This window comes from Flavobacterium sp. GNP002 (assembly GCF_054343795.1).
Map to the genome: position 1 here is coordinate 2191517 of NZ_JBTGUW010000001.1, position 57671 is coordinate 2249187.

Genomic DNA, 57671 nt, shown 5'->3' on the forward strand with positions numbered 1-57671 from the left:
ACAACCGTAAAAAAGAATACGGGTTGGTTTAAAGATTTTAAAGAGTTAGCAATAGGGTTGGAGATTTTTAATCTTTTTGACAATCAAAATGCCATAACCAATACTTGGGTTCGGGATGTATATTCTAAAAATCAATATGCAATTCCGAATTATATGACAACCAGAGTTTTTAATTTGAAATTGACTGCGAGGTTATAACCGTTAAAAGTATTAATGTTTAACCCAATTTTAATTCGTTAAATCAAGTATCGAATGACGTTACCATTTTTAAAAATGATTACATTTGAATTTTAATAGTGCAAAAACATGAAAAAACTACATATCACAATATTAGGAATCGCAATTTTACTTTTGACCAGTTGTAAAGAGGAGGTTGAAAAACCAAAAGTTACTTACGATGGAATAAGTAGAGCAAAAGAACTGGCCAAAACTGATTCTACCCAAATACAAATTGCCGATTTGCCACTTCAAATGGAAGGAACGGATTATTTGATTCATCCTGTTGCGGATTTAAGTATTCGTGAGAAAGGAATAAAATCGAGATATGGCTCTTCCAGCGTGAACGATTTGAGTTTTACGATATCCAATTATGGCGAATTTGAAATCACCGGTTTTTTGCAGAATTTGAAATTTCAAAAAGTTGATTCGGATTCCATTAGAAAATTGACAGAGAAACCTGTTTTGATTCAAACTGCTACGTATCTGAAGTCGGTTGCTGATAAAACCAATAACCAGATTATGGTGTACACGATGGTGGACATGGATACAAACAAAGATGGAAAATTAGATACAAGTGATATTAAAGCCTTGTATTTAAGCGAAATCAGCGGTGAAAAATTCACTAAAATATCTTCTGATTTTCAGGAATTAATCGACTGGAAATTGATTGGTTCTAATAATCGTTTGTACTATAGAACGGTTGAGGACACCAATAAAAACGGAGAGTTTGATAAGAAAGATGTGGTGAATTATTACTACATCGATTTGTCAAAGAAAGAATGGAAAATTATTGGTTACGAGCCAGTTTAAAAGAATGTCATTAAATCAAAATATCACTTTCCAAGTCTGATTTTTCAATGGTGAAATCAAATCCAAGTTGTTTCACTAACTGAATGACCAGATTTTTATACCAGTTTTCGGATTTGGGATGAATGTATATTTTTTCAATCAATTGATTGATATTCACATTGATTTTCAATCCTTCATTAATTTTGATGTCGTTTTTACCAATGTCTGTGATGATGCGTACTTCGCCTTCATACTGAAAACTTTTTCGTTTGAATAAAAAAGGAAAAAACATATCGTCAAACGGAATGTGCTCTTTTTTGTAATCGATGTAATTTACTTCTCCAATGTATTGATTGAAATTAGTTTCAGGAACTAGCGATTCCTGCAAACGCCCAATTGTAGATTGAATCGCTAAACCCTCGCTGTTTTGCGTGAAAATCTGCCACATGGCAAATGATTCGTATTCGTTGATATGCCAACTGCTAATCGCTACTTTTTCGCGATGTGTTTTATAATAGTTTAAAAAGTCAGGATTATCTATTGATAGTTTTTTTATTTCCTCAAAAGTGGGTTCGCTAAAAGTGCCTTCATATTGATCTTCGAATTTATCGGATCGTGACATAAATAATTTTTCGGACATCAATAAATCTAAGAACTTAGATAAGTCAAGATATTTCCAAACAACAGTATTTGGATCTTCAGGAAGTTTTATGTTTGGATTATTGATGTACATTTAAATTATTTAATAAAATGGGAATGTAACAAGTATATTCGATATGTAAAGTTCACCAATTTATTTTAGAATTATGATTTAAGGACTTGTTTTTTTATAATGATTTTTTGTCCATTCAACTTTTCTATTTCATAGTTGTCTTTTTTAAGATTTCCAATTCTCCATAATAAAAAGTCACATTCGTCTTTAAAATCAGTTGCCGTTAAACCATTTATTGATTTTACTTCCTCTTCTGTTTCTAATTCTTTTGCTGAACTTTCAGAATTGTTGTTCTTACCCATGATTATTAATTTGCCATTTTTCAAATAACAATCGGCATCAAAACTCATTTGTAGAGAAATAGGTTGGTTTGAAAGTTTCAAATAATATTTTGAAATGTCATTGTTTAGTATCAAAATAGAGGATAATTGAGAGAAGAATTTGAGTCCGATTTTATTTTCAATATTTGCTCGAATCTCTATTTTTAAATCGTCAAATCTTTTGTTACCTATAATCAAATTATCAAAACTAAAACTTTCATACTGGTTGATTTTTATATTGGAAATACTCATTGTCAATCGTGAACCAGAAATTATTGCATCTTGATTTTCTTGTTTTAGTTTTTTAAAAAAGGGTTCTTTTTCAGAAACTTCAAAGAAGTCGTTATAACCTAAGTCTACTAAGCAATTTTTGAATACTGTTTCATTGATGCTAAAAGTAGTAAAATGTCGGTTGTTTTTATAAGTAATGGGCATTTCAAGCATTTCACTAGAATATTCAAAAGTTGATTTTGATACGTATAAAAGATTTTTTTCAAAATCAATTTTCCAATTTAGCTTGTTGATAGCATTTGCACCTAGTAAATAATAATCATTACAAGATAAAAAGGGCATATCATGCACTATACTTTTCACATTTTTAATTTCGAAAGATCCTATAGTTACTGTTTCAATCATTGCTTCTTTCATGGAGTTTACATGTTCATTACTGTCAGTAATATTCTTTTTTCCAGTAATTTTGATATTAGCGCTAGTAGCTTTTGCTGATGTGACCACGCCAAGCGACGCGCCTGTGTCTAACACAAAATCAGTTTGAATTCCATTTATTTGTCCCTTAAAAACTAATAATGAAGATTTAGTTGTAAAAGGGATTGTGTCAATTTTTGCTGATTGGGCTTTACTTAAAAATGATAGTAAAAGTAGTAATACCAGTAGTATGTTTTTTTTCATTTTTAATGATTTAATTTTTGAGATTTCAATTTTCGTAATGTTCTGCTGATGAAAATACCACCAATAATTCCTGGTAAACTCCATGCTAAAACTGGAGGTAAAAAGGTATTGTTAATCACAAGGAATGCCGTAAAAGCGGCGATATAGGCTCCAGTCATTCTGCCAATATGATTCTTTAATCCATATAGTTTATCAGTTACTTTTCCGGTGTAAGCTTTGTATTCAACGGAACACAATCGCAAACTAATACTTCCAAACAGAATGTATACTATCCCGAAGATTTGTTTTGCTACTATATATTTAAATCCAATATAAAAGAAAATTATACTGGATATAAGCATGAGAATAGTCAAGATTGTATCGCCTATTTGAGGTTTTTGACCCAGATGAGCCTTTTTTAATTGAATCATTCTATAACCTGAAATAGACAGGTAAATTGTAAATACACCTACTATAAAAAGGAATAAGTTAGGGTGTACATACGAAAGGTAGAAAGCACATAATCCAGTTGAAACCATTGCCAAAGTAAATACTTTGCCAAGTTTTTTGTGAATGACATCTCCTTTTTTGCGAATTAAAAGTACGGTTCCCAATAGTAATCCAGTAAACCCGGAAATAATATGAATGGTTAAGATAATTTTGAAAAGCATAAATTTCAGTATTAAATTAAAAAGGTTACGTAAATGTATTAGATGTTACGTAACCTTTTTTTAATTTTTTACTGAACTGTAAATTTAAGTGCCTGAAGTGTATTTTAAGGCAACTTACTCGAAAGACTGCATGGTGACTAATTTGTTATATGTGCCATTCATAGCAATTAGTTCCTCATGTTTTCCCTGCTCAACAATTTTTCCTTTTTGCATCACCACAATCAAATCTGCTTTTTGAATCGTAGAAAGACGGTGGGCAATTACTATTGAGGTTCTGTTTTGCATCATGTTTTCCAGTGCTACTTGAACGAATTTTTCACTTTCTGTATCCAATGCTGAAGTGGCTTCATCCAGAATCATAATTGGAGGATTTTTTAAAACTGCTCTGGCAATCGATAAACGTTGTTTTTGTCCACCAGAAAGTTTGTTTCCGCTGTCGCCAATATTTGTATGAATTCCCAGTGGCAAGTCTTTTACAAATTCATAAGCATTGGCAATTTTCAACGCTTCGATAATTTCATCATCTGTTGCGTCTAATTTTCCAAGAGAGATATTAGCTTTTATGGTATCGTTAAACAAAATACTATCTTGGGTAACTAATCCCATTAAATCACGAAGAGAGTGTAGGTTCATGTCCTTGATGTCAATTCCATCAATAGCGATTGTTCCTTCATTTACATCATAAAAACGGGTCAATAAATTAGCAATCGTACTTTTCCCACTACCGGATTGTCCTACAAGAGCAACGGTTTGTCCTTTTTTAACTTGAAGCGAAAAGTCTTTTAAAACGTTCTCGTCTTCGTATCTGAAATTAATATTTTTAATTACTATGCTGTCTTCAAAAGTTAATTTTTTAATCGCATTTTCGCTGTCTGTGATCTCATTTTTTACTTCTAAAACTTCAAAAACACGTTGGGCTGCCGCTAGTCCATTTTTTACCGAATAAGAAGCTTTAGAAATGGCTTTGGCAGGAGTTAAGATGTTATAGGCAAGACCCATGTAAGCTAGGAATTTAGCTCCATCAAGTAAAGCTTTTCCATCAGGTAATTTGTCAACAAGTACCATTTTTCCACCAAACCAAAGCAATATGCAAATAGTAATAATCCCTAAGAACTCACTCAATGGCGTAGCCAAGTTATTTTTTTTACCTATGCTGTTAGATAATTTTAAAACTCGGGTAACTGAATCATTAAATTTTTGTTTAAAATTTGATTCGGCATTGTAACTCTTAACAACCTTTAGTCCAGATAAAGATTCTTCTACAATTGAAATTAGATAGCCGTTTTCATATTGTACTCTTTCGGATTTGCTACGCAGTGATTTACCAATTTTGGATATTAATAGCCCTGAAAGAGGGATAAAAATAAAGACAAACAAGGTTAACTTGAAACTTATTGCAATCATACCAATAAGCGTGAATACGATGGTCATTGGCTCCTTAACAATCAATTCTAGGATAGAAAAAAAAGAATTTTGAACCTCATTTACATCACCTAACATGCGAGCCATAATATCACCTTTTCTTTTTTCAGAATAGTAGGAAACAGGTAAGTTGATGATTTTGTGGTACATTGAATTTCTTAAATCCTTTAATACGCCATTTTTTAGATGCATCAAATGATTGGATGCTAGGTAATTAAATAAATTTTTTAATAGGAAAGTTATACTCACTATGGCAATGACTAACAGTAAGGCAAATTCAGGACCATTCTTGTCAGTTAGTAATGTGATATTGTAATATAAGTACTCTTTAGAAAATTTGATGATGTCAAAAATTGACTCTAAAACAGGTTTTTTATTGATTTTTTCAGTAGTACCAAAAAGGACATCCATCATTGGGATTAATGCTATAAAAGACAAGGTGCTAAAGAGTGCGTAAAAAATATTGAATATTACGTTCCAAACCACATGAGAACGATATGGGTTTGTGAAAGGAATAATTTTTTTGAAATTTGCGTCCATTTAATTTGTTTTTTTATCATCAAGACCCGATAAGTTCTCCACTTATCGGGTCTGTCTGAAAAATCAATTTTGTTTTTTTATTAATTCAATTGCATTGAACTAATAATATTTTTTATTTTATTGTCCAAAATGCTTTCTACTTCATTGAAATCTGCTACTGAATCCAATTCAGTATTTACACTGATATAGAATTTTATTTTAGGTTCCGTTCCACTTGGTCTGGCGCAAATTTTAGAACCATCTTCGGTGTAATAAATCAACACATTCGATTTTGGGATTTCCATTTTGGTTTCTTCATCAGTAAGCAAGTTTTTTGCTATTGAAGATTGGTAATCCTCCACCATAACAACTCGCTGTCCGTTGATTTCTTTCAGTGGATTTTCACGTAAATCAATCATCATCTGATTAATTTCCTGTAAACCATCCATCCCTTTTTTAGTTAATGAAACTAAGTATTCTTTGTAAAAACCGTTATCAACATACAGTTGTAGTAATTCTTTGTAAACCGTGCTTCCTTTAGCTTTGGCTTGAGCCGCAACTTCGCAAATCAATAAAGTAGCTGCAACAGCATCTTTATCACGTACGGCATCGCCTACCATATAACCAAAACTTTCTTCACCACCACCAATGAATTCTAACTCAGGGAAATCCTTAATCATCTTAGCAATCCATTTAAAACCAGTCAAACCAACTTTACATTCTACACCGTAGTTTGTCGCTAATTCCATCATCATAGGAGTAGAAACAATTGTAGAACCCACAAATTGTTTACCATTGATTTTACCCGCTTTTTTCCATTGTTCCAATAAAAATGCAGTCATCAAAATCATCGTTTGATTTCCATTAAGCAGCGTCATTTTGCCTTCGTTGTTTCTAACGGCAATTCCTAAACGGTCACAATCTGGGTCAGTCCCAATTACAATATCCGAATTCGTTTTGTCTGCCAATGCCAATGCCATTGTCAATGCTTCCGGCTCTTCTGGATTTGGAGATTTAACAGTTGGGAAATCACCATTTGGCACTCTTTGTTCTTCAACAATATTCACGTTAGGATAACCCGCTTGCGATAAGGTATCAGGAACTAATTTTATAGAGGTTCCGTGCAAAGAGGTAAAAACGATGTTCAGATTTTCTTTGGCTTCAGCCGAAGTTCCAAAACTCGCATTTTCGATAGTCGATTTGATAAAAGCTTCATCAACTTCCGTATCTATATAATGTATCAAATCCTCATTGGCAGTAAACTTGATTTGATTGTAATTTAAATTCTCAATAACATTTATGATTCCCTCATCTTCCGGCGGTACAATTTGTCCACCATCTTGCCAGTATACTTTGTACCCGTTGTATTCTGGTGGATTGTGAGATGCCGTAAGAACGATTCCGCACTGACAACCCAAATGTTTCACTGCAAATGACAATTCCGGAGTAGGTCTCAATTCCGAAAACAAATACACTTCAATACCGTTAGCCGAGAAAACATCAGCAACTAATTTGGCCAACGTATCACTATTATGGCGACAATCATAAGCAATAACGGCTTTCAAAGGTTGATTAGGAAATGCAGTATGCAAGTAATCCGAAAGACCTTGTGTACTTTTCCCAAGCGTATATTTATTGATACGATTGTTTCCTACACCCATAACTCCGCGCATTCCACCGGTTCCAAATTCAAGATTTTTATAAAAACTCTCTTCCAGTTCTTTAGGGGATGTAGTCATTAATTCCTTGATAGCTTCCTGAGTAGCGGTGTCAAATGTTGGCGTAAGCCACTCATTTACTGCGTCCAAAATGTTTTGTTTGATGTCCATTCTATATGTTTTTTAGTTTCTAAATTTGTAATTAAAATTTAAATCTAGTTGTTTTGTTTTAGGAGCTATATCCTGCTATCCGCTGTATCTTTTTCTTTTTTTAAAGAAAAAAAAGAAAAAGGATGCCGCTATTATCAGGGCTAGGTATTGTGCAAACGAGAATTTTTTCGTTTACATAAATTTATAAAAAATTAACCTCGCTTGATACTTTATAACGCTCTTCATTGTTTTTTGTTCGCAAAATTATTTCGCCTAGAAATCCAGCCAAAAATAATTGTGTTCCCAAAACCATTGTCGTAAGTGCAATATAAAACCAAGGGTTATTTGTAACCAGACTATAACGCATGTCATTATACATATGGTATAGTTTTGAAATACCAATGTATCCGGCAAGCATAAAACCAATGATGAACATTAACGATCCCATGGCACCAAATAAATGCATCGGTCTTTTTCCAAATCTTGATAGAAACCAAATGGTAATTAAATCCAGGAAACCATTTATGAAACGTTCCATTCCAAATTTAGTTTCACCATATTTTCTGGCTTGATGTTGTACTACTTTTTCGCCAATTTTTCCAAAACCGGCATTTTTTGCCAAAACTGGAATGTATCGGTGCATTTCACCTGATACTTCAATGTTTTTCACCACAATATTTTTGTAGGCTTTCAATCCGCAATTGAAATCATTCAATTCCACTCCAGATGTTTTTCTCGCCGCCCAATTAAACAATTTAGAAGGCAAGTTTTTTGCCACCACGGAGTCGTAGCGTTTCTTTTTCCATCCGGAAACTAAATCATATTTTCCGTTGGTAATCATGTCGTATAAACCTGGAATTTCCTCTGGACTGTCTTGCAAGTCAGCATCCATAGTAATAATGACATCGCCTTTTGCTTTTGCAAAACCAGCATGCAACGCTTGTGATTTTCCGAAATTTTTCATAAAACGAACCCCTTTTACATTAGGGTTCTCTTGTGCAAATCCTTCGATAATAGTCCATGAATTATCTGTACTACCATCATCCAAAAAAATGATTTCGTACGTATAATTATGAGATTTCATCACTTTGATAATCCAGTTATAGAGTTCATTAAGTGATTCCTCTTCATTAAGAAGCGGTATGAGTATAGATAAATTCATTAATTTTTATTCTTGAGAAGATCTTCTAGTTTTGAAAAATGCGGCCATAACAAGACCAAAGATGGAACTAAATACAAGATTAGTAAAAAAGCCTTTCAACTGTGCAGCAATATCATATGGGCTATTTTCTTTCATGCCTTTAATTGCATCGTTTATTGCTGAGGAAGGTGCGTTAAATTTTTGCATCATATTGACAGTATATTTTATTGTGAGTTCTTCCAAAGATTCTTTTGCCGAAGGATCGATAAAATTCCATAATACCACATTGAAAACTGTTGCAATCAAAAGGCCGACAACTGCATAAATGAAATAAGTTGTAAAAGCTTCTTTGAATGAAAAATCTGTTTGAATTTCTTTTTTTGTTTTAGAAAGTAGTAAAATTGAAAGAATAAGTGAAGAAACGATTACAATTACAAAAATCCAAGGTTTAAGAAACAAATTTAAATCAATAGCATAGATAGTAGCGGTTATTAAGCAAGAAATAATGCCACTAACAACACCAAAGGTTATTCCATTCTTTTTAATAATTTCGTTAATCATTTTGATTGTTTTAGAATTAGTCCACAAATATAACAATTCCCAATATATTCGGAGCTAAAAATTGCTTTTTACGATTATATAAAAAAAGTGATACAAAGATTTGTTTATTGGAAAATAATTGTAAATTTGCAAACTCAAAATAATATTGTAAAACAAAAAGTTATAAGGAGTTTATACCTTTTCTGTTAGAAGAAAAGCTTCAAGACAAATTATAATTAACAAATAAAAAAGATTAACAAGATGAAAAAAGGAATTCACCCAGAAAATTACAGATTAGTTGCATTTAAAGACATGTCAAATGACGAAGTTTTTATCACTAAATCTACTGCAGATACAAGAGAAACATTAACAGTTGACGGTGTTGAATACCCAGTTGTAAAAATGGAGATCTCTAGAACTTCTCACCCTTTTTACACAGGTAAATCCAAACTTATTGATACTGCAGGTCGTATTGATAAATTCAAAACTAAATACGCTAAACACGTTAAATAATTTTAACTTGTTTTCAAATATATCAAAGCCTTCCTTTTTGGAGGGCTTTTTTATTTTATTTATTTGAAAACTTTGTAACTTTGAAGTCAATAATATAAAAAGGGAAGTTGTTTGAACTAATTTTTATTCAATAACTAACTGAATCAACAAATAAACAATTTTATGAATTACATACTTTTTGACGGACCTTCCAGAAATGCCTTGTTACCTTTTACATTCACCCGTCCTGTTGCCGATATTCTTATTGGAATTATGACCATTCGTCAAAAATGGGAAATGCATCTGGGTTCTACTACAACTACGTTGACAGAGGAGTATTTGTCAGAAAAATATCCAATGGTAGAATTAGAAGAGAACGTAATGATTAATGCTTCTTTTCTGCCTAACGCTATTTTGGTCGAAATGGTTAGTAATCTGGAATCCAATCAGGCAATTTTTAGAGGCGATGAAGTAATTGCTTTTTATACTTCGGAAGAACAAGAAGAAGTAGATTTTGATTCTTATGAAATTTTAGAGTACAATGAGGATTGTTTAACGGTTCAAAATACTTGGGATATTTTCTCTAAAAATCATGCAGCCATTCGGGAAGATTTCGAAATCTTAACAGAAGACCGAAGATCTCAGCCTATTCCAAAAAGCGTTAACGTAATTGCGCCGGAAAATATATTTATCGAAGAAGGAGCAAAGTTAGAGTTTGTGACTTTAAATGCTTCTGCAGGTCCTATATATATAGGTAAGGATTCTGAAATTATGGAAGGATCTGTCATCAGAGGCCCTTTTGCCTTGTGTGAAAATGCACAAGTAAAAATGGCTTCAAAAGTATATGGTGCTACAACAGTTGGTCCTTATTCCAGAATTGGTGGTGAAGTGAAAAACGTAGTGCTTTTTGCATATTCAAATAAAGGACATGATGGATTTTTAGGAGATTCTGTTCTTGGCGAATGGTGTAATATAGGTGCCGACAGTAACAATTCGAATTTGAAAAACAATTATGAAGAAGTAAAATTGTGGAGTTATGAAACCGAAGGTTTTGCTAAAACCGGTCTTCAGTTTTGCGGATTGATGATGGGAGATCACAGTAAATGCGGCATTAACACTATGTTCAATACGGGAACAGTAGTAGGGGTGAGTGCTAATATTTTTGGTAGTGGATTTCCTCGCAATTTTGTGCCTAGCTTTTCTTGGGGTGGTGCTTCTGGTTTTACCACTTATGTTACCAAAAAAGCTTTTGAAACGGCTCGATTAGTAATGAGTCGCAGAAACGTAGATTTTGATGAAAGAGAAGCTGCAATTTTAGAACATGTTTTTGAAGAATCAAAAAAGTGGAGAAAAGAATAGTAGTAAGATTTAAAATTATTATCTGAGCAATCTACACCATTTTGTCATTTCGATAAAGGATAAATTTCGCCTTTGTTGAAATGACAATTTTAGTTTTATAGATTCCTAAAAACTTTCTAATCTGCAAATTGTCTAATTATGTATTTAAACTATCTTTGCACCTTCAAAAAAAAGGTTTAATTGGATGATGACAACTTTAAACTTTTGAACATTAAACTTTAAACAAAAATAATGATTACAGTTAACGATATTTCCGTACAATTTGGTGGTACGACACTTTTTAGTGATGTTTCTTTTGCCATAAATGAAAATGATAAAATTGCCCTTATGGGTAAAAATGGAGCAGGAAAATCGACGCTGCTTAAAATTATTGCAGGTCAAAGCAAACCTTCAACAGGTAATATTTCGGCACCAAAAGATGCTGTTGTAGCCTATTTGCCTCAGCATTTATTAACAACAGATGGTGCTACGGTGATGGAAGAAACTTCTAAAGCTTTTGGAGAAGTTTTTGCAATGAAAGCGGAGATTGATGAAATCAATGAGCAATTGACGATTCGTACTGATTATGAAAGTGATGCGTACATGAAATTAATCGAAAGAGTTTCAGACTTAAGCGAGAAATTTTATGCAATCGAAGAAATAAATTATGAAGCCGAAGTTGAGAAAATTCTAATCGGTTTGGGATTCGTTCGGGAAGATTTTAGCCGTCAAACTTCCGAGTTTTCTGGTGGATGGAGAATGCGAATCGAGCTTGCCAAAATCCTTTTGCAAAAACCAGACTTAATTTTACTGGATGAGCCTACCAATCACATGGATATTGAAAGTATTCAATGGTTAGAGGATTTCTTGATTAATTCGGCCAAAGCCGTTGTGGTAATTTCTCACGATAGAGCTTTTGTCGATAATATTACGAATCGTACCATCGAAGTTACAATGGGGCGTATTTATGATTATAAAGCCAAATATTCGCATTATCTGGAACTTAGAAAAGACAGACGTGTGCATCAGCAAAAAGCGTATGACGAGCAACAACGTATGATTGCTGACAATAGAACTTTTATCGATCGTTTTAAGGGGACATTTTCTAAAACGGATGCCGTTCAATCCCGTGTTAAAATGTTAGAGAAACTGGTGATTGTTCAGGTTGATGAGGTTGATACTTCGGCTTTGAAATTAAAATTTCCGCCTGCTGCCCGTTCAGGACAATATCCTGTAATTGTTAAAGAATTGTCTAAATCATACGGAGATCATGTGGTTTTCAAAGATGCTAATATCGTTATTGAAAGAGGGGAAAAAGTAGCTTTCGTAGGGAAAAATGGGGAAGGGAAATCGACGATGATCAAAGCCATTATGAAAGAAATTGGTATTGATGGCGGTAGTTTAGAGATTGGTCATAATGCGCAAATTGGTTATTTTGCCCAAAATCAAGCCTCTTTATTAGACGAAAATGCCACTATTTTTGAAACTATAGATGATATTGCCGTTGGCGATGTAAGAACTAAAATCAAAGATATTCTTGGTGCATTCATGTTTCAGGGTGATGATGTGACCAAAAAAGTAAAAGTACTTTCCGGTGGGGAAAAAACCCGTTTGGCAATGATTAAATTATTGTTGGAACCAGTGAATTTATTGATTCTGGATGAACCTTCGAATCACTTAGATATGAAAACCAAAGATATTATCAAAGATGCGTTGCGTGATTTTGACGGAACTTTAATATTAGTTTCACACGACAGGGATTTCTTGGATGGATTGGCGACTAAAGTTTTCGAGTTTGGAAACAAAAGAGTTGTGGAACATTTTGAAGATATTACCGGTTTCTTAGCCAACAAGAAAATGGATAGCATGAGAGAAATAGAGAAATAATATTCTTAAACTCTTTATAAATCAAAATCGGCTGTATTCTAAAATACAGCCGATTTTTTTTTGTTATAGTCTAATTCCTGGAGGAAGTAGCTCTTTGTAAATAGGATTCTTTTTGAAAAACACCACTATTTTTGGAAGAATAGGAACCACTTTGAATTTTCTTTCAATAGCAATTTCCATAATGTTTTTCAGGAAATTTGAAATAAATTCTTCATCTTCAAAAGATTCAGGTATATTTATTTTTGTTAAAAATATTTTCTTCTCTTGAAAAGAATATTCGACAGAAACTAATCCCTGATCTACTATAGTTTCAAATTGTCTTGAAAAAGTGTTGTCTTTGATTTCCATAGTACTTGCTGCATCCATAATAATTAACTCTGATTCATTGGTACCTCTACCAAAAGTATTTTTGATTTGGTATTGATTTTAATTTCGAATTGATCAAAATCATTTATTCCCATGGCATCTCTTGCCTTCAAGGTTTGATTATTCACTTCTATTTCGCCTTCAATCAAAAATAAATAAACACCATTTTTAGGAATTTTAACCTCATATTTAATGGTGGTGTTGCTATCGAAAATACCTAAATGGAAAAAGGTTTTTTGGTAAACCCAAAGTGCATTTCCGTCATTATTGTCTTTTGGCGAAACAATATTTACAAAGGTATTGATTTGATTTTCAACATCAAATGATTTTTGATCATATCTTGGAGTCACGTTTTCGGTGTCAGGAAAAACCCATAGTTGCAGTGTTTTTGCTTCATCTTTTTGGCTGGCATTCATTTCAGAATGTTCTACTCCGGTTCCGGCACTCATTACTTGGACTTCTCCAAAACCAATGACGCCTTCATTTCCCATGCTGTCCTTATGCATCAATCCGCCTTCGAGTGGAATAGTGATGATTTCCATATTGGCATGGCCGTGTGTGCCAAAACCTGTTCCGCCTGCAATCGTATCGTCATTTAAAACGCGTAACATTCCAAATTGTACGCGTTCTGGATTGAAATAATTCCCGAAAGAAAAAGAGAAATTGGCTTTAAGCCATCCAAAATCGGCCTTGCCTCTTGTATTTGATTGAAATAGTTGTGTAGTCATAAATTATTGATAATATAAAGTAAAAAGTGAATAGGGTTTGAATAAAAAAATTAATTTTATATAAAATTCGCTATAAAAAGACTGAATTTTGTTATAAAATAGTTAAAACAATTATGAGTAAAATCCCCGTTTATTTAATGCCAGGATTAGCGGCAAGTACTACCATTTTTGAGCGGATTGCGCTTCCCGACGAAATGTTTGAAATTATCTTGCTAGAGTGGGAAATTCCTCTTAATGATGAATCTTTGACGGATTATGCCAAGCGGATCACTGAAAAAATAAAACATAAGAATCCGGTTTTAATTGGAGTTTCGTTCGGAGGCATTCTGGTACAAGAAATGGCTAAATATGTAGAAGCCCGGAAAATTATTATCATTTCAAGCGTTAAAAGTAATCTGGAATTTCCCAGAAGAATGAAAATTGCTAAAACTACCAAAGCCTATAAATTAATCCCTATGAATCTCATTGCAAATATTGAAAGCCTTGCTAAGTTTTCTTTTGGCGAAAAAGTAAATCAAAGGCTTAAGCTATACGAGAAATTTCTCTCGGTTCGGGATATTCGTTATTTGAATTGGGCTGTAGAACAGGTGATTTTATGGGACAGAACGGTTGCTGATGAAAAAGTAATTCACATTCATGGAGATATGGATGATGTGTTTCCTATAAAATATATCAAGAATTGTGTCGTTGTAAAAGGAGGGACGCATATAATGATTTTGAACAAGTACAAATGGTTGAATGAGAATTTACCCTCCATTATATTGGGAACAGAAAAGAAATAAACGCACTTTTATAACGTTATGAAAGGCATAAAATAGAAAAGATGAAATTGATAAATAAAGTTGCCATAATTCTTTCCGTGATTTTTGCGAGTAGCGTATTTATTTTCGCTGCTAAAAATCCGTCAGAAGAAAAAGAGGTTACAAAAGAAATCGCAAGTGGTTTTCCTGTAAAATTGGATTTCGCGGGCGAAGAAACACCATTAAAAATAGCAGATGTAAAAGAGCGTTTTGATAGAGAATTATTGGTAAATGTAAATCTCCATGCGTCCACTATTTTGGCTATAAAAAGAGCAAATCGTGCTTTTCCTATAATCGAGCCTATTTTGAAAAAGAACGGTATTCCGGATGATTTTAAATATCTGGCAGTTATAGAAAGTGGATTGGTAAATGTAGTTTCGCCAGCAGGAGCAAGAGGAATTTGGCAATTTATGCCGGAAACGGCCAAAGAGCGCGGAATGGAAGTCAATGAAAATGTGGATCAGCGCTATGATTTAGAAAAATCAACTCAGGCGGCCTGCAGTTATTTTTTGAGTGCCAAAGGAAAATTTGGAAGCTGGACTTTGGCGGCAGCCTCTTATAACGGAGGAATGACAGGTGTGAATAAACAAATTGACATTCAAAAAGTGACTAATTATTATGATTTGTTGCTTACCGAAGAAACGTCTCGCTATGTTTTCAGGATTTTAGCCTTGAAAGAGATTATGGAGAATCCCGTAAAATATGGTTTTACCATTGCTCCTGAAGAGTTGTACGGAATCTTGCCAACCAAGAAAATTGAAATTGATAGTGCTATTACAGATTTAGCTGATTTTGCAAAAGGGCAAGGTATTAACTATAAGATTTTGAAAATTCACAATCCTTGGTTGAGAGAAACAAAATTGTTGAATGATACTGGTAAAAAATATCAAATCGAAATTCCGTTAAAAGGATATTAACTAATTGCTTGAACCATGTAAGGCAATTAAGGAAAGATATAAGTTTGACTTATTAGGACAAAAAAAGGGTCAAATGTGTATCATTTGACCCTTTTTAGATAATTATAAAAATTATATTTTCTTCATTTGTTCTTTCATCATGACAATCTGATCTTTCAACATATTCTGTTTGTCTAATTTTTTAGCTTCGTTCAATAAGGAAGTTGCTTCAAGTTTACGACGACGTGTCATGGCAACTCCAGCTAAATTTAATTTGGCTACAGCCAAATCCATATCCATTGATAGTCCTAGTTCAATTGCTTTCTTGAAATATTTCTCCGCTTGATTGATATTCGTTTGCGAAAGCATTATTCCGTGTAGGTAATTAAAGTATCCCTGTTGTTTTTGAACCAAAGCTGTTTCTGGGTTTTTGATGTAAGCCAGCCATTTTTTTGCCCCTTCAAAATCTTGTTTTCTTAGTTTTAAGAAAGCTAATAAGATAAATTCGTTTTTAAAGTAAAGGAAAATAGGAATTGCACTCAATAATATAAGGAAAATTCCATTACCGATATTGCTTTCTGTAAATTGCCAAATGCCAGTAATGATAATTAGTCCGGCGATAATAAGTTTAATATTTCTGTGAAACATAGTGTGATTATTTTAAGATCACAAATATAGTAAAATGAATTGAAAATATTTTTACAAAACTACTTGTGAGAAAAAAAAGTCTTTGTATATTTGCACTCGGTTTTAGAATAACAGTTATTCAAAAATAAGAAGACATATAAATAAGATTTTAAAGATACAAAGCAATGAGCAAAAGAACGTTTCAACCATCGAAAAGAAAAAGAAGAAATAAGCACGGATTTATGGACAGAATGGCTTCTGCTAATGGAAGAAAAGTTCTTGCGCGTAGAAGAGCTAAAGGAAGACATAAATTGACTGTTTCTTGCGAACCAAGACACAAAAAATAATGTTTCTATAAACATAAATAAGGCGTTACTTTTTTTAGTATCGCCTTTTTTTATACCTATTCGTTAAAAAAAGTTTAAGATTTACAGTTAAAGGGTTTGAGTTCAGTAACTTTAATCTTTTGACGACAACAACTACACAACACAATACTACCATACAATGCCAAGAGATACATCCATAAAATCAGTTTTAATAATAGGTTCAGGTCCTATTGTTATTGGTCAAGCGTGCGAATTTGATTATGCGGGGTCGCAATCTGCCCGTTCTATTCGTGAAGAAGGAATTGAAGTTATTTTGATAAACTCCAATCCGGCAACAATTATGACCGACCCATCGATGGCCGATCATGTTTATTTGAAGCCATTAACGACGAAATCAATTATCGAAATCCTTAAAGCACACCCTCAAATCGATGCCGTTTTACCTACAATGGGTGGACAAACCGCTTTGAACTTGTGTCTGGAAGCAGATGAAAAAGGAATTTGGGAAGATTTTGGAGTACGATTAATCGGGGTTGATGTAAATGCCATTAATATTACCGAAGACAGAGAGCAATTTAAACAATTGCTTCATAAAATAAATGTTCCTACAGCACCAGCAAAAACAGCTACTTCTTTCTTAGAAGGGAAAGAAATTGCACAAGAATTTGGTTTCCCGTTAGTAATTCGTCCTTCGTTTACATTAGGTGGAACTGGAGCAGCTTTCGTTCATACCAAAGAAGAATTTGACGAAAAACTTTCTTACGGATTAGAAATGTCACCTATTCACGAAGTGTTGATCGATAAAGCTTTAATCGGTTGGAAAGAATACGAATTGGAATTGTTGAGAGATAAAAACGACAATGTTGTTATTATCTGCTCTATCGAAAATATGGATCCAATGGGAATTCATACTGGAGATTCCATCACTGTTGCACCAGCAATGACATTATCAGATACGACTTTCCAAAAGTTACGTGATATGGCCATTTTGATGATGCGCAGTATCGGAAACTTTGCAGGAGGTTGTAATGTACAGTTTGCTGTTTCACCAGACGAAAAAGAAGATATCGTAGCGATTGAAATCAACCCTCGTGTGTCTCGTTCATCCGCTTTAGCATCGAAAGCAACTGGTTATCCAATTGCAAAAATTGCTTCTAAACTGGCTTTAGGTTACAACTTAGATGAATTGCAAAATCAAATTACAAAATCAACTTCGGCTTTATTCGAACCGACTTTAGATTATGTGATTGTAAAAATACCACGTTGGAATTTCGATAAATTTGAAGGAGCTGACAGAACGTTGGGACTTCAAATGAAATCGGTTGGGGAAGTAATGGGAATTGGACGTTCATTCCAAGAAGCCTTGCACAAAGCCACACAATCATTGGAAATCAAAAGAAATGGTTTAGGAGCTGATGGAAAAGGATATACCAATTATGAGCAAATTATAGAGAAATTGACTTTTGCTAGTTGGGATCGTGTTTTCGTTATTTATGATGCTATCGCCATGGGAATTCCATTGAGTCGTATTCATGAAATTACCAGAATTGATATGTGGTTCTTGAAGCAATACGAAGAATTATATGTTTTAGATAAAGAGATTTCTAAATATACCGTAGCCAATTTGCCAAGAGAATTGTTGCTTGAAGCCAAACAAAAAGGGTTTGCCGACAGACAAATTGCACATATGATGAGTTGCAAGGAAAGCCAAGTGCATACGTTGCGTACTGACATGAACATCAATCGTGTGTTTAAATTGGTGGATACTTGTGCGGCAGAATTTAAAGCTAAAACACCTTATTATTATTCGACTTTTGAGGCCGAAATAGAAAAAGCAGACGGAACACGTTACGTTGACAACGAAAGTGTTGTAACAGACAAAAAGAAAATAATCGTTCTTGGGTCAGGCCCAAATAGAATTGGACAAGGAATTGAGTTTGATTATTCTTGTGTTCACGGGGTGCTTGCCGCCAAAGAATGCGGTTATGAAACGATAATGATTAACTGTAATCCAGAAACGGTTTCTACTGATTTTGATACGGCTGATAAATTGTATTTCGAACCCGTTTTTTGGGAACATATTTACGACATCATCCAACATGAGAAACCAGAAGGCGTTATCGTGCAATTAGGAGGACAGACTGCTTTGAAATTAGCCGAAAAACTGTCTAAATACGGAGTAAAAATCATAGGGACCAGTTTTGATGCCTTGGATTTAGCCGAAGACAGAGGTCGTTTCTCTGATTTGTTAACGGAATTGAACATTCCTTTCCCACAATTCGGGATTGCGGAAACGGCGGATGAAGCGGCAGCTTTAGCAGATACTTTAGACTTTCCATTATTGATTCGTCCTTCCTATGTGTTGGGTGGTCAGGGAATGAAAATCGTAATCAACAAGAAAGAGTTGGAAGAGCACGTTATCAATTTATTGAAAACAATTCCAGGGAATAAATTGCTTTTAGACCATTATTTGGCCGGAGCAATCGAAGCGGAAGCGGATGCGATTTGTGATGCGGATGGAAATGTGTATATCATAGGAATTATGGAGCATATCGAACCTTGCGGAGTTCACTCGGGCGATAGTAATGCTACTTTGCCACCGTTTAACTTAGGTGAATTTGTTATGCAGCAAATAAAAGATCATACAGAAAAAATTGCAAGAGCTTTAAAAACTGTTGGTTTAATCAATATTCAGTTTGCTATAAAAGACGATACGGTTTATATCATTGAAGCCAATCCAAGAGCATCTCGTACGGTTCCATTTATTGCAAAAGCATACGGAGAACCTTATGTGAACTATGCGACTAAAGTGATGTTAGGACACAATAAAGTAACCGATTTTACTTTCAACCCACAATTGAAAGGATATGCTATTAAACAACCGGTTTTCTCTTTCAGTAAGTTCCAAAATGTGAACAAAGCATTAGGTCCAGAAATGAAATCAACAGGAGAAAGCATCTTGTTTATTGATGACTTGAAAGACGATCAGTTCTACGAATTGTACTCTAGAAGAAAAATGTATTTGAGCAAATAAGCTTGAGTTTATATAGTGAAAAGCCCCGTTTGGGGCTTTTTTTATTGGATATATTTTGGGTTTTAGGCGATGTTTTCGAGGCCGCCCGGAAACGGTCTGTACGCATAATAATGCAAGACTTCTTCGATGGCAGTTTTTAAAGCTTCATTTATGGGAAGTATGGTAGTGGCTAGTCTGTTATCAATTTGTGAAAGTTGCATGTAATAATCAGTAAAAACGGGTACGTAGAGTCCTTTGCTAATGGCTTCTTCGGCCGTATTGTAGTTTTCTTGTTGTCCTTCTTTGATTATTTTGCAAGTGGCTAATCGCAGTTTGCCATATTTGTCTCTACTGGCAGCATAGCCAAAAAGCCTGCAAATCAATCCACGATAACGATAATTGCTACAACTTCCCATGTTTCTGTCAAGAATAGTGAGTGGTCGGTACAAATGGCAATTGCTGTCGGATTTGTTGTTTAACTCGACTAACATATCCTCGGCTTTCCCGTTTAAAAATAAATACAATGCCCAGGGTAAAAACTCCAATGGTGAAGCATTGATGTCTGGAGTAGAACAACACTTGCCACAACCGGTGCGACACTGTAAATGAGTTTCTGATTGGAACACCGTAACTTCATTTTCAAGACGGTCAAATAATTCTTCGACCAATCGAACCTTGTGCTCTACAGACATTTTTTTTTGTAAGGTAGGCTATTAAAAACCGTTATAGGTATAATGTCGTTTTACTTGCAGATTATATTTTTGAAACTAATTTACGTTTACTAGTGTATGAAGTCGAATTGGTATAATGAGATTGTTTTTTGTGGGATAATTTATAAAAATAGATAAATAAAAAAGTCCCAATCAAGGGACTTTATTACTATCAAAATTCTGAAACTATTTCTTCTTCAATTTGTCTTTGAAAAAATCTATCGTTCTTGTCCACGATAAAGTGGCGGCTTTTTCATCGTATCTGGGTGTGGTATTATTATGAAAACCATGATTCACGCCTTCATAGAAATAAGCAACATGTTCTACTTTATTCTTTTTAAGAATGGCTTCAAAAGCTGGCCAACCTTCATTTACGCGAGTGTCTAAACTGGCATATTGCGCTAGGATAGGCGTTTTTATTTTTTCGGCTTCTGCTGCTGTGGGTTGTCCGCCGTAATAAGGAACTGCGGCACACAAATCTGGAATTTTTACCACCATCATATTGGCAATCCAACCTCCAAAACAAAATCCTACCACACCAATACGACCATTACAATCTTTGTGGGATTTTAGGTATTCGTAGGCTGCAATGAAGTCTTCGAGCATTTCTTCACGGGTACGTTTTTTTTGTAATTCTCTTCCTGCATCATCATTTCCGGGATAACCGCCCAGTGGCGATAAAGCATCCGGTGCCAAAGTGATAAATCCTTCCACGGCGGCTCTTCGTCCTACATCTTCAATATAGGGATTTAATCCTCGGTTTTCATGTACCACAATGATTCCCGGTAACTTCTTTTTGGTTCCTGTGGGTTGGGATAAAAGCCCTTTAATTTTTCCTCCACCTTTAGGAGAATCGTAAGTGATGAATTCTGATTTTAACCTTGGATCGCCAGGTTTTATCAAAATAGAATCAATATAATTGGGTGTCATAAAGCTAAGAAGTGACGGAAGTGTAAGTGTTCCTACCGCAAACAAGGATAGTTTCTCGACGAATTGTCTTCTTTCTATTTTGTTATGGGCGTAATCATCGTATAAGTCAAATACTTCCTGACTGATGTCTTCTTTGGTTAGTTTTTTCATAGCATTTATTTTGATTCAACTAACTTAGTAAAAAAAGCGATTGTTTTAGCATTAGTGGTAATTGCAATTTTTTTAGTTTTCAATTTTGAAAAGGAGAAATCTGATTTTTCTATCATTTCAAATTTTAAAAATAAAACTGCAGCTTAAAACAATATTAGTCAGTATCTATGGGAATACTCAACAAGTATATCACTTCTTCATCTTCGACTTGATTGAATTCTTCATAAAATCCGCCCACACCTCTAAAATTTTTTGAAGCTATTAGATAGATAAACTCATCGGCGTTTTTTTTAATTACAGGCACGTTTTCATAAGGAATTACAGGTGTAGCCACAATTATTTTTGCTGGTTTTTTTTTTCGAAGCATGCTTATACTGGCAAGCAAAGTGTTTCCTGTAGCGATACCATCATCTACTAAGATTATATTTTTCTCTTTCACATCCAGCGGTTTTTTATTGCCCATGTAATGCTGATATTTCTCTGCCATTAATTTCCGCAATCGGATAATTTCATTGTCTATATATATTTTAGGAACATTTGGATGTTCATCAAGAATCATGGAATCTGAGGAGACGGCGCCAATCGCAAATTCTGTATAACTGGGATGTCCTATTTTTTTTGAAAGAACGATGTCTAAAGGAAGGTGTAAACTTTTAGCAATTATATATCCCACAGGCACTCCACCTCTAGGAACGGCAAGTACTATAGTATTGCTATTCTGGTATTTTTTTAGTTTTTCTGAAAGCAATATACCCGCCTCAATTCTATCTTTTAACATCCCGTCATACATGATTCTAATTTTATGTTGAAAAAAAATTAAGCATATAAAGATATTGATTTTCAAATCATTACGATTATTTTTTGAAAATATTTAATGTAAAAATCATGAATTAGTAAAAAAATAAAGTTATTGAAAGCGAACATTAATGAGAGATTTAAAACTGTTTTTACAAATGAAAGAATAGTTTTGTAAAAACAAGTTGGATTTAGGAATGGCTTATTTAAAGGTGAAATCACTTCCTAATTTATAAAAGGTTTTTTGCTATTTTTACTTTACAATAAATGAATAGCAATAACTACAATGAAGAAAATAAATTCAAAAGCAAAGGCAGATACAAATACTGGTTTTGGAACAAATGCCAATAATTATGGTGGTCGTTTTGTGAATAAAAATGGAACTGCTAATGTAGAGAAACGCGGTATGCAGCTTTTGCATCGTATTAGTTGGTATCATACCATGATTGATTTGCCAAGATGGAAATTCATGTTAATTCTTTTGTTGTTTTATGTGGGTATGAATTTTTTATTTGCGTTGCTATATTATGCTATTGGAATCGAAAATTTGAATGGGATTGATGCTACAGGTTCAAATTGGGTTCAATTTGGTCAAGCCTATTTTTTTAGTGCACAAACATTTACCACAGTGGGATATGGACACATTAGTCCTTCCGGTTTTTTAACCAGTTTATTAGCTGCTGCAGAAGCTTTGATAGGGTTGTTGAGCTTTGCAATTGCTACTGGTTTATTCTTTGGACGTTTCAGCAAGCCTACTGCTTTTTTGAAATTTTCGCACAATGCCCTGATCGCTCCTTATGGAGAAATAAAAGGTTTAATGATACGAATTACACCTTTTAAAAATACTAATTTTACTGATGCTGAAGCCAAAATTACTCTTGGTATGAGTGTGGAGGAGAATGGTACTAAAACGAACAAATTTTATGCTTTAGATTTAGAATTGGAAAGAATAAATGCATTAACCTTAAGCTGGACTTTAGTCCATCCAATAACTGAAAACAGCCCGCTGTACAACTTAACTAAAGAAGATTTTGATAGTATTCATGGAGAAATCCTTGTTTTTGTAAAAACCTTTGATGATATGTTTAGTAATACCGTTGCCATTAGGACTTCATATACTTTTGAAGAAGTTGTTTACGGAGCTAAATTTGAACCTATGTACACAAGAAGTACTGATAATTCCAAAACTATCCTTGATTTAGACAAATTAAATACTTTTTACAGCGTCACTTTGGAATAATGCAATAGTTTTTTAATTATTTCAAATTTATAATAAAATTTATTTTACATTTGTTTATTAAATTTAGATAAACGATGAACAATATAAAAAGTGTGTTTAGTATCAAAGATCTTGAAAACCTTTCGGGGATCAAAGCGCATACTATACGAATCTGGGAGAAAAGATACGATATTCTTCAACCGATGCGTACAGATACTAATATCCGATTGTACGATTTGGCTAGTTTGCAAAAACTATTAAACATTACTTTGCTGCATGACTATGGCTATAAAATTTCAAAAATAGCCACCTATCCACAAGATAAAATTCCGTCTCTTGTACGAGAAATAATTTCAAACAAAACAGCCAAAAGCCACGCTATTAGTGAGTTTAAAATGGCTATGATGAACTTTGATCAAGAGCTTTTTTTTAATACATACAATTGGTTAATTGCGGAAAAATCATTCAAAGAAGTCTTTCATCAAGTTTTCATTCCTTTGATGAACGAGTTGGGGTTATTGTGGCAATCCGATACGATAACACCTGCTCACGAACATTTCATCAGCTATTTAATTAAACAAAAACTATTAATAAATACTGAAAAACTTCAAATTTTAAAGCAGACCAAACTGGATAAAGTTTTTGTTTTGTCTCTGCCTATGAATGAAATTCACGAATTGGGCTTGATGTATCTCAATTATGAAATTTTATTACATGGATACAAAACCATTTATCTAGGGGAAAGTATGCCAATTGAAAATCTAAAAGATTTGAAAAAGCATTTTGATTCCATTGTTTTTGTGTCGTACCTAACGGTTCAGCCTGAAAGAGATATAGTAGACAGTTACATCCAAAAAATGTCTGATGAATTATTAGATGATACTACTGAATTATGGTATCTAGGTAGAATGGTTGAGTTTATTAAAAAAGATGAACTTTCTGATCGAATTACAATTTTTAATTCAATTACGGAATTAGTTGACTCGATTTAATTGTTTTTTGTTTAAACAATTAGTATATTTGCTAAACAAATGAAAAAAATAAAAAAAATTACGATTATAGGTTCTGGTTTCTCTGCATTGGCAGCGTCGGCGTATTTAGCACAAAGTGGTCATGATGTTACGGTTTATGAAAAAAACGCAACTATTGGAGGGAGAGCACGTCAACTAAAGAGAGAAGGTTTTACCTTTGATATGGGGCCAAGTTGGTACTGGATGCCAGACGTTTTCGAGCGTTTCTTTGCTGATTTTGGAAAGAAAACCACTGATTATTATGAACTCATTAAGTTGTCTCCTGCCTACAGAGTGTATTACGGAATCGATGATTTCATATCAATAGCAGACAATTTAGCTGAAATTATATTCGCTTTTGAAGCTATCGAAAAAGGAAGCGGTAAAATTCTAAACGAATTTATGGCTGAAGCCAAAAGTAATTACGATATCGCTATCAAAGATTTGGTTTACCGTCCCGGCGTTTCTCCACTCGAATTGATAACCATGGAAACAGCCATGAAAGTGGGACAATTTTTTAGCAATATCAGTAAAGATGTTCGCAAGAAATTTAAAAATGAAAGGCTAATTCAAATATTGGAATTTCCAGTATTGTTTCTTGGCGCAAAGCCATCAGATACGCCTTCGTTTTACAGTTTTATGAACTATGCTGATTTTGGTCTTGGAACTTGGCATCCTAAAACAGGAATGTTTGATGTCGTTCGGGGCATGGAAAGTTTAGCGCGAGAGTTGGGAGTGAAATTTCAAACTAATTCAAACATCGAAAAAATTATTGTCGAAAATAAAACTGCAGTAGCCCTGCAGGTCAATGGCGAAATTATTGCTTCCGATTTAATTTTGAGTGGTGCTGATTACCATCACACCGAGACGTTATTGGATCAGGAACATCGAGCGTATTCAGAAAAATATTGGGATAGCCGAGTTTTCGCACCATCATCATTATTGTTTTATGTAGGTTTTAATAAAAAAATTGAAAATATTTCGCATCATGCATTGTTTTTTGATGTTGATTTTTACCAACATGCTAAAGATATTTATGATGAGCCACAATGGCCAAAGGAACCGTTGTTTTATGCCAATTTTCCATCAGTGACAGATAAAACTGCCGCTCCAGAAGGAATGGAATCTGGCTTTTTCTTAGTGCCTTTGGCTCTGGGAATTAATGATACTGAGGCTTTAAGAGAAGAATATTTTGATAAAATAATAAATCGTTTTGAAACTTTAACACAGCAAAGCATCAAAAATAATATTATATTTAAGCAATCATTCTGTAAAAATGACTTTGTGTCGGAGTACAATTCATACAAAGGGAATGCTTACGGTATGGCAAATACATTATTGCAAACGGCTTTTTTGAGACCAAAATTAAAAAGTAAAAAAGTTAAGAATCTATATTTCACTGGTCAATTGACCGTTCCGGGACCTGGTGTACCGCCAGCATTAATTTCTGGAAAATTAGTGTCGGAATTAATTAATAAGCAATTTTCAGAACAATAGTATGAAGCAATTATTTGATGATGTATCTTTTAAATGTAGCAAGTTAGTTACAAAAAACTATAGCACCTCTTTCTCGCTGGCAGTTTACATGCTGTCGCCAAGTATTAGGGATGCCATATATAGTATCTATGGTTTTGTTCGATTTGCAGATGAAATCGTTGATTCATTCCACGGTTTTGATAAAGAAAGTTTAATCACTGAGTTTGAGGATGAATACTATAAAGCCTTTGATAGAGGGATTAGTTTAAATCCTATATTGAATTCTTTCCAGCAAACTGTGAAGCAAAACAACATATCTGATGATCTTATTCAGGCTTTCTTAAAAAGTATGAAATTAGACTTGATAAAATCAGATTATCATAGCAAAGCGGAATATGATGATTATATTTATGGTTCTGCTGATGTAGTTGGGTTGATGTGTCTTAAAGTTTTCGTGGCCGGTGACGATAAACGTTATGAGCAACTGAAAGACGAAGCAATGCGATTGGGTTCTGCGTTCCAGAAAGTGAATTTTCTTCGGGATTTAAAGGATGATAATTTGGTTTTGAATCGCAATTATTTTCCTGGAGTCGATTTGAATTCGTTCGATGAAAATGCAAAGACTGCAATCATCAATGAAATCGAAGAAGATTTCAGAGTCGCTTATGAAGGCATTGTGAAACTTCCTATCGAAGCTAAGTTTGGTGTATACACAGCTTTTGTGTATTACAAAAAACTATTAAAAAAATTAGAAAACACGCCTTGCCACGAAATTGGAAATGCAAGAATCAGAGTTTCTAACTACACCAAAGCCGGTTTACTGGCAAAATCTTTTGTGTCTTATAAATTAAAGCTAGTTTAAATTACAGCTTGTTTTTAAAGAATTGTTATACTTAAATACAGAATAAAATGATATTTTTTTTAATTTTTCTAGGTACTTTTTTAATAATGGAATGCGTCACTTGGCTTACGCACAAGTATGTAATGCACGGTTCAATGTGGTATTTTCACGCTGATCATCACCAACCCAAATACGCAAATGTTTTTGAACGAAATGATATCTTTTTCGTCATTTTCGCCATCCCAAGCATCGTTCTTTTTTATTACGGTGTCGAAGGCGGTTTAAACTATAAATTCTTCATCGGACTTGGAATTATGTTTTACGGGATGTGTTATTTCATGATTCATGACGTCCTAATCCATCAGCGTTTCAAGTGGTTCAAAAACACGAACAACAAGTATTTAATCGGTTTGCGAAAAGCTCACAAAGTACATCACAAACATTTGGGCAAAGAACACGGAGAATGTTTCGGAATGCTTTTTGTACCTTTCAAATACTACAAAATATAAAGTTAAATTTGGGCGTGACCCAGCTTTCACTAGCGTTACAGCGTGGTCGGACTATCCGTTCCCGCTTTTTTATAATTGGTCTCGTTTAAAAAAACGAGGCCAATTATAAAAAGAGCTCCACTATTATCCCTCACGCGAACGCAGTGTTCCACGAAGGCATTTATCTTTAAAACACAACCATGAAAATATACAAACAAGAAACCGTTCAGCACGTAAATGCAACTGTCGAAGAATGTTGGTCCTTTTTTTCGAACCCCAAAAATCTTCAGAAAATCACACCGGAAGGAATGGGTTTTCAAATCACGGATTTTGATCAAAAATCTATGTATCCTGGGCAAGTAATTCAATATAAAGTAACGCCACTTTTTGGGATAACTTTATCATGGATGACTGTAATCACACAAGTAAAAGAAAATAGTTATTTCATAGATGAACAACGTTTTGGTCCATACAGTTTTTGGCATCACAAACATTTTTTTGAAGCAACATCAAACGGAACTAAAATGACGGATGTCGTGCATTACGGATTGCCGCTTGGCTTTCTGGGCCGAATCATGAATTCCTTAGTTGTTAAAAATAAATTGAAATCTATTTTCGAATACCGTTTCACTAAAGTGGACGAAATGTTTAATTCAAAGTAATGAGCAAGCAAGAAGTTTCTATTTTTTGGTTCAGACGGGATTTGCGTCTGGAAGATAACGTAGGTTTATTTCAAGCGCTACATTCGGAACATGCGGTGATTCCGTTGTTTATTTTTGATGATTCTATTTTGGATAGTTTACCAAAAAATGATGCTCGGGTGGGTTTCATCCATGAATCACTTTCTAAAATAAATACGCAACTACAGGAAATCGGAAGTTCACTTTTGGTCAAAAAAGGAAAAACTTTTGATGTTTGGCAATCACTTTTAGATGAATATGACGTCAAAGAAGTCTTCTTCAACAAAGATTACGAACCATATGCGATACAGCGTGACACGGCAATTTGTGAACTTTTAGAAACTAATAAAACCATTGCTTATTCTTTTAAAGATCAAGTGATTTTCGAGGAAAAAGAAATCATAAAAGCAGATGGATTGCCATATACGGTTTACACTCCTTTTAAAAATAAATGGCTAGAAAAATACAAATCAATGGCGCCGGTTCAGGAATATGATACTGCTGCTTATTTTTCTAATTTCCATAAAAACAGTTTTGATTTTCCTTCTTTAGAACAAATAGGTTTCGAAGAAAGTGCTATAAAAGTAAAGCCACATAATTTAAAATTTATTGCAAATTATCAAGATATACGAGATTTTCCAGCCATGGATAAAACCTCGTATCTGTCGCCACATTTACGTTTTGGAACGGTAAGCGTCCGGAAATTAGTCAATTGGGCTTTTCACAAAAACGATGTCTTTTTGAGTGAATTGATTTGGAGAGAATTCTTTATGCAAATCTTATTTAGTTTTCCAAAAGTCGTAACCCAAAACTTCAAATCGGCTTTTGACGGAATTCAGTGGCGCAATAATGAAGAAGATTTCAAGCGCTGGTGCTCGGGAACAACTGGTTATCCAATGGTCGATGCTGGAATGCGTCAACTTAATGAAACTGGATACATGCACAACAGAGTCCGCATGGTTGTGGCAAGTTTTTTGTGCAAACATTTGATGATTCAGTGGCAATGGGGTGAAGCCTATTTTGCCGAAAAATTATTGGATTATGAGATGTCTGCCAATGTTGGAAACTGGCAGTGGGCCGCAGGAACGGGCTGCGATGCAGCACCTTATTTCCGTGTTTTCAATCCGGAGATTCAGCAAAAAAAGTTTGATGAGAAAGGAATCTACATCCGAAAATGGATTAAAGAATTTGATTTAGGATACGGAAAACCAATGGTAGAGCATGCAATGGCTAGAGACAGAGCGATTGCGACTTACAAAGCCGGAATCTTGAAATAAAAAGATTAAACATATAAGTCATTTAAGTTTTTAAGCATTACCTAAAAACTTAAATGACTTACATGTTTGTAAAAATATTATTTAATCAGTTTCTGCAGCATTCCTTTAAAGATAAATCCGTGAAACGGCAAAACGGAATACCAATATAATTTTCCCCAAATCCCTCTGGGTCTGAAAGTTGCCGCTTGATACAACGTATTTCCTATTATTTTAAATTCCAGCCAAGCTTCTCCTGGGAGTTTCATTTCGGCAAATAAAATTAATTTTCCCTCTTCTTTATTGGCATGCAAAACGCGCCAAAAGTCTAAAGCATCACCAGAATGGATATCGTGTCGGTTTGTTCTTCCTCTTCGAGAACCTACGCCACCGTATAATTTATCAATAAAACCGCGTAAATTCCACAACCAATCACCATAATACCAACCTGTATCACCGCCAATGGACCAAATCCTGTTGATAGTAAAATCACGATCTATGATTTCCATTTTGCGACGGTCAATGTAGCAATCTTTTTTAGGAACTTTCAAATATTCAGACATGTTGCTGTTAAAACGTCCGCTTACCAATGAATCTTTCCAGCTCGAAGCTACTTTGTCTTCGTCAACTTTTATCAAAGCACGGGAAAGCGCTTGTTTGTATGACATGGGCGTAACATTCAATAACTCATTGATTCGGTTGTCACTACAAACTACTTCTACCTTCATACTGCTCACTAGAGCTGATGCGAGTCTATAAGATGTTGAGGTTACAAAATACAACCAATACGAAGATAATTTTGGCGTCATGATAGGAACAGTAAAAATCCATCGCTTTAGTTTTTTTGCTTCTGCAAATCCCAAAAGCATTTCTTTGTACGTCAAAATATCTGGTCCGCCAATGTCAAAACTCTGATTGTAGGTAAGCGGATTTAATAATGATTTGGATAAAAATTCAAGAACATCCGGAATTGCAATCGGCTGACATTTGGTATTCAGCCATTTTGGAGTAATCATAATGGGAAGTTTATTCACTAAATCCCGAATTATTTCAAACGATGCGCTTCCAGAACCTACAATAATTCCCGCTCTCAATGTAGTTGCGGCAAAAGTTCCTGTAATTAAAATTTCTTCTACCTTTTTTCTGGAGGATAAATGTTTCGATAATGATTTGTCATTGATAATTCCGCTCAAATAAATAACTTGCTTTACTTCGGTTTCATTCAATCGTTGCACAAAATTTAGTGCAGATTCACTTTCTAATTCATCAAAATTAGACGCGGATCCTGACATGGAATGTATCAGATAGTAAGCCGTGTCAATCGCTACTGGAATTGCTGATAGTGTTTCTTGATTTAGAAAATCAACTTCAATTACCGTAACACTTTTTTGAAATTCGACAGGGCAATAAAACCTGTTTTTATCTCTTACACAACAGATTATTTCATGTTCTTGTGCCACCAACAAAGGCAAAAGTCGCTTTCCGATATAACCTGTTGCGCCTGTTAAGAGAATTTTCATGAGTTGTATTTTTTTTCAACTAATTATACGAATAAACTCCAATTTTAAAGCAATCAGAATATCTGTGATAATCTGTTTAATCCGTGTAATCCGTGTGCAGTTTTTTTATTCAGTACATTGGTATTCCAATAATTAAAATTAACTTAATTTATTTGAAATTAAGCTAATAAATTCTTTTCTTGTTTTGTCTTTCTCGAAAGCTCCTGTAAAAGAAGAAGTCGTTGTAACTGAATTTTGTTTTTGAATCCCGCGCATTTGCATGCACATGTGTTGCGCTTCAATTACAACAGCTACGCCAAGTGGATTCAAAGCATCCTGAATACAGTTTTTAATCTGATCTGTCAATCGTTCCTGAACTTGCATTCTTCGGGCAAAAGCATCAACTACTCTTGGGATTTTACTTAAACCTACAATTTTACCATTCGGAATATAAGCGACATGTGCTTTTCCAAAAAACGGTAACATATGGTGCTCACACATAGAGTATACTTCGATGTCTTTTACCACAATCATTTGTTGGTGATCTTCGGTAAACATTGCTGATTTTAGGATTTCCAATGGATCTAATCCGTAACCATGAGTTAAATATTGCATCGCTTTCGCAACACGTTCTGGTGTTTTTTCTAACCCTTCGCGAGTTACATCTTCGCCTAAATTATCAATGATTATTTTGTAATTATCCGCTAATGCTTCTGTGATTTCAGAGTCGTATTGTTCAATTTTTTCGTAACTTTTCATTTCTTTTATCATGGTGTTCTATCTTTCAATATTAAGTTTGGTTAATTATTTTTTTTCTAACCATTAAGGAATTAAGAAAAATTAAGTAATCTCTATTTAAACTTATTTCCTTAATGGTTTAAGAATTTATTTTTTGATGGGAAGTAATTACTTCTTTATATTTTAAAAGTCACTATTCCGTAATCCATCTCGAATATTTGACCTGAAATTGATTTTGCGTTTTCCGAAATTAGGAAATCGGCCATATTAGCAACTTCTTCCGGTTTTAAATAACCTTTCATCGGGTGGCGTTCCACCATGTTTTCTTTCATTCGGTCATTTCTCAAAATGCCTGCTGAAAGTGATGTTTCGGTAATCGTGGGTGCAATGGCATTGATGCGTACTACCGAAGCTAATTCTGCTCCCAGCGATTTTACTAATCCTTCAATTCCAGCTTTTGCAGTAGCGATACTAGCATGAAAAGGCATTCCTAATTTTGCAGCTACCGTGCTAAACAAAACAATCGATGGGTTAGTTCCCTTTTTTAAAACAGGTAAATATTTCTGGATGGCTTTTACAGCGCCAATGACATTAATTTCAAAATCATTTCTGAAATCATCTATGCTCAAACTTCCGATGGGTTTTAAATTGATAGAACCCGGACAGTAAATTAAAGTGTCAATGTTTTCGATTTCCGGTAGTGTATCTTTTAAAACATCTACACTAAAATGTTTCAGGTTGGGATGTGTAATGTCTGGCGCATTTCTACTGATGTTGTAGACTATGTTTGTTTCTAATTGTTGCAACAAAATAGCACTGCCAATTCCTTTACTACCACCAATGATTACTATATTTTTCATTTTTTTATATGTTATTATTTTAACTGATTACTGCTCACTGAACACTAATTTTTATCGTTTGGAAATCTTGTTGTTGTTAATTTGTCTTTGCATCGTACATTTAAAACGGCCTTCTCTAAAATCCCTTAATTTTTCATGCTTGGTTCTGCGTCCTTGCACTCTTTCTCGCCACATTCTAAAACTCGAAGGTTTCATTTCGGTGCGCATGAGGTCGATTACTTCTTGTTCTTTTAATCCAAATTGCATTAAAATCGCATCAAAAGTGGTGCGGTCTTCCCAAGCCATTTCTATGATTCGGTCTTTTTCTAAATCCGTTAGTTCTTTTTTTGTATTCATAAATTATATTTTTATTGCCATTAAAATATTACTCACTATCGCCAATATCTGCCATAGTGTGAAGTTTCAAGATCCGTGAACTTTCCTCTTTTACTAATGGGTTTTTCTTCATTTTCCATAAAAAATCACTTGCGAATTTTCTAGTTCTTTCCATATTTACAATTGGTTTGGGATAATTGATTCCTATTTCGAAATCATTAAACTTCTGGTCTAAATAGGTCATTTTGTATGGTTCATGGACAAATGCCCGTGGTAAATCGCGTAATTCAGGAACCCATTTTTTTATAAATTCACCGTCAGGATCGTGTTCGTAACTGTTCTTTATTGGATTATAGATACGTAACATATTGATTCCGGTTTCACCCGCCTGCATTTGTAACTGCGGAAAATGTATTCCGGGTTCAAAATCAAGAAACATTTGTGATAAATGCTGCGTCGCTTCTTGCCAAGGTTGCCATAGATTATGGGTGAAAAATGAAACTAACATCGCACGCATTCTAAAATTCAAATAACCAGTTTCATTGAGGCAACGCATGCATGCATCAATCAAGGGAAACCCGGTTTGTCCCGTTTTCCAAGCTTCAATATAATTTTCATTGACTTTCTTTTTCAACGAATGGAAGCCTTTGTTAACACTTTCAAATTCCATTACTTCTTCCATTTCAAATTTTTGAATGAAATGAGCCTGCCACGTCAGTCGAGATACAAATGAATCAATTTGTTTTTGGTTGTTGCAGGTCAATCGGAACGTAGCTGCTTTTTGCAAAACTTGTCTGGAGGATAAATTTCCCCAAGCAATATATGGTGATAACCTGCTGCAGCTTTTTCGAGCTAAAAGCGGTTTTGAAATATGGGAATTATAATTGTGGTATCGTTCATCAAAAAATGTCTGCAAATATTTTCTAGCCATGGTGCTGCCACCTTTTTGGAAGACAGCATCAGGAACAGTTTCTAAATTGGTTTTATCCAAAGCTTTTTCGAGTTCCAATATTGCTTCCGTATTTAGAAAATTTTCTGGTTTACCATCAAAAATAAATTGTGGTTGATTCATGTAATCTTCCCATTTAGCAACCCAATTCGTTCTGTTTCGTAAGGCTCTGAAAATTCCGTTATTAGTATTTTCAACCCAATTAATTTGATTGTTTTTACAAAACCGTTTGAAAGTTTTATCTCTTTCGTAAGTGATTTTTAATCCCGTTTCCTGATGTGAGTACACAGTTTCAATTTTGTATGTTTCTTCAAGAATATTGAAAACTTGAAGTACCTCTGACGATACAGCTAATACCTGTGTGTTAGATTGTTCCAGTTGTTTATTGATGTCTACAAGTGATTGCTTGATGAAATTCCAATGTCTTGGACTGTAATGCGAATCATTTTCTAAAGATTTTTCGAATACGTAAAGCAACAATGTGGGTATGCCGGTTTTTGTTGCGTTAAAAATTGCCTCGTTATCCTGTAAACGAAGATCCCTTTTGAACCAAACTACATTAATATGTTTTTTATTAGTATTCATTTACCTTTTTAAAATAATTGTTGTTGCAACCATAATTTCTGAAATTTTGATTGTCCGTCGTAATTCTCGGCTTGTAACTTAATATTAAATTTTCGATCTCTGGGATCATTACCAACACCAGAAACATACATCCAATTCCCGTAATTGCTGTGTACATCGTAATCAATTAGCATCGCTTCAAAATAGGCAGCTCCGATGCGCCAGTCTAGCAGAAGATTCTTTGCAAAAAATGACGCTACATTTTGTCTACCACGATTGCTCATCCAGCCTGTTTGTTGCAATTCAATCATATTGGCATTTACAAATGGCTCTTGTGTATTACCGTTAATCCAATTATTTATGTCTGATGGATTGGTTTTCCAATCGTATTTTTTGTTTAAAATCCCTCCAATTTTAAAAATCGAATTCCCGTTTTTCATCGAAACATATTTAAAATAATCTCTCCAAATCAGTTCGAAAATCAACCAATACGTGGATTCATTTTTCCCAATTTGTTGTTCGTATTTAACAATTTCCCGATAAATAGTCTTCGCCGAAATGGAACCGTTTGCCAACCAAGGAGAAAATTTCGAACTAAAATCAGTTCCAATTAATCCGTTGCGAGTCAATTTATAAACACTTAGTTTTTTGGTTTCCCAAAAATAATTTCGCAATCGTTTCATTGCTTCATCTTCACCACCAAGAAAAGGAAATGCCGTTCTGGAATCCATTTCAAAATCAGGAAAACCTAATGTTTCCATCCTGGGAAGTTCAGTTTCGTTTGTAATCCAATTTTCTTCAGTCATCGGTTGAACTTTGAATTCAGGTCTGACCATTGTTGATTTTTCACACTGATTTCTGAATTGTGTAAAAACATTTGGAATCGATGAGATGTCAAACGGAATAGTTTCAGGATGAAATAAGAACTGATTGTAACTGCTTTTGAACGCTACTGAATCCGGAACTTTTAATTTTATATTCTCTAAAACTTCCATTTCCTCACTTGTCCATTCTTCTTGGAAGTAAACAGAATTGATTTCGTTTTGAGCAACAATTTCCGGAATTGAATCTTCGGGTTTCTGGTAATAAACCAAAAGCGGAATATTCAGTTTTTCCAGATTTTCTTTCAGTGCTGTTACCGTTTCAATTAAGAATTTGGTTCGGAATTTCTCTGTTCTTTTAAAACCAAATCTTGTTTCCTCAAATTGCCTTGGATCAAAAAAACACACCGCAATTACGGTTTCATTTTCATCAATAGCATTTGTCAACGATTCGTTATCATGCGCTCTCAAATCATTTCTAAACCAAACTAACCCTTTTTGTTTCTTTTGCATTTTTCGCTACAATATTTAACTTCGTCCCAAACTTTTTCCCATTTTTTCCGCCAACTAAAAGGTCTGTTGCAAACCAAACACATTTTTGAAGGCAAATTTTCCTTTTTCACTAGTTGTATTTTTGATATTCATTGACCACAATTGTCGCTTTCAAATCAAACATTAAATTGTATAATCCGAAGAAGGTTCTGTTCATATAAATGAAATGTTTAGAACCTCTGTTACCATTCATTTTTCTGAGATTAGTATCTTTTGAGAATCGTTCGCCTAATTGTGCGATGCTTTCAAAAAAAGATTCATCAGAGAAATCAAACGTTTCTGCTTGAAACGGTTTGGTAAACAAGGACAGTAAATCATGGAACATTTCGGTGAAATAAGCTATTTCCTCTTTTGAATCATCTTTACGAAGAATTTCTAGTTCAAATAATTTATCGTTGAATATTTTGCTATCATTGATGACTTTTTTGTCAATCAATTCAAAATAAGGGGTGTAAAAATCATCTGGTATTTGTTTCATACAACCAAAATCCAATGCCACCAATTGGTTTTTATCGTTTACCAAGAAATTTCCCGGATGCGGATCAGCATGTACTTTTTTCAGAATATGAATTTGGTACATATAGAAATCCCATAAAGCTTGACCAATTTTGTTCGCGATTTCTTGATCGTCATTTTTATTGGTAAATTCAGAAAGGTGAATTCCTGTCATCCAATCCATCGTGATAATTTTCTCCGAAGAATATTGAGAATAATAATTCGGGAAAACCAGATTTTCAATTTTTTTACAGGCTTCAACAACTTCTTGGCTTTGTTTTAGTTCCAATAAATAATTGGTTTCCTCAATTAATTTGTCTTCCACTTCCTTGAAATACTTATCCGAATCTTTTCCTTGAAGGTTAAACATTCTGATAGCAATAGGTTTAACCAAAGCTAAATCTGACGAAATACTATTGGCTACGCCGGGATATTGAATTTTTACTGCCAGTTTTTTACCGTCTTTTACAGCAGCGTGAACTTGCCCGATACTTGCGGCGTTAACCGAAGTAGCATTGAACTCATCAAAAATTTCATATGGTGTTTTCCCAAAATTTGTCTTGAACGTTTTCAGTACTAATGGTGCTGAAAGTGGTGGAACTGAAAATTGTGAAAGCGAAAATTTTTCTACATAAGCCTGTGGCAAAAAGCTTTTGTCCATGCTTAGCATTTGCGCTACTTTCAGCGCGCTTCCTTTCATGCTTTTGAGTCCGTCATAAATATCTTCGGCATTGTCTTCATTGAGTTTATCACGTGTCAAATCAGAATTAACCATTTTTTCACCGTAATACTTTAAATAATTGACGCCAACTTTTGCACCGGTTTGTACTAGTTTTGTAGCCCTTTCAATTTTTGATGTAGGAATATAGTCTATCGTTTTCATTATTTGTTGTATATTTTTTCTTTGAAAATAAATTTCCCAAAGTCTATTAAGCTATCCAGAGGTGCAATATTCATTAATTCAATAGAGGCTTTTACAGACTTCTCAATATAGATGTCTGTTTTTTCAAAAGCAGGAGAGGAGTCATCCAGCCAGAATTTTAGCGTCAATAAAAGTTGAATCCATGAAGTTTCTTGGAATGCTTTCTCTTGAAAGTTTTGAATTTTTTCTTGTTGCGTTCTAAACTCGTCTGATATTATTTCCAAGAGATAATTTTTAAAGCTGATTCTAAGTTCAGAAAGTTGCATCAGTTTTTTTAATTGATTGTTGTGTTCTTTTAAAACGAGTACAACATAACTTCTGTTAGCGGTTAGAATTTCAAAAAAAGTAAAATAGAAACTTAACATTTTACTTTTCATATCATACATCTCGTATTCCTTGTTTTTGTTCAGTAATTCTAACGTTTTTTCTAGAAAAATTTTAAATATTTCTTTCTCGATACTTTCTATTGTTCCAAAAAAGGAATAGAATTCAGCTTCTGTAAAATCATTCATTTTTGCAAAATGATATACTGATTTAGGTTTTTCACTATGATCAAGTACATAGTTCATGTACAATGAAACGATTTTGTCCTTTGTTAATATTGTTTTTTTAGTAGCCATTTTTAGTGTATTTCAAATTAAAGTATAAAGGTATGAAATGTTTAACTATATATTAATAAAGTTAAACAAAATTTAATATAATTTTATATCATTATAAATCATTAGCTTTACACTATCATGAAAAAAAATGTTTTAATAAGCGGAGGTTCGGGATTTATCGGTAGCCATTTGACAGGTTTATTGATTGCTAAAGGGTATTCAGTATCTATCCTGAGTAGAAGTGAAAAACAAAATAAAGGGGATGTTTTCTATTACAAATGGGATGTTGCAAATCAGACTATAGATGAAAATGCAGTTTTAAATGCAGATTATATAATTCACTTAGCTGGTGAAAACATTGCAGAGAAAAGATGGACAGCAAAACGCAAAGCTGCGATTATCGATAGTCGGGAGAAATCAACTCAATTATTGTATTCTGTTTTAAAAAAGCACAATAAGAAACTAGACGCTTTTATTTCGGCTTCGGCTATAGGTATTTATGGTGCTGTAAATGGCGAAGAGATTTGTTCAGAAAACACACCTTATGCAAATGATTTCCTCGGTTATACGTGTCAGAAATGGGAAGATGCTTTGGATTTTATTGAAAACTTAAACATTCGCACTGTAAAAATCCGTACTGGATTAGTCTTAGGGAAAAATGATGGTTTTTTGAAAAAACTTATTCCGTTATTTAAGTTTCGATTGGGTTCTGCATTGGGTTCCGGAAAGCAATACATGCCATGGATTCATGTAGATGATTTGTGTAATATCTATCTTCAAGCGGTTTCAAATCCCAATATGGAAGGACCTTATAACGCAGCCATTAATGATAATACGACCAATATGATTTTTTCTAAAACGTTGGCTCGTATTTTTGGATATTCTATTTGGTTGCCCAATGTTCCTGGTTTTGTGTTAAAATTTGTTATGGGCGAAATGGCCGTAATTGTTTTGACTGGTAGAAGAGTGTCTTCTGATAAAATTGAAGAGACGGGTTTTCAATTTAAATTTAAAAATCTTGAAGGGGCATTAAAGGATTGTTTAACAAAATAGATTTATTGTAAGACACAAATCAGTTGGGTGTTTATTTTTTTAGATATTTTGCTACGAACTATAAAAGGAATTTCAATCATAAAATCATCCGTGTTTAAAGGAAATTCCGAGATAAGTTCAATTCCTTTATCCACTTTTTTTAACGAGCCGCTGATGCCTATTTTTTTAGTTCTGCCATGAATGGTGATTTTTCCGTTGATTTGATATTCTTTAGCGACTGAATTGAGGTTTTTTAAATCAAATTTTTCAATTCTGCCTTTAAAAACGGCTCTTGGAAAGCGGTTGCTTTCCATATAGTTGTCATTAAAATGTTCTTCCATCAAGCTTCTTTGAAATTTAAAATCTTTTATGTTCATCCAACAAGTAATTTGTCCTGTTTGAGTTATCAAAATACAGGTTGTTTTATCATTACTTGCTTTTACTTCTTCAAATAAAGGAATTGAAGCCTCAAAATGTATGATTCCTCCATAAGTCACCATTTTATCTTGAGCAATAGATTTAATTGCAATAATGAGTAGTAGTATTAGAGTAATTTTTTTCATAGTGGTTTATGAATTAAATTACTGAAAGTTACGAAATTAACTGGAAAAATAAAAGTGTCGAACGGCTGAAAAACAAACTGTATCAGTTAATTTTTCTCGATTTTTTAATCAGAAACTAAAGTGTAATTCTGAATGCAATATAAGTGGGAAAATATTTTTTTAAAAAGTGTTAGTTATCGATTAGCTTGATTATAATTCTAACTTTATGTTGTATTTTTTTAAGCTTTCTAATGATTCTTGAGAGGTGTAATCAAACTTTTCTTCGTGTAGGTCTTTTTCCTTTTTTAAGGCTATTTGTTTGATGCAATTACAAAAGCGACGGACTTCATTCATACTTGATAAAATTAATCCGGGAACAAGCATGCTGTTGCCTTCTTTGTCTTTAGCGACCATCGTAAAGTAAGAAGAATTACAATGTTTGATTTTTCCCGTTTGAATGTTCTCGGCTTCTACACGAATGCCTATTATCATGGAACTATTACCTACGTAATTCACGCAGGCTTTCATTGTTACCAGTTCGCCCACTTCGATTGGTTTAAGGAAGTTTACCGTATCTACTGATGCGGTTACACAATAATTCCCTGAAAATTTTGAGGCACAGGCAAACGCAATTTGATCTAAAAGGGATAAAATATAACCACCATGAATCTTACCGCTAAAATTGGTGTGTGACGGCAACATCAACTCTGAAATTCTAATATTTGAGGATGCAACGGTTTTAAAAGTACGGTTCATTTATTTTATTTTAAAAGGAGAATTTACTTTTTTGACTTCTGTTATAAAATAGCGCGTATCACCCCACCAAGGAAATGTTCTGTAGCGTTCTACATAATTAACCTGTACATATTGTCCTTCGTATTCTTGTAAATCAGCAATTACTTTTTCCTCACTGTCCATCACCGAAAAAGAGAAAATTTGCGCTCCAGATATTCCTTGACTTATTTCACCTTCCCATGTTTTGAATGCAACTCCTTTGCGACTTACTTTTATTAATTCGCCTGAACGCATCCCTTCGCTATATGTGGCACTGTATAAAAAAGCAAAATAACCTGCCACAGATACTACAAGTATTACGGTAATTACCATTAAAAATTTTCTCATTTTTTGTTTAGTTTAAAAGTTGATTTTCGTCTTTTTCTGCTCGATTTAATATGCTTTCCGGAAGTGCTTTCTTGGCTTTGGCTCCCATTTTTTTCAATTTTTCTACACTCACAATCAGGTTTCCTTTTCCTTCAACAAGTTTGTTCATTGCACCGCTATACTCTGTTTTGCTTTCGTCTATCTTCTTTCCAATTTTGATTAGATCACCCACAAAACCTTCAAACTTATCATACAATGCACCGGCTTGTCGTGCAATTTCAAGGGCGTTTTCCTGTTGTTTCTGGTTGGTCCACATGCTGTCAATCGTTCGCAAAGTCGCTAATAAAGTCGCAGGCGTAACAATCACAATGTTTTTCTCGAATGCTTTGTTGTACAAACTAGTATCCTCATTTAGCGCCATGGCAAAAGCAGGCTCGATAGGAATAAATAGCAATACAAAATCAGGACTTTCTATTTGATATAAATCTTGGTAATTTTTATTGCCTAATTGTTCTACGTGACGTTTGATGGAATTAACATGTTCTTTTAAAAATCCAATTTTTATATCGTCATCTTCTTCATTGATGTATTTTTCATAAGCGGTCAAAGAAACTTTAGAATCGACAATCATCTTTTTACCATCAGGCAGATTAATGACTACGTCAGGGAAAACGCGATTTCCATCTTCGGTAGTGAACGCTTGTTGCACTTCGTATTCACGACCTTTTTCTAATCCTGATTTTTCAAGAACGCGTTCTAAAACTAGTTCTCCCCAATTTCCTTGCATCTTGCTGTCGCCTTTCAAAGCTTTCGTCAGGTTTAATGTTTCCTTGCTCATCTGGATATTCATTTCTCGCAATCCTAGAATTTGTTGGCGCAAAGCTGCATGATAATCAATGCTTTCTTTGTGGGTATCTTCGACTTTCTTTTCAAACAAGTGAATTTTATCCTGCAAAGGCGTCAAGATATTCTTCATGTTTTCCTTGTTCTGTTCCGTGAATTTATTGGACTTTTCTTCTAATATTTTATTGGCGAGATTCTCAAATTCTTTGGTAAATTTTTCCTGTAGTTTCTCGACTTCTTCTTTTTGTTCTTTGTTGCGTTCCCAAAGATTCTCAAAATCGACTTCTTTCTTAGAAAGCTGAATGGCTAAACTGTCTTTTTCACTTCGTATGCTTTCTTTTTCCCCGTTGGCGTTTTCTAATTGTTTTTCAAAAGTTGTTTTGTCAACAATAATTTGCTCTTTTAGTTGATTGAATTGGGAAGTAAATGCAATTAGTTTTTCTTCTAAACTAATTTTTTCCGCTTGGAATCGGGCAGAGAAAATGAGTTTACCAATGAAAATACCAATAGCGAGAGCAACGATGAAAATCAATAAAAACGGAAGCATATTTGTCATAGAATTTCTTTTTGTAAGTTTGTAAAAATAAACAAAAGTTTGCTGGTTTCCTTTCGGAAAGCAAAATAGTAACGGAAGTTTTTAAAGTTTTAAAACTTGAAGAAATAATATTCTTAATGCCTCCCTTTTTTGGAATTAAAGTATTTTTCCTTTAGAAATTTTTCCATTTGAAATAAGGTAGTTAGGGAGTAATAATTTAATACTGAAAATAAAAAAGGCCAATACAAAATGGTTTTCATATTGGCCTTTTAAATAGATGGAATTCTTATTGATCCAATTTAATATTTCCTCTGTCTTCCTTATTGTCAGGATGCTCATTAGGATAACGGTTAGGAATGATATCCGAGTTATGATCTTTATTTTCTACCATTTTTTTTGCTTGTTCTTCAGAAACATTTGCGGTATCAGAACTTAAATTTATGGGAGTGCTATCCTCATTTTGTTCTAGAGTTCCATCAATATTACGTGCTCTTTGAACAATTTTTTGATTTCCATTTGCATCAGTTTCTACTTCTGATTTTAAATGTGATACTTCAGGATTCGTATTTTTGGCTAGATTCTGACCGCTAAATCCTTCGTTTATATTTTGTTTATTATTTGTTTTTTTTGAACCTAAATCGTTGCTTTCCATACTCTTTAATTTTAAGCTAATACTGCTAGCTTCTATAATATTACATCTTTTAAATTAAAAAATTTAATCATTTAACATAGCTTTTGGTTTACACCAATAAATGTATGGCGACACTATTTTAAATCCTGCGAAAACAAAACTATCTTTGCACGTACAACTAATACACTAAAATGTCTCATTCTCATTTCATCATTCATAAGCCTTACGGGTATTTGAGCCAGTTTATTTACGAATTAAAAAGAAAAAAGAAATTGTTGGGTGAATTGCACGATTTCCCCAAAGGAACAATGGCAATAGGGCGTCTTGACGAAGATTCAGAAGGATTGTTGTTATTGACTACGGATGGAATGATGAGCGAAATCATTCGAAGCAAAAAAGTAGACAAGGAATATTATGTCCAAGTCGATGGGATTATCCACCAGGAAGCGATTGAGCAATTGCAAAAAGGAGTAGAAATTGGTTTTAATGGAACCAAGTATATTACAAAGCCCTGCAAAGCTTCTTTAATACATGAAATTCCTGCTTTTGGAGCAAGAGGAAAAAAGATACGTGATGAACGTCACGGTCCTACTTCTTGGGCTTCGATAACGGTGAATGAAGGGAAGTTTCGCCAAGTCCGAAAAATGACTGCCGCAGTTGGTTTTCCTACGTTACGCTTGGTTCGTGTTCGAATAGGAAACGTGCATCTCAATAATTTACAGGCTGGAGAAGTTTTAGAAGTTGAAGATTTTCAAATAACCGAATAAACAAATAACCGATTAACCAATAAGAAATGTTAAACATCGTTTTAGTAGAACCTGAAATCCCAAATAATACCGGAAATATTGGCCGATTGTGCGTAGGTACCGAAAGCCGTTTGCACTTAATTCATCCTTTTGGATTTGTCATTAATGATAAAAACCTGAAACGTTCCGGTTTGGATTATTGGGTACATCTTGATGTTACTGAATATCAAAATGTTGCCGAATGGAAAGCACAAATTCCTGATTTATCCCGAGTTTTTCTAATGAGTTCCCATGCCAAAAAATCCTATCTAGAGACTGATTTTCAGGATGGTGACTGGTTAGTTTTTGGTAAAGAAAGTAAAGGTTTGAGCGAAGCTGTTTTAAACGAATTTCCCAATCATCTGACAATTCCTATGTCACCGCTTATTAGAAGTTTTAACATTGCAAATTCGGTCGCTTTTGTCATTGGCGAAGCAAAAAGGCAAATAGCTGGTAAATTGTAAATTACGAATTTATAATTGTAAAAAGCAAAGTGGTTTTTTTGGTTGAAAATTCATATATTTGAGTAGATCATTCTGAATTGAATTGTGTTTTTTCTCCTTTAAAACGTACTTTTTATGATTGATAAAATTACTCTTAGAAGCACCATTTTTAAACATTTGGATGGGTTGGTTATTGCGCCGGTTGCTTTTTCTTTATATAAAAGCGGCGTGCTTGCTTATATTCTTGATAAAAAAGAAGTGACGCTTACGGAACTCACGGAACATTTTAAAGCAAACGAAGGCTATCTGAATGTGGGTTTGCGAAATTTATGTTCACAGGGATTTCTGGATTATCATAACAATAACGCCACAAATGCCATTAAATTTAGCATCAATGACAAAAGTAAAATCGCTTTTTCGATGTTCCATTTATACGAAGATGTGATTGATTTACTGCATTTTTCGATGCAATTTCACCCTAGATTTTTCGATGATGCCCCATTTGAAAGGTTGCGCGTTATTTTCGAAAAATACAAAAGCAATTACGCCATTTCTTTTTCGAATGATCCGTTGACACATACTATTCAGCGTCAAATTTTGATGCATATTGAAGGATGTTTAGTTGGGCCAACATTAGTTCGCTTGGGCATGAGCGGTATGTTTCATAAATATTTTATGGAGATTTCCTTCCGTCCCGAGGAATTTCATAAATCCCCCGAAAATTTTAAAATCATACTTGATTTCTTTGTTCATTTGGGTTGGTTTACGCAAAAAAAAGGCAATTATCAGTTTACCGAAACTGGTTTGTTTTTTGCCAAAAGAGCCACGGCTTACGGAGTGACGGTTTCCTATTTACCTACCTTCAGTAAAATGGATGATTTGCTTTTTGGTAATCCAAATGTATTGCGAGATATAGCAGAAGGAGGAGAGGAAATTCATGTTGACCGAGAAATGAATGTTTGGGGAAGCGGAGGTGCGCATGATACTTATTTTAAAATAGTAGATGAAATTATTATCAAATTATTCAATTTACCAATAGAAGATCAGCCGAAAGGAATTCTCGATATGGGTTGTGGTAATGGAGCATTTATAGAACATATTTATACTGTAATCGAGAGACAAACCCTTCGCGGAAAAATGCTGGATGATTATCCTTTGTTCCTTGTTGGTGCCGATTATAATCAAGCAGCGTTGAAAGTAACTCGAGCCAATTTAATCAAAGCCGATATTTGGGCCAAAGTAATTTGGGGAGATATAGGTCAACCGGATTTGTTAGCCAATGACTTATTTGAAAATTATAACATTGATTTGAAAGATTTACTGAATGTGAGAACCTTCTTGGATCATAACCGAATTTGGGAAATACCAAAACAGATTACCAAAGATAGAGTAAGTCATTCTACAGGAGCATTTGCGCATAGGGGAGAGCGTATCAGTAATAGCTTAGTCGAAGATAATCTATTGGAACATTTGAATAAATGGTCGCCTTATGTTCGGAAATTTGGACTGTTAATGATTGAATTGCATACCATTGCTCCAAGTTTGACTGCTGCTAATTTAGGTAAAACCGCTGCTACAGCTTATGATGCCACGCATGGTTTTTCAGATCAATACATCGTTGAAATTCCCGTTTTACACAAAATCGCTGCTGAAGCAGGATTGTATCCGGATGTTAATTTTTTCAGCAGATTCCCAGACTCAAACCTTGCAACAGTGAGTATAAATTTATTGAAAGGGAATGGTTAGTACGATTTTGGACTGAATAAAATGTTGAAACTAAACAATCATGAATTTTCCTTTTTCAGCGTCAAAAACAATATGCTCATCTTTGAACAAGGTATTGAAACTTCCTTTTGAAATAAAATTACAAGGCTCGTCTTGAAGCACTGTTTCAGGAGTCATAATAATCATTTCGTCACTCAATTGTATCGCCATATCAATATCATGGGTAGAAAATAAAATGCATTTTCCAGTTTCATGAGTAAGTTTTTTCAAAAGTTTGAATAGGGCTACTTTATGCAATAAATCCAAATGGGTCGTAGGTTCATCCAAAATTATTAACGGAGTGTCCTGTGCTAAAGCTCGTGCAATCAACACTTTTTGTAATTGTCCGTCACTAATTTCATAGTGTTTTTTTGTGGCTAAATGACTGATTTGTGTCAACACCATAGCTTCATTCACTTTAACAATATCAAAGTCAGATAAAGTTCCCATCCAGTTGGTATAAGGCTGTCTTCCTAAAGCAATGAGTTCAAAAACGGTTAAATTGCTTGGAGGTAATTTTTCGGTTAAAACAATGCTTAGGTTTTGGGCTAAATCCAAAGGTCCGTAATCAGTGATTTTCTTTTCATTCAACAAAACGGCACCTGAAAGTGGCTTTTGGATTCCTGTTATTGTTTTTAAAAGTGTTGATTTTCCAATGCCATTGGCACCAATTAAAGCAATCAGTTTTCCTTTTTTTAAGGAAATAGAAATATCCGAAGCCACTACGATTTTCTCTTTTTTATGAGAATAACCGATGCTGATTTGAGATGCTTGTAAGATAATTTTGTTTTCCATTAGGCAATCATTTTTCGTTTTCTAACCAATAACCAGATAACCACGGGAGCACCAAATATCGAAGTTACAGCATTGATTGGTAAAGTGATTTCTAATCCTGGCAATTCTGAAAGTACATCACAAATAAGCATAATCGAAGCTCCTAAAAGTAACGTGCTCCAATACAAAACCGAATGATTACTGGTTTGAAATACTAATTTTGCAATATGAGGAACTGCCAGTCCTATAAAGGCAATTGGACCTGCATACGCCGTAATACTTCCGGCTAAAATGCTTGTTGCAAAAATGATAATTAATCGTGTTTTCTTGAAATTCAAACCTAAACTGCGAGCGTAATTTTCACCCAATAATAAGGCGTTTAGCGGTTTGATGCTAAACAGACTTAATAACAAACCAATCCCGACACAAACGGTTAGAATTAATATGGATGACCACGATAAGTTGCCTAAATTGCCCATGGACCAAAAGGTGAATTTTTGTAATTGTTCAGCCGAACTAAAATAGGTAAGAACGCCTACTATGGCGCTAGTAAAACTTCCAAACATTAACCCAACAATTAGGATTGCCATGGTATCACGTAGCTTTTGGGAAACCATTAAAACGGCAAGTAATACAACAGAACTTCCTATAGTTGAGGCTAAGACCACTCCATAAGAAGATAATAAAAGTGTACTTAAAAATGGGGGAAGTAAGCCTGCTCCTAATATCACAAAAGCAACCCCTAAACTGGCACCGGAACTCAATCCTAAAACATACGGTCCTGCTAATGGATTTCGAAACAAAGTTTGCATCAGCAAACCACTAATGGATAATCCCATTCCAACAAGAATTGCTGTAATAGCTTTGGGTAAACGGTAATTGATGATGATATATTCCCAAGTAGATTTACTCGCTTGACCACCCGTTAAACTTGTATAAATATCTTTAAAAGGAATCGTGATGGAACCAAAACTAATGTTTACAAAAAACAATAGAATAAGTCCTAAAGTAAGCAAGAAAAATAGAATTGTATTTCGTTTTTTATTCGCCAATTTAGTTTAGTTTTTGTGCAAAAGTAAAAGTATAATTTGGAAGCAGTTCAGGATGGAAGATTTTAATATAATCTTTCAATACTAAATCCGGTCGGCTTGCTGCTAATTCATAATAAATGGTTCCTCCTGTAGCCCCTAATTTACTTTCAAAAGTATACACATTTTTAGATTTTGTAGCATCAAATTGACTGTAATGTGGATTACTGTTTTCGAATTCAGCACTGTTTTTGAATGAACCTGTTGCAATCCAATATTTTGCTGTTTTTGCTTTCTCTAATATTTTTTCAAAAGGCATGCTAAGACTTCCTGTTCCTGCTACATTTGACCACAAATAATTCGCTTTGGCATCTTTCATAAACTGCGCTACCCAGCTATTTCCTCTTGCTACATACCATTGGTCTTGATACATAGCTCCGTATAAAACGGTCGCTGTTGGTTTTTTGTTGGCAACTAATTCTATAGCGTCATTGTAATTTTTAACAATACCATCAAAAAGTGTTTTGGCCTCTTTTTCTTTTCCAAATAAAGCGCCGTAAAGCTTAATCCATTCTGCTTTGCCAAGTGGAGTTTGTTCCATCCAGTCCGCTTGTATGAGTACATTAAGACCGCTTTTTTGTAAATTATCAATCATCGGATTGTTGTTGTCAATGCCAAAGGTTACGATTAAGTTAGGCTCCAACTCAATGAGTTGCTCCATATTTAATTTTTCGTTTTGTCCTATGTTTTTAACAGTGCCGGCATCAATTAGTTTTCTGGTTTTTTCAGAAGAAACGTAATCGGTGTGAGGAAAACCAACCAATGATTTTTCAACTCCCAACATTTCTAAAAAAGGGATAATACTTGTTGAGGTAACGACAATTGATTTTAAAGGAACGGAAATTATGGTGTATTTTTGTAGGCTATCTGGAATGCTGCCGTTTTTTTCTTTTAATATATATGTGAAGTTCTTATTGGCTTCAGGCCAAGGATTAGAAACCGACACTACTGAATATCCTTCGTACTTATCAATAGAAAGTCCCGAAGCATATTCGATTGCATTTTCAGTATTGGAGCTTTGTTTTACGTTAAGGTTTTCGCTTTTTTTGCATCCAACGAAAGTTGAAAAAGAGAAAACAAAAAGGATTAATCTAAAGGTGAATTTCATGGTTTAATTTTTCGATAGCGACAAAGGTATACCAAATTTATAAAATTTCTTGTTTATTTTTAGTAGTAAAAAATTGAACAAATACTATCTTTACGAAATGAATAGCATTAAAGTCAAAAACTGTTCTGCTTGCGGAACTCCTTTTAATTGCGGGGACATACCAGAAGGAAGTAAATGTTGGTGCAACAATTTTCCGCCCATTTTTACACCGACAGAAGTGGTAGATTGTCTCTGTTCTAGTTGCTTTACAACGGCATGCTCCACTAAAATTGACGAATATGTTGCAACACTGTCTCCTGAAACTGCAACAAATAATAAAGCTAAAGATTTACCTAAAACGACGAATCTCATCGAAGGAATAGACTATTATTTAGAAAACGGGAATTATGTTTTCAAGGCTTGGTTTCATCTAAAAAGAGGTAATTGTTGTGGCAATGGATGTCGACATTGTCCGTATGGATTTAAAAAAACATAAAAATGATATATTTAATAACTGGCGGTGAACGCTCCGGTAAAAGTAGTTATGCCGAAAATTTAGCAAAAGGATTGTCGGATAAACCAATGTATGTTGCTACAGCCCGAAAATGGGATGATGATTTCCAAAAGAGAATCGATCGCCATCAAAAAGATCGGGACGAACGATGGATTAATATCGAAAAAGAAAAACACTTGAGCGAAATTGATTTTTCTGGAAAAGTAGCGATTGTCGATTGCGTTACACTTTGGTTAACAAACTTTTTTGTGGATACTAAAAATGATGTTTCCTTGTGTTTGGAACAAGCTAAAGCTGAATTTGACGCTATTGCCAATCAAGAAAATACAACTATTATTATTGTAACCAATGAAATAGGGATGGGTGTTCATGCCGATACTCACATTGGTAGAAAATTTACCGAGCTACAGGGATGGATGAATCAATATATTGCCAAAGAAGCCGATACTGTTGTGTTGATGGTTTCTGGAATTCCAGTAACGATAAAAGAAAAAAAATGAAATAGCTCTGATTTTACAATAGTGAATTCAAAGAAAATATTACCTCATAGCGTATTACATATTCAATTAAAAATCAATAAATAACTACATATGAATTTTGTAACTTCTTGGAGTGGCGGAAAAGACAGTTGTTATGCAATGATGCAAGCAACTCAGCAAGGACTTATTCCAAAAGTGTTACTCAATATGATGAATGAAAACGGCAAAGTGTCCCGTTCTCACGGATTGCCATTGTCTATATTGAATCAGCAAGCCCAAAAAATGGGATTGCCTCTTGAAGGAATTCCGGCAACTTGGGGTGATTATGAAGCCAAATTTATTGCCATTTTGAAAATGCTAAAAGCCAAATATGATTTGGAAGCAGCCGTTTTTGGTGATATTGATTTGCAACAGCACAAAGATTGGGAAGATAAAGTATGTGCCGCCGCATCGCTAAAAGCAATTTTACCTTTGTGGCAACAAGACCGAATTGTTTTGGTACACCAAATGCTTGAAAACGGCATTGTAACGATGATTGTTTCTTGCAATACAATAATGGGAGAACAGTATCTGGGGGAAATTTTGACCAAAGAATTAGCACAAGAATTACACGAAAAAGGAATAGATCCTTGTGGTGAAAATGGCGAATTTCATACTTTGGTAATTAATTGTCCGTTATTTTCGGGAGCGATTGAATTGCCAGAATTTACTAAAATTACCTATGAGAACTATTGTTTCATTGTTTGGGAAGAATAACTTTTCAATAACAAAAAAACAATGGCAATTGTCATTGAATTTGCCATTGAACTTTTAAATAAAAAACATGACTTATTTAGATGAAATTTTAAAATCCCGCCGCGACACCCGTCATTTTACGGAGGATCAAGTGCCTGATGCTGTTATTGAAAAAGCACTGCGAGCGGGACATTGGGCGCCTTCTGTGGGTTTAACTGATGCTACAAAATACTATCTGATCAGGTCGGCTGAAATGAAGAAAGCCATTAAAGATTTATTTTTAGATTATGATGAAAAAGCAATTTCGCTAACGGATAACGAACAACAAAAACAAGACTACAAAGCTCTTAAGCTAGAAGCAATAGAAGAAGCACCATTAGGATTAGTGATTTGTTATGATCGTTCGGTTTTAAATAATTTCACGATTGGAACTGTTGGGAGTAATGAAGCGGTAAAGTTTAGTTCTGTTTGCGCGGCGCAAAATATTTGGCTTTCCTTAACGGAGCAAGGTTATTCTATGGGATGGGTTTCCATATTGAATTATTATCAGTTCAAGCAATTATTGGGTTTACCTGAAAATATGGAGCCGTTGGGGTATTTTTGTGTGGGAAAACCAGCTACCAATTATGATAATCAACCCATGTTGCAACAACTGAATTGGAAACAAAAACAAGAAATTCCATTAGTTGAGGAAATCACTGTTTTGAATGAAAGTAAGGTGGAGAAAGTATTTTTTGATGCTAAAAAGGAGATAGATTCTGCTGCTTATGCAAATGCGTTACAACATAAAATCGACCAAAAAACCAAACCAACAGGTTCATTAGGAATTTTAGAAGTGCTCGCAAAACAAATTGGGATGGTGTTTCAAACTTTAGAACCTAAAATTATAAAACCTAATCTGGTTGTTTTTGCAGCTGATCACGGAATTGCAAATCATGGAGTGAGTGCCTATCCGCAAGATGTAACCAGACAAATGGTGACTAATTTTTTGATAGGTGGCGCAGCAATCAATGTGTTTTGTAAACAAAATAAGATTCAATTGGCGATAGTGGATGCGGGTGTGAATTATGATTTCCCTATGAACACGAATTTGATTTCGGCTAAAATAGGGAAGGGAACACACTCTTTTTTGCATGGAGCCGCAATGAGTAAAACAGAAGTTGAATTGTGTTTTATAAAAGGAAGTGAAATTGTTGCCACTATTGCTAATAAGGGGAGTAATTGCATTGGTTTTGGCGAAATGGGTATTGGTAACACTGCTACAGCTTCGGTTTTGATGAGTATTATTTTAGAATTACCAATTCAGGATTGCGTAGGGAAAGGTACTGGTGTAAATGAAGAACAGTTGATTAAAAAAATTAGTATTCTTAAAAAATGTATTGCTAATTACGATGGTTCAGATGATTTAGACAGCAAGTTAGCTTATTTTGGAGGTTTTGAAATCATGCAAATGGTAGGAGGGATGCTTCAGGCAAAACAAGACAATATGTTGATTCTTGTTGACGGCTTTATCTGTAGTGTTGCTTTTTTAATTGCCTTTAAAAAGAATCCATACATTATTAAAAATGCTATTTTTTGCCATTCATCTGCGGAGCAAGGGCACCAAAAAATATTAGATTATCTAGGAGTTCGTTCCCTGTTGCAACTCAATTTAAGGTTGGGTGAAGGCACGGGTTGTGCGATTGCTTTTCCTATAATTGAGTCGGCTGTGGCATTCTTGAATGATATGGCCAGTTTTGAATCCGCGGGTGTGAGTAGCCGGGAACTTTAAATTTAATTTGTTAGTAAATAGATAAATTGGCTTTAGCCAAAATAAAAAAAATGAAAAAAGAACTACACATATTTTTTACGGCATTAATGTTTTACACAAGGATTCCATGTCCTGCAACCATCGATCATAATCCAGATTATTTAAATAAAGCGTCCCGTTATTTTCCATTAATTGGTTGGATTGTAGGTAGTGTGGCGTTTGGTGTATACTCTGTTTTTAATTTTTTAGTAGCACCTGAAATTGCTGTAATCTTCTCTATGATTGCTTCCGTTTTAGTTACCGGAGCTTTTCATGAAGATGGTTTTGCTGATGTTTGCGATGGTTTTGGAGGTGGTTGGACCAAAGAAAAAATACTGATGATCATGAAAGATAGCGCCATTGGTGCGTATGGAGCAATTGGTTTAGTACTGTTGTTAGTGCTTAAATTTCAAGGGTTAACTCAATTAATTGATGTTTCTGATAATCCTAAATTTATAATTTATAGTCCACAATTTATAATCCTGTTGCTTTTTGTTTCCGCGCATTCTATCAGTCGATTAGCAGCAATTTCAATTGTTTTTACCCATGAATATTCTCGTGAGGACGCTTCCAGCAAAAGCAAACCTATCGCACAAAGTTATTCTTGGAGAGAAGTAGTGGGAGCTTTCTTTTTTGGATTACTTCCATTAGTTATTTTGTCCTATTTTCAGTGGCAAATACTGTTGGTTTTAATCCCTGTTTTTCTGACCCGATTCTTTTTAGCACGTTATTTTCAGAAATGGATTGACGGGTATACCGGAGATTGTTTGGGCGCAACCCAACAGGTTTGTGAAGTGGTTTTTTATATATCAGTTATTGCATTATGGAAGTTTATTTAGTACGTCACACAGAAACGGTTTGCGAAAAAGGAATTTGTTATGGACAATCCGATGTGGAAATCAAGAAGCCTTATGATGCTGTTTTTCAGTCTGTTTTAAATCAATTGCCTCAAGATGCAAATCTGTATTCCAGTCCTTTACTTCGCTGTATTCTTTTGGCAAATTACATCAAAGACAATTCAGAAATTTCAGCTGTAAACGAAGATTCCCGTTTAATGGAAATGAATTTTGGCGATTGGGAAATGAAAAATTGGGATGTAATTCCACCGGATGACTTTACGCCTTGGATGACTGATTTTGTAAATGTTCGCGTGCCGAATGGAGAATCATTTACGGATTTACACAATCGAGTAATTGATTTTATGCATAATGAACTTCAGCAAACCAATTCAAAACCAGTTATTATTGTGGCACATGCAGGAGTGATACGTAGTTTTTTATGTAAAATTTCGGAATTGCCACTAAAAGACGCTTTTCAGAATAAAGTAGATTTTGGAGCTGTAATTAAAATTGAATTATAAAATCCGCAATTATTTAGGTTATTAACTTAATATAATTTTATCTTTGCCGCCGTATTGAGGTTGAGGTTTGTTTATTTTCAAACCCCATTAAAAGGGAATCAGGTGAAAGATTTCAAGTTTTAGATTTCAGATTTCAGGGTTTAAATCCTAAATCAAGATTTCTAAATCAAGAATCCTAAATCCTGAGCTGTACCCGCAACTGTAAGCTATCAAGCTTGTTGTTATCTACAAAACCACTGTCACGTCATTAAAGACGAGATGGGAAGGTAAACAACAAGACGCAAGCCAGGAGACCTGCCTATTACATCGAGTATCAAACTTTCGGGAAAAAAGGTTTGGGTATGGGTCATTCTATGCTTTTCTCCCCAATTTATTAAATTTTACATTTTAAAAATGAACAAAAAATTCATTCGCTTTAGTGCGATTGCATTGTTATTTGCAATGAACACGTATGCACAAGATCAAGAGCCAAAACAACTTGATGAGGTTGTTGTTTCCGATTCAAAATTTGCTTTGCCAAAAGAAAAATCAGGAAAAGTTATCGTCAAAATTACTGCTGAGGATTTGAAGAAAAAATCAGGGCAATCAGTAGCTTCTATTTTAAGTGCGGTAGCAGGTGTTGAAATTAATGGAAATCAGAGCCGTAATGGAAAAGATTTGGGACTTTACATTCGCGGAGGAAGAAATCATCAGGTTTTAATTTTGATTGATGGCGTTCCTGTAACAGATGCTTCTGGGATTAGCTTATCGTATGATTTGAGATTGCTTCCAGTGGAGCAAATTGAAAGTATTGAGATTATGAAAGGCGCTTCAAGTACTTTATACGGTTCTGGAGCTGCGACAGGTGTTATTAATATTACACTAAAAAAAGCAGGTAAAAAAGCGATTGCAGGAAATGCATACGTAAATGTGGGCACACAAACGGTTGCTAAATCAGCAAATTATAGTGTGCAGGATTACAATCAGGGTTTTGCTGTAAACGGTGGTTTCGAAAAAGTAAATTATTTTGCATCCTTGAATAGTACTGAAACTACAGGAATTTCTGAAGCAAGACCATTAAATTCGAATACTCAATTTGAAAACGATGATTTTTCAAGATTAAATTCTATAGTTAAAATTGGTTTTACGCCAACTAAAAAATTATCCTTGGATTTCTTTGCAAATTATGACCGAATGAAAAGCGGTTTTGATGCAGGTTCATTTTCGGATGACATTACTAATTTCAGTCTTTCAGAGCAATTTAGAGTTGGTTTTTCTCCAAAATACAAATACAACAAAGGAGAATTTGTAATTAATTCTGGTGCCAATGTAATTAATCGCGATATTTTTAGCTACGGATCTTTATTCCAGGCAAAGTCAAGAAGTGTCAATGTTGATGCCTTTAATAAATATGAAATTTCATCTCAATTATTTGTAGTTACTGGAGCTCAATTTCAGTTTCACGAAATGTCAAACGTGAGCCAGTATGATGCGATTACAACTGAGATGGCTAAATTCAATATGATTGATCCTTATGTAACGGCAGTTTATAATTCTGGTTTTGGATTAAACGTAAATGCTGGTGCGCGTTATAACATGCATAGCAAATACGGGAATAATTTAGTGTATAACGTAAATCCATCGTATAGCTTTTCTGAGTCTTTAAAAGTATTGGCTTCGTATAGTACTGCATTTGTAACACCTAGTTTGTATCAATTGTATTCTCCGTATGGAGATTTAGATTTATCTCCGGAGAAAGATGCCACAGCCGAAATAGGTTTTGAAGTAAGTTTAGCAAATAAAAAATTGGTCTTAAATGCAGTTGCTTTTCAAAGAGAAGAGGAAGATGCAATAGGATTTGATTTGATGACTTACAAATACTTTAATGTAAATGGGAAAAACAAAGCCAAAGGACTTGAAACAATGGTTTCGTATGCTTTTAATGATAAAGTAAAATTCAATGCTAATTATACTTTTACAGAATTAGAAAGACAATCTCGTATCTTGAATCCTAAACATAAAGTCAATGCTGCTATAGATGTGCAAGCAACGTCTCGACTTGCTTTTAATGTGGCATATCAATTTGTGTCTGACAGATATTTAGAATATACAATCTATCCAGCGCCAACGTATGACCCTGTTTTGAAATCAGAAATTTTGAAAGATTACCAATTAGTAAATGCTAATGTTCGTTATGAATTGATCAAAAACAGATTGAATATTTTTGGTGCAGTTGATAATATTTTGGATAAAGACTTTGTCGAAAGTAGAGGATACAGTACAAGAGGTAGAAATTTTAAATTAGGTTTGAATTTCTTGTTCTAAAAATAAAGAAAAATTATTTCAGTTTTACTCTTAATTCCCGTTCCCTAATTTGGAACGGGTTTTTTGTAGGGGAAGATTTGATTCTTTGATTTGTAATAAAAAAAGAGGCTTTCATCACTGAAAGCCTCTTTTTTATTTAAAGTTATTTTATTTCAACTCTGAGATGAATTCTATTATAGTGGCTGCAATTTTATTTTGTTCCAAATCATTAGTCAGATATTCTCTATCAGTTAGATTAGACATGTAACCTAATTCAACAAGCACTGCAGGTACTTCTGATTTTTTTAAAATAAAAAAAGGAGCTTTCTTAATTTCAGATGCTTTTAAATTAGTATTTTGAATGAATTTATTACGAAGTTCATTCGCAATTTTATTTGATTTTTCATTTGCAATCGATTCATTTGCAATGTAAAATTCCATTCCTGATTTTGCCAAATTTGAACTTTTATTGACATGCAATGATAAAACTAAATCAGGTTTGATTTTGTTAATGATTACTGAACGATCACTCAAAGACAGAAATTCATCTCCAATTCTGGTAACATGAACACTAACATTTTCGTTTTTATTTAAAAATTTGATTTTGTTAGTGATTTGTTCTACAATTTGTTTTTCAGTACTGCTGCTTGAAGTAGCACCAAAATCGGATCCACCATGTCCAGCATCAATAACGACATTAATTTGTTTAGGTGCTTTACTATTTGGTTTTACAAATGCGAAAGATACAATGGTAGCAAAGGCTAAAAATAACGGAATTGATTTTTTCATGTGGTTTTGATTTAAATAGGTTATTCAATAATAACTTACAAAAAAAACAATTTTATTGTGTTGTTTTTATTTTATTCCAATGCTTTCAAAAGTCCTTCTGGAGCTTTCTCGATATACATTTGATTTTGGATTCCTTTGATTGATTTAGAATCTTTAAAAAACTCAAAGTTTATACCAGTATTTTGTTTCAACATTCTGGTTGTTCCTGTTATTTTTCCTATTGCGGTACTCAATAAAGGTTCAGAAGGATCTCCAAGAACGCCATACGTACTAATTGTTTCTTTTAATAAATAATCAGGTTGTAATCCATTGAAATAATCTCCAAAACCGGTCGAATTCACAATTTTCAATACAATCGGCTGCATGGCGTACCTGTGATTTGGGTTTCTATTTTCGGAACCAAAAGTAGGGGAGTCATATAGTGTAACTGATCCTACATTTTTCCCCACAGTTACATCGCCAATTTGTATTACATTGATATGAGGTTCTAATCCGTTAATTACTAACTCACTTGCTGATGCTGAGCTTTGAGTAGTCAAGATATAGACTTTAGTCAAGTTTAAACTGTTTATTGCAGTAGTTCCAATTTTGTCAGTAAAGCTATTTATTAAAGCTGCGGGATTGTTAGTTTCGAAATACGCATTAATTTTAGCATTCCATTGTTGTTTAGCAAAAACTTTTCCTGTGAACTGTCCGGTAATCATACTCGCTAATCGTGTAGCGGTTTGTACTGAACCACCTCCGTTATAACGTAAATCCAAAACCAAGTCTGTAACTCCTTGTGATTTTAGAGAAGCAAAAGCATCATTCAATTGCGTGTCATAATTAGCATAAAAACCATTGTACATCAAATACCCTATTTTATGTGAACCTGAAGTGATTACTTTGTTGATTAAAATTGGATTTTCGGATAAAACGGTTTTAGTCAACTCTACTGATTTTCCGTTGGCTACAATAGTAGTTCCATTATAATCAGCTAGATTTAATGTGTAATTTTCGTTGGAACCAAATAATAGCGACTCATAGTTAGTCAAAGTAAGCTGAGTTCCATTTACGGCAGTAAAATAATCACCACGTTTGATGTTCTTGTTTGATGCATCTGAATTTGCAATGATATAACGTACGTAACCAAATATTTCAGTTGTACTTCCAGGTTTTCTGCTTAAACCAAAATCAACACCATTATTTTTAGTGGTTCCTTGGAGCGTTCCTTCGAGTTCTAAATAGTCATCCACAATCCAACTAAAACGATCTATGGTTTTGTCAACTCTAAGCGCATCAAACAAATCCTCGGGAACGGTATATCCTTTTAGAAATATATTTAATGCAGTTTGGTCTGCAAATTTATCATCAGCTAGATTTGGAACATCTGCTTGCCATAAGTAATATTGGTTCATCCCTTTCCAAATAAAATCTTGTATGTCTAAACTGGCTGGTGGAGCAACATCATCATTATCTTGACAGCTTTGGAAAGTGAAAACTGCCATAAGTAATAAAAGCGTAAATTTGAAACTTGTTCTCATATGTAGGTTTTAATATAATTAACGTAAAAATAGTAACTTTAGTTTTATTTTATGTTTTTTGTTACAAAAATAAAAATGAGTCGTCTAGATTATATAACCAGTTTAAAAACCTAATTTTTTATGAACCAAAATGAGTTTGTGCTGCTTGTCACTCCCTTTAAAGACAAAGTTTTTAGGCTGGCTAAGCGATTGCTCGTAAGTACTGA

General features: G+C 34.1%; 61 protein-coding genes and 1 riboswitch (2 of these 62 running past the window's edge). Of the genes, 28 read left to right on the plus strand and 33 right to left on the minus strand.

What is annotated here, in order from left to right; translation table 11 throughout:
• Positions 1-198, plus strand: partial view of a TonB-dependent receptor gene (locus tag ACXX80_RS09545; RefSeq protein WP_458553002.1) — the 3' portion only. 2271 nt of this gene lie to the left of the window's left edge; only the last 198 of its 2469 coding nucleotides appear in the window; its start codon lies beyond the left edge, outside the window; the stop codon is at positions 196-198.
• Positions 199-306: 108 nt separating this feature from the next.
• Positions 307-1029 carry a hypothetical protein gene (locus ACXX80_RS09550; protein WP_458553003.1) on the plus strand — a complete coding sequence of 241 codons (723 nt, stop codon included), beginning with the start codon at positions 307-309 and terminating at the stop codon, positions 1027-1029.
• Between the two features lie 10 nt (positions 1030-1039).
• Here ACXX80_RS09550 and ACXX80_RS09555 read toward each other — a convergent pair whose 3' ends face one another.
• The 7 genes from ACXX80_RS09555 to ACXX80_RS09585 all read right to left on the minus strand — a co-directional run bounded on the left by ACXX80_RS09555 (position 1040) and on the right by ACXX80_RS09585 (position 9050).
• Positions 1040-1741, minus strand: a complete 702-nt coding sequence (locus ACXX80_RS09555; RefSeq protein ID WP_458553004.1) for a hypothetical protein — start codon at positions 1739-1741, stop codon at positions 1040-1042.
• A 71-nt stretch (positions 1742-1812) separates the two neighbouring features.
• Positions 1813-2949, minus strand: a complete 1137-nt coding sequence (locus tag ACXX80_RS09560; protein ID WP_458553005.1) for a retroviral-like aspartic protease family protein — start codon at positions 2947-2949, stop codon at positions 1813-1815.
• A gap of 2 nt (positions 2950-2951) precedes the next feature.
• Positions 2952-3599 carry a hypothetical protein gene (locus ACXX80_RS09565; protein ID WP_458553007.1) on the minus strand — a complete coding sequence of 216 codons (648 nt, stop codon included), beginning with the start codon at positions 3597-3599 and terminating at the stop codon, positions 2952-2954.
• A gap of 114 nt (positions 3600-3713) precedes the next feature.
• Entirely contained in the window at positions 3714-5561 is a 1848-nt protein-coding gene (locus tag ACXX80_RS09570) for an ABC transporter ATP-binding protein (RefSeq protein WP_458553008.1), read from the minus strand.
• A gap of 80 nt (positions 5562-5641) precedes the next feature.
• Positions 5642-7369, minus strand: a complete 1728-nt coding sequence (locus ACXX80_RS09575; protein ID WP_458553009.1) for a phospho-sugar mutase — start codon at positions 7367-7369, stop codon at positions 5642-5644.
• Positions 7370-7550: 181 nt separating this feature from the next.
• Positions 7551-8510, minus strand: coding sequence for a glycosyltransferase family 2 protein (locus tag ACXX80_RS09580; RefSeq protein WP_458553010.1), 960 nt, complete (start codon positions 8508-8510; stop codon positions 7551-7553).
• A 6-nt stretch (positions 8511-8516) separates the two neighbouring features.
• Positions 8517-9050 carry a DUF4199 domain-containing protein gene (locus tag ACXX80_RS09585; RefSeq protein ID WP_417966755.1) on the minus strand — a complete coding sequence of 178 codons (534 nt, stop codon included), beginning with the start codon at positions 9048-9050 and terminating at the stop codon, positions 8517-8519.
• Positions 9051-9290: 240 nt separating this feature from the next.
• Here ACXX80_RS09585 and ACXX80_RS09590 point away from each other — a divergent pair, with 240 nt between their 5' ends.
• The 3 genes from ACXX80_RS09590 (at position 9291) to ACXX80_RS09600 (ending at position 12746) form a co-directional block, all read left to right on the plus strand.
• Complete coding sequence (locus ACXX80_RS09590) at positions 9291-9542, plus strand: type B 50S ribosomal protein L31 (protein WP_039109118.1); 252 nt, start codon at positions 9291-9293, stop codon at positions 9540-9542.
• Between the two features lie 162 nt (positions 9543-9704).
• Positions 9705-10880, plus strand: a complete 1176-nt coding sequence (locus ACXX80_RS09595) for a GlmU family protein (protein ID WP_458553012.1) — start codon at positions 9705-9707, stop codon at positions 10878-10880.
• Positions 10881-11111: 231 nt separating this feature from the next.
• Entirely contained in the window at positions 11112-12746 is a 1635-nt protein-coding gene (locus tag ACXX80_RS09600; RefSeq protein ID WP_458553013.1) for an ABC-F family ATP-binding cassette domain-containing protein, read from the plus strand.
• Positions 12747-12809: 63 nt separating this feature from the next.
• On the opposite strand, the gene ACXX80_RS09605 is transcribed toward ACXX80_RS09600, so the two are convergent.
• Positions 12810-13094, minus strand: a complete 285-nt coding sequence (locus ACXX80_RS09605) for a GNAT family N-acetyltransferase (protein ID WP_315211576.1) — start codon at positions 13092-13094, stop codon at positions 12810-12812.
• A 23-nt stretch (positions 13095-13117) separates the two neighbouring features.
• The gene (locus ACXX80_RS09610) at positions 13118-13840 is read right to left on the minus strand and encodes a pirin family protein (RefSeq protein ID WP_458553014.1); all 723 of its coding nucleotides are present in this window, start codon (positions 13838-13840) and stop codon (positions 13118-13120) included.
• Between the two features lie 113 nt (positions 13841-13953).
• Here ACXX80_RS09610 and ACXX80_RS09615 point away from each other — a divergent pair, with 113 nt between their 5' ends.
• Both ACXX80_RS09615 and ACXX80_RS09620 read left to right on the plus strand, forming a co-directional pair.
• Positions 13954-14622: an alpha/beta hydrolase family protein gene (locus ACXX80_RS09615; RefSeq protein ID WP_417992060.1), complete on the plus strand. Its 669-nt coding sequence runs from the start codon at positions 13954-13956 to the stop codon at positions 14620-14622.
• A 41-nt stretch (positions 14623-14663) separates the two neighbouring features.
• Positions 14664-15557, plus strand: coding sequence for a lytic transglycosylase domain-containing protein (locus ACXX80_RS09620; protein WP_458553016.1), 894 nt, complete (start codon positions 14664-14666; stop codon positions 15555-15557).
• A gap of 111 nt (positions 15558-15668) precedes the next feature.
• Here ACXX80_RS09620 and ACXX80_RS09625 read toward each other — a convergent pair whose 3' ends face one another.
• Positions 15669-16184 (minus strand): DUF2892 domain-containing protein, encoded by a 516-nt coding sequence (locus tag ACXX80_RS09625; protein ID WP_315211501.1) that lies wholly within the window; start codon positions 16182-16184, stop codon positions 15669-15671.
• A gap of 164 nt (positions 16185-16348) precedes the next feature.
• Here ACXX80_RS09625 and rpmH point away from each other — a divergent pair, with 164 nt between their 5' ends.
• Positions 16349-16510: a 50S ribosomal protein L34 gene (gene rpmH / locus ACXX80_RS09630; protein ID WP_007136275.1), complete on the plus strand. Its 162-nt coding sequence runs from the start codon at positions 16349-16351 to the stop codon at positions 16508-16510.
• Between the two features lie 157 nt (positions 16511-16667).
• Positions 16668-19523: a carbamoyl-phosphate synthase large subunit gene (carB, locus tag ACXX80_RS09635; RefSeq protein WP_458553017.1), complete on the plus strand. Its 2856-nt coding sequence runs from the start codon at positions 16668-16670 to the stop codon at positions 19521-19523.
• Between the two features lie 62 nt (positions 19524-19585).
• Here carB and ACXX80_RS09640 read toward each other — a convergent pair whose 3' ends face one another.
• The 3 genes from ACXX80_RS09640 to ACXX80_RS09650 all read right to left on the minus strand — a co-directional run bounded on the left by ACXX80_RS09640 (position 19586) and on the right by ACXX80_RS09650 (position 22082).
• Entirely contained in the window at positions 19586-20194 is a 609-nt protein-coding gene (locus tag ACXX80_RS09640; protein ID WP_458553018.1) for a YkgJ family cysteine cluster protein, read from the minus strand.
• A gap of 204 nt (positions 20195-20398) precedes the next feature.
• On the minus strand, positions 20399-21292 hold the full coding sequence (locus ACXX80_RS09645; protein ID WP_458553019.1) for a dienelactone hydrolase family protein: 894 nt from the start codon (positions 21290-21292) through the stop codon (positions 20399-20401).
• Between the two features lie 154 nt (positions 21293-21446).
• Positions 21447-22082 (minus strand): phosphoribosyltransferase, encoded by a 636-nt coding sequence (locus ACXX80_RS09650; RefSeq protein ID WP_458553020.1) that lies wholly within the window; start codon positions 22080-22082, stop codon positions 21447-21449.
• 291 nt (positions 22083-22373) lie between these two features.
• Here ACXX80_RS09650 and ACXX80_RS09655 point away from each other — a divergent pair, with 291 nt between their 5' ends.
• The 7 genes from ACXX80_RS09655 (at position 22374) to ACXX80_RS09685 (ending at position 29078) form a co-directional block, all read left to right on the plus strand.
• Positions 22374-23327, plus strand: coding sequence for an ion channel (locus tag ACXX80_RS09655; protein WP_458553021.1), 954 nt, complete (start codon positions 22374-22376; stop codon positions 23325-23327).
• A 74-nt stretch (positions 23328-23401) separates the two neighbouring features.
• Positions 23402-24298, plus strand: coding sequence for a MerR family transcriptional regulator (locus ACXX80_RS09660; protein ID WP_458553022.1), 897 nt, complete (start codon positions 23402-23404; stop codon positions 24296-24298).
• Between the two features lie 39 nt (positions 24299-24337).
• On the plus strand, positions 24338-25813 hold the full coding sequence (gene crtID, locus ACXX80_RS09665; RefSeq protein WP_458553023.1) for a bifunctional phytoene desaturase/3,4-desaturase: 1476 nt from the start codon (positions 24338-24340) through the stop codon (positions 25811-25813).
• Position 25814: 1 nt separating this feature from the next.
• A complete protein-coding gene (locus tag ACXX80_RS09670; protein ID WP_315211588.1) occupies positions 25815-26654 on the plus strand; it encodes a phytoene/squalene synthase family protein in 840 nt (279 codons plus the stop codon).
• Between the two features lie 47 nt (positions 26655-26701).
• Positions 26702-27142, plus strand: coding sequence for a sterol desaturase family protein (locus ACXX80_RS09675; protein WP_113633487.1), 441 nt, complete (start codon positions 26702-26704; stop codon positions 27140-27142).
• A 179-nt stretch (positions 27143-27321) separates the two neighbouring features.
• Positions 27322-27783, plus strand: a complete 462-nt coding sequence (locus ACXX80_RS09680) for an SRPBCC family protein (RefSeq protein WP_458553024.1) — start codon at positions 27322-27324, stop codon at positions 27781-27783.
• Positions 27783-29078, plus strand: coding sequence for a cryptochrome/photolyase family protein (locus tag ACXX80_RS09685; protein ID WP_458553025.1), 1296 nt, complete (start codon positions 27783-27785; stop codon positions 29076-29078). The genes ACXX80_RS09680 and ACXX80_RS09685 overlap by 1 nt, the downstream gene beginning before the upstream one ends.
• Before the next feature lie 77 nt (positions 29079-29155).
• Here ACXX80_RS09685 and ACXX80_RS09690 read toward each other — a convergent pair whose 3' ends face one another.
• The 9 genes from ACXX80_RS09690 to ACXX80_RS09730 form a co-directional block, all read right to left on the minus strand.
• The gene (locus ACXX80_RS09690; RefSeq protein WP_458553026.1) at positions 29156-30574 is read right to left on the minus strand and encodes an SDR family oxidoreductase; all 1419 of its coding nucleotides are present in this window, start codon (positions 30572-30574) and stop codon (positions 29156-29158) included.
• A gap of 138 nt (positions 30575-30712) precedes the next feature.
• On the minus strand, positions 30713-31324 hold the full coding sequence (folE, locus tag ACXX80_RS09695; protein WP_458553027.1) for a GTP cyclohydrolase I FolE: 612 nt from the start codon (positions 31322-31324) through the stop codon (positions 30713-30715).
• Positions 31325-31467: 143 nt separating this feature from the next.
• Positions 31468-32151 (minus strand): SDR family NAD(P)-dependent oxidoreductase, encoded by a 684-nt coding sequence (locus ACXX80_RS09700; RefSeq protein WP_315211599.1) that lies wholly within the window; start codon positions 32149-32151, stop codon positions 31468-31470.
• Between the two features lie 51 nt (positions 32152-32202).
• Complete coding sequence (locus ACXX80_RS09705; protein WP_315211600.1) at positions 32203-32487, minus strand: TIGR03643 family protein; 285 nt, start codon at positions 32485-32487, stop codon at positions 32203-32205.
• A 28-nt stretch (positions 32488-32515) separates the two neighbouring features.
• Positions 32516-34000, minus strand: coding sequence for a cryptochrome/deoxyribodipyrimidine photo-lyase family protein (locus tag ACXX80_RS09710; protein WP_417952631.1), 1485 nt, complete (start codon positions 33998-34000; stop codon positions 32516-32518).
• Positions 34001-34008: 8 nt separating this feature from the next.
• Entirely contained in the window at positions 34009-35313 is a 1305-nt protein-coding gene (locus ACXX80_RS09715) for a DASH family cryptochrome (protein ID WP_458553028.1), read from the minus strand.
• Entirely contained in the window at positions 35289-35423 is a 135-nt protein-coding gene (locus ACXX80_RS09720; RefSeq protein ID WP_082014130.1) for a DUF2256 domain-containing protein, read from the minus strand. The genes ACXX80_RS09715 and ACXX80_RS09720 overlap by 25 nt, the downstream gene beginning before the upstream one ends.
• Positions 35423-36730, minus strand: a complete 1308-nt coding sequence (locus ACXX80_RS09725) for an ABC1 kinase family protein (RefSeq protein WP_458553029.1) — start codon at positions 36728-36730, stop codon at positions 35423-35425. Before ACXX80_RS09725 ends, ACXX80_RS09720 begins: the two co-directional genes overlap by 1 nt.
• Complete coding sequence (locus tag ACXX80_RS09730; protein WP_458553030.1) at positions 36730-37389, minus strand: TetR family transcriptional regulator C-terminal domain-containing protein; 660 nt, start codon at positions 37387-37389, stop codon at positions 36730-36732. The genes ACXX80_RS09725 and ACXX80_RS09730 overlap by 1 nt, the downstream gene beginning before the upstream one ends.
• Positions 37390-37506: 117 nt before the next feature.
• Here ACXX80_RS09730 and ACXX80_RS09735 point away from each other — a divergent pair, with 117 nt between their 5' ends.
• A complete protein-coding gene (locus tag ACXX80_RS09735) occupies positions 37507-38421 on the plus strand; it encodes a TIGR01777 family oxidoreductase (RefSeq protein WP_417982648.1) in 915 nt (304 codons plus the stop codon).
• A 2-nt stretch (positions 38422-38423) separates the two neighbouring features.
• Here ACXX80_RS09735 and ACXX80_RS09740 read toward each other — a convergent pair whose 3' ends face one another.
• From ACXX80_RS09740 to ACXX80_RS09760, 5 genes are all read right to left on the minus strand, one after another.
• A complete protein-coding gene (locus ACXX80_RS09740; protein ID WP_458553031.1) occupies positions 38424-38963 on the minus strand; it encodes a YceI family protein in 540 nt (179 codons plus the stop codon).
• Positions 38964-39152: 189 nt separating this feature from the next.
• Positions 39153-39698: an acyl-CoA thioesterase gene (locus tag ACXX80_RS09745; RefSeq protein ID WP_458553032.1), complete on the minus strand. Its 546-nt coding sequence runs from the start codon at positions 39696-39698 to the stop codon at positions 39153-39155.
• Positions 39699-40064: a DUF8785 domain-containing protein gene (locus tag ACXX80_RS09750; protein ID WP_315211611.1), complete on the minus strand. Its 366-nt coding sequence runs from the start codon at positions 40062-40064 to the stop codon at positions 39699-39701. It abuts the gene before it with no gap.
• A gap of 7 nt (positions 40065-40071) precedes the next feature.
• Positions 40072-41442: a DNA recombination protein RmuC gene (locus ACXX80_RS09755; protein ID WP_458553033.1), complete on the minus strand. Its 1371-nt coding sequence runs from the start codon at positions 41440-41442 to the stop codon at positions 40072-40074.
• 265 nt (positions 41443-41707) lie between these two features.
• Positions 41708-42073 carry a hypothetical protein gene (locus ACXX80_RS09760; protein ID WP_458553034.1) on the minus strand — a complete coding sequence of 122 codons (366 nt, stop codon included), beginning with the start codon at positions 42071-42073 and terminating at the stop codon, positions 41708-41710.
• Positions 42074-42243: 170 nt separating this feature from the next.
• Here ACXX80_RS09760 and ACXX80_RS09765 point away from each other — a divergent pair, with 170 nt between their 5' ends.
• The 3 genes from ACXX80_RS09765 (at position 42244) to ACXX80_RS09775 (ending at position 45026) form a co-directional block, all read left to right on the plus strand.
• Positions 42244-42819, plus strand: coding sequence for a pseudouridine synthase (locus ACXX80_RS09765; RefSeq protein ID WP_458553035.1), 576 nt, complete (start codon positions 42244-42246; stop codon positions 42817-42819).
• Between the two features lie 26 nt (positions 42820-42845).
• Entirely contained in the window at positions 42846-43301 is a 456-nt protein-coding gene (locus tag ACXX80_RS09770; RefSeq protein ID WP_458553036.1) for a tRNA (cytidine(34)-2'-O)-methyltransferase, read from the plus strand.
• A 114-nt stretch (positions 43302-43415) separates the two neighbouring features.
• Positions 43416-45026, plus strand: a complete 1611-nt coding sequence (locus ACXX80_RS09775; protein WP_458553037.1) for a class I SAM-dependent methyltransferase — start codon at positions 43416-43418, stop codon at positions 45024-45026.
• 30 nt (positions 45027-45056) lie between these two features.
• On the opposite strand, the gene ACXX80_RS09780 is transcribed toward ACXX80_RS09775, so the two are convergent.
• The 4 genes from ACXX80_RS09780 to ACXX80_RS09795 all read right to left on the minus strand — a co-directional run bounded on the left by ACXX80_RS09780 (position 45057) and on the right by ACXX80_RS09795 (position 48365).
• Positions 45057-45839: an ABC transporter ATP-binding protein gene (locus ACXX80_RS09780; protein WP_458553038.1), complete on the minus strand. Its 783-nt coding sequence runs from the start codon at positions 45837-45839 to the stop codon at positions 45057-45059.
• Positions 45839-46870 (minus strand): iron chelate uptake ABC transporter family permease subunit, encoded by a 1032-nt coding sequence (locus ACXX80_RS09785; RefSeq protein WP_458553039.1) that lies wholly within the window; start codon positions 46868-46870, stop codon positions 45839-45841. Before ACXX80_RS09785 ends, ACXX80_RS09780 begins: the two co-directional genes overlap by 1 nt.
• A gap of 1 nt (position 46871) precedes the next feature.
• Positions 46872-48014 carry an ABC transporter substrate-binding protein gene (locus ACXX80_RS09790; protein ID WP_458553040.1) on the minus strand — a complete coding sequence of 381 codons (1143 nt, stop codon included), beginning with the start codon at positions 48012-48014 and terminating at the stop codon, positions 46872-46874.
• A 90-nt stretch (positions 48015-48104) separates the two neighbouring features.
• Positions 48105-48365, minus strand: a complete 261-nt coding sequence (locus ACXX80_RS09795; protein ID WP_458554111.1) for a hypothetical protein — start codon at positions 48363-48365, stop codon at positions 48105-48107.
• Between the two features lie 7 nt (positions 48366-48372).
• Between ACXX80_RS09795 and ACXX80_RS09800 the strand changes: the two genes are divergently transcribed.
• The 7 genes from ACXX80_RS09800 to ACXX80_RS09830 all read left to right on the plus strand — a co-directional run bounded on the left by ACXX80_RS09800 (position 48373) and on the right by ACXX80_RS09830 (position 55174).
• Positions 48373-48489: a DUF5522 domain-containing protein gene (locus tag ACXX80_RS09800; RefSeq protein ID WP_458554090.1), complete on the plus strand. Its 117-nt coding sequence runs from the start codon at positions 48373-48375 to the stop codon at positions 48487-48489.
• Positions 48490-48491: 2 nt separating this feature from the next.
• Entirely contained in the window at positions 48492-49007 is a 516-nt protein-coding gene (cobU, locus tag ACXX80_RS09805) for a bifunctional adenosylcobinamide kinase/adenosylcobinamide-phosphate guanylyltransferase (protein WP_458553041.1), read from the plus strand.
• Positions 49008-49097: 90 nt separating this feature from the next.
• Positions 49098-49742 (plus strand): Dph6-related ATP pyrophosphatase, encoded by a 645-nt coding sequence (locus tag ACXX80_RS09810; protein WP_458553042.1) that lies wholly within the window; start codon positions 49098-49100, stop codon positions 49740-49742.
• Between the two features lie 67 nt (positions 49743-49809).
• Positions 49810-51492, plus strand: coding sequence for a nicotinate-nucleotide--dimethylbenzimidazole phosphoribosyltransferase (gene cobT, locus ACXX80_RS09815; RefSeq protein WP_458553043.1), 1683 nt, complete (start codon positions 49810-49812; stop codon positions 51490-51492).
• 50 nt (positions 51493-51542) lie between these two features.
• Entirely contained in the window at positions 51543-52349 is an 807-nt protein-coding gene (locus ACXX80_RS09820) for an adenosylcobinamide-GDP ribazoletransferase (protein WP_458553044.1), read from the plus strand.
• Positions 52334-52870 (plus strand): alpha-ribazole phosphatase, encoded by a 537-nt coding sequence (gene cobC, locus ACXX80_RS09825; protein WP_458553045.1) that lies wholly within the window; start codon positions 52334-52336, stop codon positions 52868-52870. Before ACXX80_RS09820 ends, cobC begins: the two co-directional genes overlap by 16 nt.
• 39 nt (positions 52871-52909) lie before the next feature.
• Positions 52910-53186, plus strand: a riboswitch (cobalamin riboswitch).
• Between the two features lie 77 nt (positions 53187-53263).
• The gene (locus ACXX80_RS09830) at positions 53264-55174 is read left to right on the plus strand and encodes a TonB-dependent receptor plug domain-containing protein (RefSeq protein ID WP_458553046.1); all 1911 of its coding nucleotides are present in this window, start codon (positions 53264-53266) and stop codon (positions 55172-55174) included.
• 147 nt (positions 55175-55321) lie between these two features.
• On the opposite strand, the gene ACXX80_RS09835 is transcribed toward ACXX80_RS09830, so the two are convergent.
• On the minus strand, positions 55322-55942 hold the full coding sequence (locus ACXX80_RS09835; protein WP_458553047.1) for an N-acetylmuramoyl-L-alanine amidase: 621 nt from the start codon (positions 55940-55942) through the stop codon (positions 55322-55324).
• Between the two features lie 71 nt (positions 55943-56013).
• Entirely contained in the window at positions 56014-57465 is a 1452-nt protein-coding gene (locus tag ACXX80_RS09840; RefSeq protein WP_458553048.1) for a GFO_1087 family putative carboxy terminal peptidase, read from the minus strand.
• Between the two features lie 120 nt (positions 57466-57585).
• Between ACXX80_RS09840 and ACXX80_RS09845 the strand changes: the two genes are divergently transcribed.
• Positions 57586-57671 carry the 5' end (the start) of a GFO_1088 family ECF-type sigma factor gene (locus ACXX80_RS09845; RefSeq protein WP_458553049.1) on the plus strand. It continues 424 nt past the right edge of the window, so only the first 86 of its 510 coding nucleotides appear in the window; it begins with the start codon at positions 57586-57588; its stop codon lies beyond the right edge, outside the window.

Bases quoted from the DNA above. Each gene is read 5' to 3' on its own strand.
- ACXX80_RS09550 (WP_458553003.1), top strand. From the start codon at position 307: ATGAAAAAACTACATATCACAATATTAGGAATCGCAATTTTACTTTTG.
- ACXX80_RS09555 (WP_458553004.1), bottom strand. From the start codon at position 1,741: ATGTACATCAATAATCCAAACATAAAACTTCCTGAAGATCCAAATACT.
- ACXX80_RS09560 (WP_458553005.1), bottom strand. From the start codon at position 2,949: ATGAAAAAAAACATACTACTGGTATTACTACTTTTACTATCATTTTTA.
- ACXX80_RS09565 (WP_458553007.1), bottom strand. From the start codon at position 3,599: ATGCTTTTCAAAATTATCTTAACCATTCATATTATTTCCGGGTTTACT.
- ACXX80_RS09570 (WP_458553008.1), bottom strand. From the start codon at position 5,561: ATGGACGCAAATTTCAAAAAAATTATTCCTTTCACAAACCCATATCGT.
- ACXX80_RS09575 (WP_458553009.1), bottom strand. From the start codon at position 7,369: ATGGACATCAAACAAAACATTTTGGACGCAGTAAATGAGTGGCTTACG.
- ACXX80_RS09580 (WP_458553010.1), bottom strand. From the start codon at position 8,510: ATGAATTTATCTATACTCATACCGCTTCTTAATGAAGAGGAATCACTT.
- ACXX80_RS09585 (WP_417966755.1), bottom strand. From the start codon at position 9,050: ATGATTAACGAAATTATTAAAAAGAATGGAATAACCTTTGGTGTTGTT.
- ACXX80_RS09590 (WP_039109118.1), top strand. From the start codon at position 9,291: ATGAAAAAAGGAATTCACCCAGAAAATTACAGATTAGTTGCATTTAAA.
- ACXX80_RS09595 (WP_458553012.1), top strand. From the start codon at position 9,705: ATGAATTACATACTTTTTGACGGACCTTCCAGAAATGCCTTGTTACCT.
- ACXX80_RS09600 (WP_458553013.1), top strand. From the start codon at position 11,112: ATGATTACAGTTAACGATATTTCCGTACAATTTGGTGGTACGACACTT.
- ACXX80_RS09605 (WP_315211576.1), bottom strand. From the start codon at position 13,094: ATGGAAATCAAAGACAACACTTTTTCAAGACAATTTGAAACTATAGTA.
- ACXX80_RS09610 (WP_458553014.1), bottom strand. From the start codon at position 13,840: ATGACTACACAACTATTTCAATCAAATACAAGAGGCAAGGCCGATTTT.
- ACXX80_RS09615 (WP_417992060.1), top strand. From the start codon at position 13,954: ATGAGTAAAATCCCCGTTTATTTAATGCCAGGATTAGCGGCAAGTACT.
- ACXX80_RS09620 (WP_458553016.1), top strand. From the start codon at position 14,664: ATGAAATTGATAAATAAAGTTGCCATAATTCTTTCCGTGATTTTTGCG.
- ACXX80_RS09625 (WP_315211501.1), bottom strand. From the start codon at position 16,184: ATGTTTCACAGAAATATTAAACTTATTATCGCCGGACTAATTATCATT.
- rpmH (WP_007136275.1), top strand. From the start codon at position 16,349: ATGAGCAAAAGAACGTTTCAACCATCGAAAAGAAAAAGAAGAAATAAG.
- carB (WP_458553017.1), top strand. From the start codon at position 16,668: ATGCCAAGAGATACATCCATAAAATCAGTTTTAATAATAGGTTCAGGT.
- ACXX80_RS09640 (WP_458553018.1), bottom strand. From the start codon at position 20,194: ATGTCTGTAGAGCACAAGGTTCGATTGGTCGAAGAATTATTTGACCGT.
- ACXX80_RS09645 (WP_458553019.1), bottom strand. From the start codon at position 21,292: ATGAAAAAACTAACCAAAGAAGACATCAGTCAGGAAGTATTTGACTTA.
- ACXX80_RS09650 (WP_458553020.1), bottom strand. From the start codon at position 22,082: ATGTATGACGGGATGTTAAAAGATAGAATTGAGGCGGGTATATTGCTT.
- ACXX80_RS09655 (WP_458553021.1), top strand. From the start codon at position 22,374: ATGAAGAAAATAAATTCAAAAGCAAAGGCAGATACAAATACTGGTTTT.
- ACXX80_RS09660 (WP_458553022.1), top strand. From the start codon at position 23,402: ATGAACAATATAAAAAGTGTGTTTAGTATCAAAGATCTTGAAAACCTT.
- crtID (WP_458553023.1), top strand. From the start codon at position 24,338: ATGAAAAAAATAAAAAAAATTACGATTATAGGTTCTGGTTTCTCTGCA.
- ACXX80_RS09670 (WP_315211588.1), top strand. From the start codon at position 25,815: ATGAAGCAATTATTTGATGATGTATCTTTTAAATGTAGCAAGTTAGTT.
- ACXX80_RS09675 (WP_113633487.1), top strand. From the start codon at position 26,702: ATGATATTTTTTTTAATTTTTCTAGGTACTTTTTTAATAATGGAATGC.
- ACXX80_RS09680 (WP_458553024.1), top strand. From the start codon at position 27,322: ATGAAAATATACAAACAAGAAACCGTTCAGCACGTAAATGCAACTGTC.
- ACXX80_RS09685 (WP_458553025.1), top strand. From the start codon at position 27,783: ATGAGCAAGCAAGAAGTTTCTATTTTTTGGTTCAGACGGGATTTGCGT.
- ACXX80_RS09690 (WP_458553026.1), bottom strand. From the start codon at position 30,574: ATGAAAATTCTCTTAACAGGCGCAACAGGTTATATCGGAAAGCGACTT.
- folE (WP_458553027.1), bottom strand. From the start codon at position 31,324: ATGATAAAAGAAATGAAAAGTTACGAAAAAATTGAACAATACGACTCT.
- ACXX80_RS09700 (WP_315211599.1), bottom strand. From the start codon at position 32,151: ATGAAAAATATAGTAATCATTGGTGGTAGTAAAGGAATTGGCAGTGCT.
- ACXX80_RS09705 (WP_315211600.1), bottom strand. From the start codon at position 32,487: ATGAATACAAAAAAAGAACTAACGGATTTAGAAAAAGACCGAATCATA.
- ACXX80_RS09710 (WP_417952631.1), bottom strand. From the start codon at position 34,000: ATGAATACTAATAAAAAACATATTAATGTAGTTTGGTTCAAAAGGGAT.
- ACXX80_RS09715 (WP_458553028.1), bottom strand. From the start codon at position 35,313: ATGCAAAAGAAACAAAAAGGGTTAGTTTGGTTTAGAAATGATTTGAGA.
- ACXX80_RS09725 (WP_458553029.1), bottom strand. From the start codon at position 36,730: ATGAAAACGATAGACTATATTCCTACATCAAAAATTGAAAGGGCTACA.
- ACXX80_RS09730 (WP_458553030.1), bottom strand. From the start codon at position 37,389: ATGGCTACTAAAAAAACAATATTAACAAAGGACAAAATCGTTTCATTG.
- ACXX80_RS09735 (WP_417982648.1), top strand. From the start codon at position 37,507: ATGAAAAAAAATGTTTTAATAAGCGGAGGTTCGGGATTTATCGGTAGC.
- ACXX80_RS09740 (WP_458553031.1), bottom strand. From the start codon at position 38,963: ATGAAAAAAATTACTCTAATACTACTACTCATTATTGCAATTAAATCT.
- ACXX80_RS09745 (WP_458553032.1), bottom strand. From the start codon at position 39,698: ATGAACCGTACTTTTAAAACCGTTGCATCCTCAAATATTAGAATTTCA.
- ACXX80_RS09750 (WP_315211611.1), bottom strand. From the start codon at position 40,064: ATGAGAAAATTTTTAATGGTAATTACCGTAATACTTGTAGTATCTGTG.
- ACXX80_RS09755 (WP_458553033.1), bottom strand. From the start codon at position 41,442: ATGACAAATATGCTTCCGTTTTTATTGATTTTCATCGTTGCTCTCGCT.
- ACXX80_RS09760 (WP_458553034.1), bottom strand. From the start codon at position 42,073: ATGGAAAGCAACGATTTAGGTTCAAAAAAAACAAATAATAAACAAAAT.
- ACXX80_RS09765 (WP_458553035.1), top strand. From the start codon at position 42,244: ATGTCTCATTCTCATTTCATCATTCATAAGCCTTACGGGTATTTGAGC.
- ACXX80_RS09770 (WP_458553036.1), top strand. From the start codon at position 42,846: ATGTTAAACATCGTTTTAGTAGAACCTGAAATCCCAAATAATACCGGA.
- ACXX80_RS09775 (WP_458553037.1), top strand. From the start codon at position 43,416: ATGATTGATAAAATTACTCTTAGAAGCACCATTTTTAAACATTTGGAT.
- ACXX80_RS09780 (WP_458553038.1), bottom strand. From the start codon at position 45,839: ATGGAAAACAAAATTATCTTACAAGCATCTCAAATCAGCATCGGTTAT.
- ACXX80_RS09790 (WP_458553040.1), bottom strand. From the start codon at position 48,014: ATGAAATTCACCTTTAGATTAATCCTTTTTGTTTTCTCTTTTTCAACT.
- ACXX80_RS09795 (WP_458554111.1), bottom strand. From the start codon at position 48,365: ATGAGATTCGTCGTTTTAGGTAAATCTTTAGCTTTATTATTTGTTGCA.
- cobU (WP_458553041.1), top strand. From the start codon at position 48,492: ATGATATATTTAATAACTGGCGGTGAACGCTCCGGTAAAAGTAGTTAT.
- ACXX80_RS09810 (WP_458553042.1), top strand. From the start codon at position 49,098: ATGAATTTTGTAACTTCTTGGAGTGGCGGAAAAGACAGTTGTTATGCA.
- cobT (WP_458553043.1), top strand. From the start codon at position 49,810: ATGACTTATTTAGATGAAATTTTAAAATCCCGCCGCGACACCCGTCAT.
- ACXX80_RS09820 (WP_458553044.1), top strand. From the start codon at position 51,543: ATGAAAAAAGAACTACACATATTTTTTACGGCATTAATGTTTTACACA.
- cobC (WP_458553045.1), top strand. From the start codon at position 52,334: ATGGAAGTTTATTTAGTACGTCACACAGAAACGGTTTGCGAAAAAGGA.
- ACXX80_RS09830 (WP_458553046.1), top strand. From the start codon at position 53,264: ATGAACAAAAAATTCATTCGCTTTAGTGCGATTGCATTGTTATTTGCA.
- ACXX80_RS09835 (WP_458553047.1), bottom strand. From the start codon at position 55,942: ATGAAAAAATCAATTCCGTTATTTTTAGCCTTTGCTACCATTGTATCT.
- ACXX80_RS09840 (WP_458553048.1), bottom strand. From the start codon at position 57,465: ATGAGAACAAGTTTCAAATTTACGCTTTTATTACTTATGGCAGTTTTC.